Origin of the sequence: Limimaricola pyoseonensis (assembly GCF_900102015.1) — a bacterium.
In the GTDB taxonomy this organism is placed as follows: domain Bacteria; phylum Pseudomonadota; class Alphaproteobacteria; order Rhodobacterales; family Rhodobacteraceae; genus Limimaricola; species Limimaricola pyoseonensis.
Genome location: NZ_FNAT01000001.1, coordinates 54,263 through 110,179, shown reverse-complemented (window position 1 = coordinate 110,179; position 55,917 = coordinate 54,263). Strand labels below are relative to the sequence as shown.

The window sequence follows — 55,917 nt, the reverse complement described above, 5'->3', positions numbered from 1 at the left end:
GCACGTCGGCGCCGAAGCCCATCGCCGAGCCCTTGCCGCGCTGCGCGATGATCTTGTCGAGGCCGGCGAAGGCGCCGCCGCAGATGAACAGGATGTTGGTGGTGTCGACCTGCAGGAACTCCTGCTGCGGATGCTTGCGCCCGCCCTGCGGCGGCACGGAGGCGACGGTGCCCTCCATGATCTTCAGCAGCGCCTGCTGCACCCCCTCGCCCGAGACGTCGCGGGTGATCGAGGGGTTGTCGGACTTGCGGGTGATCTTGTCGACCTCGTCGATGTAGACGATGCCGCGCTGTGCCCGCTCGACGTTGTACTCGGAGGCCTGCAAGAGCTTGAGGATGATGTTCTCGACATCCTCGCCAACGTAGCCGGCTTCGGTCAGCGTGGTGGCGTCGGCCATGGTGAAGGGCACGTCGAGGATGCGCGCCAGCGTCTGCGCCAGCAGCGTCTTGCCGCAGCCCGTCGGACCGATCAGCAGGATGTTCGACTTCGACAGCTCGATCTCGGAGGATTTCGCCGCGTGGTTCAGCCGTTTGTAGTGGTTGTGCACCGCGACCGAGAGCACCCGCTTCGCATGGAGCTGGCCGATCACGTAGTCGTCGAGCACGTCGCAGATCTCGCGCGGGGTCGGCACCCCTTCGGAGGATTTCAGGCCCGAGCCCTTGGTCTCCTCGCGGATGATGTCCATGCACAGCTCGACGCATTCGTCGCAGATGAACACGGTCGGCCCCGCGATCAGCTTGCGCACCTCGTGCTGGCTCTTGCCGCAGAAGCTGCAGTAGAGCGTGTTCTTGCTGTCGCCGCCGGACGTGCTTGCCATATCGGAACCCCCGGGCCTTCGGCCCTGCTGTCATCTCTCTCGGACTGCCCTTGTCTCAACGATAGGGCAGCCATTTCGCGGCCACAACGCCAAAATCCCGGCCCTGCGGGCGGATCACCCCGTGGTGACGGGGTGACCCGGCGTCGGCCTCAGCCGGCGGTGTTGGGCGTCTTGTCCTCGCCCTGATCGCGGCTGGTCAGGATCTCGTCGATCAGGCCCCAGTCGCGGGCTTCCTCGGGCGACATGAAGTTGTCGCGCTCGAGCGCCGCCTCGACCTTTTCCAGCGGCTGGCCGGTGTGGTGGACGTAGATCTCGTTCAGCCGGTTTTTCAGCTTCTGGGTCTCGGCGGCGTGGATCATGATGTCGGTCGCCTGGCCCTGGTAGCCGCCCGAGGGCTGGTGCACCATGACGCGGGAGTTCGGCAGCGAGAAGCGCATGCCCTTCTCGCCGGCGGTCAGCAAGAGCGAACCCATCGAGGCCGCCTGGCCGATCACCAGGGTCGAGACCTTGGGCCGGATGTACTGCATGGTGTCGTAGATCGACAGGCCCGAGGTGACGACACCGCCGGGGCTGTTGATGTACATTGAGATTTCCTTCTTCGGATTCTCGGCCTCGAGGTGCAGCAGCTGCGCGACGATGAGCTGGCTCATGCCGTCATGCACCGGGCCGTTCACGAAGATCACGCGTTCCTTCAGCAGGCGCGAGAAGATGTCGTAGGCGCGCTCGCCGCGGCTGGTCTGCTCGACCACCATCGGGACGAGGTTCATGTAGGTCTCAATGGGATCGTGCATCTGCTCTGCCTTCTCGGGAACGCTTGCGTCTTCCAGCCTCTGGGGCTTTGCGAGTCTTAGTGGTCCGCCGGAGGGGTTTCAACTGGCCGGTCCCGGCCAGCGGATCGGCCGGCCGCACCTTCGCACCCGTCGGAGGCAAAGAGCGACCGGCCGCGACCGTCTCGGCAGCTGGACGGTCATGGCTTGCGCTACCCGTCTCCCCCCGTCAGCAGGAAAATCAGGAACGCCACCACGACCAGACCTGCCAGGCCGGCCGCCATGGCGCCGATGGACATTTCGTCCTCCTGGGGGTCATGCCGTGTGGCGGGCCAACGTCGCGGGAAGGCGTGATGTTCCGCGGGCCGGACGGCCTAGACCATCGCCTCGGGCACGCCCGGCACGTTGCGGCCGAGCCGCCAGGCCGGCCGCAGCGGATAGGGCAGCAGCAGCCCGCGCCGCAGCTCGGGCACGCGGCCGCGGTCGGCCTCGATCATGCCGCGCCAGCGGGCCACCAGCTCGGGCCCGGTCTCGTCCTCGCGCTGCGGCCCCTCCTCGCCCATCCAGTGCGCCATGCAGGCGTCGCGCAGCCGGCGCGCGGTGCCGGCGCGGTCGAGCACGACGCCCGCCTCGGTGTCCCAGTGCATGCTGCGGCCGTTCATGTTGGCCGAGGACACAATCGCCTCGCGCCCGTCGGCGATCGCCACCTTGGCGTGGACATAGACGATCGGCGCGCGCCACAGCCGGGCCCGCGGCCCCTTGTCGCGGTCGTCGGCGCGGCGCTTCTCGGCCGGCGACAGGATCAGCGCCCGCTCGCCGAACTGGCGCCGGATCTTCGAGATGCAGCGCGCCTGCAGATAGTCGCCATAGCGGGCATCGACCCGCGCCTCGGAAAAGGCCGCATCCTCCGGCGCCGCCGGGATCACCATGACCAGGCCGAGCCCGGGATTGGCCCGGCCGGCCCGCACGATCCGGCGCGCGAGATTGCGGTCGCGCATGAACTGCGTCTCCACATAGAGCAGGTCGCGGGCGCCGCCGATCAGCGCGCGATGCGCCTCGTAGAGCTCAGACACCTTGCGGTCGGGCGACATCCTGAAGATCGCCGGGCTGCGGCGGGCCGAAATGGTGCGCAGCACCTGGCCGGTGTCGGGCGGGGCCGCACCGTGCGTGACGTTGCGAAAGCTATCGAGGTGGCGATGCGCGTCGCGCACCGCCGGCCCGCCGAGCAGAAGCTGCACGTCGTGCCAGGTCTCCTGCGCCGGGCGGTCGTGGCGCAGCGTGTCGTAGCGCCGGTCGTCGAGATCGAGCCCGCCGATATAGAGCCAGCGGTCGTCGAACACCGCGATCTTCTGGTGATGCGTGGCGAGCGTCAGCTCGGGGATCGGCCAGATGCGCGGCACCAGCCGGCCCTTGCGCTCGGTCACGTAGCGCCGTAAGCCGGGCCGCAGGCGCAGCATCTCGGCGCGCTCCGCCTTGGGCAGGCTGGCGAGCCGGCGCGTGACACGGCGGATCTCGCTCCAGCTGCGGTACCACAGCAGCGCGCGCGGCACGACGCCGACCCGCGCGGGGTGCAGCGAGGCCTCGACGCTGAGCAGCTCGGGCCGGCCCGAGGCCTCCCCCGCCGCCAGCAGGCCGCGCACGGCGTCCCAGGTCATGGCGTGCATCGCCGGCACCGCGACCGGGTCGAAATCGGTCAGCACCAGCTCGACACGCACGCCCTGGCCGAGCTTGTGGGCGATCAGGTCGAACCAGACATCCCCGATCTCGCGTGCGCTCTTGGAATGCACCCGCGCGAAGGGGTCGAAGACCCGGAACGACATCCGCACCTGCCGCTCGGCCTCGAGAAAGCAGCGCTCGAGCACCGGGTACGCCTGCTCGGCCGTGATCAGCGGCAGCGGGGTCTCGGGGTCGTCATGCGGCAGCTCGGGATCGGGCAGCGGATCGTCGGCCCAGTCCGCATGGGCCGGGTCGTTCTCGCCCCTCTCGGTGTCCGTCAACCGGGTGCCGCGGCGCTCGCGCAGCGGCAGGGCGGCGCCGCTCTTCTCGTCGTCGGGCATCAGTAGTCCTGAGGATCGTATTGGGTTTCTCTGATCGGGAAACGCGTGGAGAGCCTGTAGGTCCCGTCGCGGTGAGAAATTTCGCACGGCCCGCCCAGCTGCGCGGAAAAGGCCTGGATCAGGTTCATGCCCAACCCGCCCGAGCGCGCGCCGGCCGGTGCCGCGGCGTCGGCCTCGGTCTCCGCCCCGGCGGCGGCGTTGGCGATCTCGACGGCGGCCATGCCGTCGCCGTCGCGGCGCAGCCCCACGGCGATCCAGCCGGTCTCGCCCTGCGCCGGCTTCATGTTGGCCAGGGCGTTGGCCAGCGCCTCCGAGGTCAGAAGCGACAGTGGCACCGCTTGGTCGGGCAGCAGCTCGAGCTCCTCGAGATCGAACCTGAGATCGACCCCGCCCCCGGCGCCGGAGGTCTGCTGGCCGACGATCTCGCGCATCAGCCGCGCGGCGTCGACCCGGCCCACATCCTGGCTTTCGTAAAGGGTGCGGTGGATCGTGGCGAGGCCCAGCACCCGGTCCTGCAGTCGGCTCAGGATGTCGCGCGTGCTCTGGTCCCGGGTGCGCCGCATCTGCATCGACATGATCGACGAGATGAGCTGCAGGTTGTTCTTCACCCGGTGGTGGACCTCCTTCAGCAGGATGCCGCGTTCGCGCAGCTGGTCCTCAAGCCGGGCCTCGTCCTGCAAAATGTTGCCGGCCATCTGCACGAACTCGCCCTCGATCTCGCGCAGCTCGCGCGACATGTCGGCGGTCGCGGCGCGCGGCGGCAGCTGCCGGTCGGCCCCGAAGCGGCGCATATTGCGGCCCAGCCGCCGCACGTGACGGATCACCAGCCGGTGGATCGCGTAATAAGCCACCAGCAGGCTCGCGCCCCACATCAGCACCGGAAACAGGCTGGGCAGAACGGTCGGGCCGAAGCCCTCGATCGGGGGCCAGACGCCGACGGCGTAGACCGCGCCGGTCACCAGCGGCGTCACGGCATAGACCAGCGCCGTCCCGTCAGGTGCCGTGCCGACCGTGGCCGTGGCCCGCAGGCCCGCCTTGTCGGCCAGGTCGAAGCCCTGCGGCAGAAGCGTGCCCAGCGGCCGGTCGGGGTTCTGTTCGGTCAGCACCTCGCCCAGCTCGTTGAAGGTGGCAAGCTGCAGCGGCGCCTGGTCGGTGTCGACGATGGCGGCCGGCGCGGCGATCCGGCGCTGGGGGATGGCGATCTGCACGTAGCCCAGGAACTCGCCATCCTCCAGGATCGGGGTGGCGACGTTGATCAGCGGCTCGTCGGCCACCGCCTCGCGCCGGCCTTGCGTGACGATCGCCGCGGGCCGGCGCGACATCTGTTCCCAGATGCCGCCGCCGCGCATGTCGAAGGACCGCCCCATGGAGGAGCAGCGCATGATTCCGTCCGGGCTGACGAGGCCGATCAGCGCGTAGAGCCTGCGGCCCTCGTTGTAGCGGTCGAGAAAGGAGGAGCAGGCGCCGGTGTCATCGATCTGGTCGATCACCGCGCCCAGCGCCTCGGCCACGCCGAGCGCGCGCTCGATGGTCTGCTCGACCGGCGCCGCCGCCTGGCCGGTCAGGGCCAGGAGCGACAGCTCGGAGCGGCGCAGGGCCTCGCGCTGAAACTCCGCGGTCTGATAGATCGCGATCAGCCCGATCGGCATCAGCGCGATCGTCAAAAACGCGACGACGCGCAGCACGAGCCCATGCGTGCTGAACCAGCCGCCGGCCCGCGCCGTCCGGTTCCGCGCGCCCTCCTCGGATGTCACAAGTGCTGTCCACCTTGCGCCGCGAGGACCGCCATCGTCGCCTCGTCGGTCATCCCCAGCCCGTCCTCGCCTTCGAGTTCGAGCAGTTCCGCCAACCGCACCCGCGCCCGGTTCGCGCGGCTCTTGATGGTGCCGATCGCCACGCCGCACATGTCGGCGGCCTCCTCGTAGGAGAAGCCGGACGCCCCGACCAGCGCCAGCGCCTCGCGCTGCTCGTCGGGCAGCTTGGCGAAGGCGGCGAGGAAATCGTTCATCTGCAGGCGCCCGTCATGGGCGGGCTTCTCGGCCAGCGAGGCGGTGAACACGCCATCGACATCGGCGACCTCGCGCTGCGCCTTGCGCCGGCCCGAGTAGAAGGTGTTGCGCAGAATGGTGAACAGCCAGGCGCGCAGATTGGTGCCGGGCTTGAACTTGTCGAAATTGGTCCAGGCCTTGACCACGGTGTCCTGCACCAGGTCGTCGGCCTGCGCCCCGTTGCGCGTCAGCGAGAGCGCAAAGGCCCGCATGGCCGGAAGATGTCCGACCAGTTCTTCTCTCGGATCCTGCTCTGGCATTATTGATTCCTGTCAGCTCTGACCGCTTCCACGGTTTCCCGGTCCGGCTGATCCGTATCGGACGACGCCTCCGCGCCCTCACCCGCCCGCAGCCGCTCGAGCAGATCGGTGAATCGATCCGGCAGCGTCTCATCGGTGAGCTGTTGGAACGCGCGCCTGAGATGGGCGTCGATGTCGTCACCGCGCGCGCCCCGCTGGTCCCGTTGTGTCATTCCCGCTTATACCCTCGTATTTATCGACGGCCGTGCATAGCATGGCCGCATCATGGAACCACAATGCCGGCAGCCACGTTCGGTTCCAGAAAAAATGAAATTGGGGACTTCCAGCCGATGACGACGACAACCACCGCACCCGACCTCGCCACGGTGATCGGGCACGAGCTGCCCTATTTGCGCCGCTATGCGCGGGCGCTGACCGGCAGCCAGAACAGCGGTGACACCTACGCCGCGGCCACGCTCGAGGCGATCCTCGAAGATCGGTCCGTCTTCGACACCTCCGCCTCGCCCCGCATCGCCCTGTTCAAGGTGTTCCACACCATCTGGGTGAGCTCCGGCGCACCGGTCTCGGGCGAAGAGAGCGGGCTTGCCGCCGCGGCGCAGGCGCATCTGTCGAAGCTGACCCCCAACACGCGCGAAGCGCTGCTGCTCTACACGATCGAGGATTTCGCGATCTCCGAGATCGCGGCGATCATGCAACTCGACGAGGACGAGGTCGAGCATCTGGTGAAGATCGCCCGCCAGGAGATGGAAGACAGCATCGCCGGCCGCATCCTGGTGATCGAGGACGAGGCGATCATCGCCATGGACCTGCAGTCGATCGTCTCGGACATGGGCCACGCGATCACCGGCGTGGCGCGCACCCGCGACGACGCGGTCAAGCTCGCGCAGCAGGAAAAGCCCGACCTCGTGCTGGCCGACATCCAGCTTGCCGACAACTCCTCGGGCATCGATGCGGTGCGCGACATCCTTGAGACGCATGGCAACCTGCCGGTGATCTTCATCACCGCCTTCCCCGAGCGGCTCCTGACCGGCGAGCGGCCCGAGCCGGCCTTCCTGATCTCCAAGCCCTATGGCGAGGAGCAGGTGCGCTCGGCGGTGAGCCAGGCGATGTTCTTCTCCTCGACCGGCCCGCTGCACGGCTGAGACAGCACCCTACGACCATCACGACGCCCCCGTCCCGCATGGGCCGGGGGCGTTTTTGTGCGCGGGGGCGAAAGCGGACAGAGCCCTGCGCCGCCCTCCTAACGTGTATCCGGACGGGGCCGGTACGCCGGGGCGGCCGAACGAGGAACAATCGCGCGGCTGCGGCATTCAGCTTCGACATAGCCGCCCGAAGGTCTCCATGCCCACCCGATGCCTCGCCTGCCCGCTGCGCAAGAAGGACATGTTCGCGAAGCTCGGCCGGGAAGACGTCGAGGCGATCCAGCGGTTCAAGGCCGGCGAAATGCAGATCGAGCCGGGCACCGCGATACTTCTGGAGGGCTCGAACAGCCCGCAGCTCTACACCGCGCTCTCCGGCCTCGGGCTGCGCTACAAGACCCTCCCCGACGGGCGGCGGCAGGTGATCAACCTCGTCTTTCCCGGCGACTTCCTCGGGCTTCAGGCCGGGCTCATGGGCAAGATGCGGCATTCCGTCGAGGCCACCACCGCGATGACGCTGTGCGTCTTCGACCGGGCCGAGTTCTTCCGCTTCTTCCGCAGCCACACGGAACGCGCCTTCGACATCACCTGGCTGGCCGCCGTGGAAGAGCATTTCCTGGGCGAAGCGCTGGCCAGCCTGGGCCAGCGCAGCGCGACGAGCCGGATGGCCTGGGCGCTCCTGAAGATCTGGCACCGCATGAACGGGCTGGGCCTGTGCGACGCCTCGGGGCGCTGCCCCCTGCCCTACAGGCAGCAGGATCTCGCGGATGCGTTGGGTCTCAGCCTCGTGCACACCAACAAGACGCTGGCCAAGCTGCGCGAGAGGCAGCTGGTCAGCTGGTCGGGCGGCATGCTGCGGCTGACCGACCTGCGCGCGCTAACCGATCTGGCCGGGGCGGAGTTCGAGAGCGAGATCGTCCGGCCGCTCATCTGAGCGGTTCACGCGGGTCCAGACGACGTTGACGGCCGCGCCCAGCAGCACCAGCCAGGCCGAGATGAAGAACCACATCAACAGCGCCGCCACCGCGCCGATCGAGCCGTAGACCTCGTTGTAGTTGCCGAAATTCGAAAGGTAATAGGAGAAGCCGGCCGAGGCGATCAGCCAAAGCGCGATCACCAGGAACGCACCGGGCGTGACCCAGCGCCCCCGCGCGCCGCGCATGTTGGGTCCGAAGCGGTACAGAAGCCCCAGCCCGGCCAGCACGATCCCGAAGGCCGCGAGCCAGCGCACCGCCTCGAGCGCCCAGCCGGCGGCCGGCCCGAGCGGCAGCACCGCCAGCAGGATCGGGGCGATCACGACCACCATCAGCGCCAGGATCGCGATGGCGATGAGCGACAGCGTGAGCGTTAGCGCGACGAGCAGCTGACGCAGCCCGTTGCGGTTCGGGCGCCCGTAGATCTGGTTCAGGCCGAGGATCAGCGAGGCGACGCCGTTGCGGGCCGAGAACAGCGCGATCGCCGTCGAGGCGAGCGTGGCAAAGCCCAGCGTCTCGGGGCGCGTGGCCAGCATGCTGTTCAGCTGCGCCTCGAGGATCTCGTAGACCTCGACGGGCATGACGTCCCGCATGACCTGAAGCTGCGTCTCGATCACGACCGGGTCGGCCATCAGCCCGAAGATGGCGATCAGCGCGGCGATGGCGGGGAAGATGGCGAAGACCGAGTAGAAGGCGATCCCGGCCGCGATCAGGCCGAGCTGCACATCGGTGGACAGGTGCCAGACCCCGACCAGCGTGCGCCAGATCCGGCGCGGCAGCGAAGCGGCGCTGTCTCGATGATCCATCTGCCTGCACACCCCCCGCACCCGATCTTCGGCAAAATGCCGCCGATCCATTGCTCGCATGGCGGGCGGCAGATGTGAAGTCGGACACGGAAAGGGTGGCCGGCGGCTGGACTTCCCCGAGGGAAATCAGGAAGGCCAGCCACCGGCCGTTGGGGAATGAGAGAGGCGAGGGAACGGCGCCTCTTCACCGGCCAAACCCGCCGCCGCGGGAAAGGTTCCTTAAAAAAAGGTCGCGCTATTTTCCCCCGTTTTCCAACGGCTTCTGAAGTGCTTTCAGGTAGGAATCCGTCCACCAGCCGATGTCGGTCTCGCGGATGGCCTTCATCAGCGCGCCGTGCCGGTCCTGCCGCTCGGCCAGGGACATGGCGAGCGCCACCTCGATCGCCTTGGCGGTGTCGCTCGGGTCGTAGGGGTTGACCATCAGCGCGGCCTCGAGCTGCTCGGCCGCGCCGGCGAAATGCGACAGGATCAACACGCCGGGATCGGCCGGGTCCTGGGCGGCCACGAACTCCTTGGCGACGAGGTTCATCCCGTCGGCAAGCGGCGTGACGAGGCAGACGTCGCCGCGCCGGTAGAGCCCGGCCAGCGTCTCGCGCGGGATGTTGCGGCGGATGTAGCGGATCGGCGTCCAGTCGAGCTCGCCCATCTCGCCATTGACCCGGCCGGTGATGCTCTCGAGTTCCTGGCGGATCTCCTTGTAGGCCTCGACATCCTCGCGCGAGGGCGGTGCGATCTGCAGCAGGGTGGCGCGCACCTGCGGGTCGGGCCGCTGCGACAGGTACTCGCCGAAGGCCGCGAAGCGCTGCGGCAGGCCCTTGGAGTAGTCGAGCCGGTCGACCCCGAGCACCAGCCGCTCGCCCGGCGACAGCCGCAGATGCTCGCCCGCATCGGCATGGGTCTCGGCCGCCTTCATGAACCCCTCGACATCGATGCCGATCGGGAAGCTCGCCACCTCGAAGCGGCGGTCCCCCATCTTGATGCGCCCCTCCAGCAGCAGCTCCGCATCGTTGGCTCGCAGGAAGTCGAGCGCGTTCGACACGTCGCGCCGGGTCTGCAGCCCCACGAGGTCGAAGGCGGCGAGCCAGCTCGGCAGCAGCTTGCGCTCGCTCAGCGCCGGCAGGTCGGAGGAGTTCGGGAAGGGAATGTGCAGGAAGAAGCCGATCCGGTTGCCCAGCCCCAGATCCCGCAGCTCCTTGGCGAGCGGCAGGAAGTGGTAGTCGTGGATCCAGATCACGTCGCCGGGCCGGACCACCCCGGCGACCAGACGCGCGACCCGGCGGTTCACCTCCTGGTAGATGCGGGCATCTTCCGAATCGACCTCGAGAAGGTCGGTGCGGTGATGGAAGAGCGGCCAGAGCGTGGCGTTGGCATAGCCCAGGTAGAAGCCCTGATGCTCCTGCTCGGTCAGGTCGAAGCTGTAGCGCTCATAGGGCTGGCTGGCGATCCTTGTGAGGCCGCGCTCGGCCTCCTCGGCGGACACCCGGGCGCCCGAGTTGCCGATCCAGACGCCGCCGCGGGCCTGCAACGCCTCGTGCAGCGCCACGACGAGGCCGCCCGAGGGCGCCTCCTCCGTCGGGATGCGGTTCGAGACGACGATCAAACGGCCTTCAGACATGGCTCAGGCCTCGATCCAGCGGCGCAGCGTCCTCCGTGCGGCCTGGGGGTTGCCGAGCCGGCAGCCGGCGGCGGTTTCCCCCTCGCCCACCTTGACGGCCAGCCCGCCCTGCTCGCTCACCCAGTGCAGCGCCGGCTCGTCGGTGACGTCGTCGCCGAAGAAGATCGGCATGGTGCCGGCGAAGGGCTCCTGCTCCATCAGTCGGCGCATCGAGACGTCCTTGCCGATGCCGGCCGGCCGCAGCTCGTAGGCCATCTTCGAATGGTGCAGATCGAACCCCTCATGCGTCTCCGACAGCGCCCGCAGGAAGGCATAGGCCGGGGCGGCGAGATCCTCGTCCTGCCGGAAATGCAGCACCACGCCGGTGGGCTTGCGTTCGCAGATCAGGCCCGGATGGGTGGCCGCGAAGGCGGTGGCCATCTCGCCCAGATGGCGCACGGTTTCGGGGTCGGCGAACTCGTGGTTGCGGATCTCGCCCGAGATGCGCTCCTGCGCGCCGTGGCCGCCGATGATCGGCCCGTCGAAGCCCTGCAGGTAATTGGTGATGTCCTCGATGGCGCGGCCGGTGATGATCACCACCCGGCCGCCGGTGCGCTCGCTGAGCGCGGCGAGAAGGTCGCCCAGATCGGGCGCCACCTCGATCGCGTCGGGTCGCTCGGCCAGATCGACCAGCGTGCCGTCGAAGTCGAGGAACAGGGTCGACCGGTCCAGCTGCGGCTCGGGCACGCCGTCCGCGGTGTGCTCGCCCTGGTGCTCGCCGTGAAATCCGATCATTTCGTAATACATTCCCTGTCTCCAATTCGCGGCTTGTCCCAAGCCCCGCAGCACCGGACCCGGTGCGCGCCGGTCGCAACGATCTGCAAGGTTCAACCCGCCGCCGCAGCGCGGGTTCCCGTATTTGGGGAATGCGGCCGGGTGACGCCGGAGCACCCCCGACACCAATCTCGGGTATCGCCGGGGGGAAGACAAGCGCGGCGTCAGGTGGCGGCGAAGCCGGCATGGGTGTCGAGCAGGAACTGCGCGAAGATCGGCGCGCTGGCGGCGCCGAGACCGCGGGCGTTGCCCCCGACCGTGCCCGCCTCGATCCGCGGCGGAATGAGGCCGCGCAGGTCGATCCGGCCCATCGCGTCGCGCACGCGTTCGACCAGGGCGGCCCGCACAGGCTCGGGAAAGCCGCCGTCGAACAATACCGCCTCGAAATCGATCACCGCGCAGACCGCGACCACCGCGCGCGCCAGCTCCTCGGCCACCGAATCGAGCCAGGGCTCGACCATCGGCTCGAGGCCCGACCAGTCCTGCGGCAGGCTCCACAGCCGCGCCGGGTCGTGCCCGGCCTCGACGAGGCGGCGTTCGAGCAGATGCAGCGAGGCGGTGTCGAGCAGCTGCGCCGGGCGGCCGGCGGCGTCGCGCGTCGGGATCGGACCCATGGCGCCGGCATTGTTCTGCGCGCCGCCAAACACGGAATGGTTGAGCACGATGCCGCCGCCGATGAAGGAGCCGACGAAGAAATAGGCGTAGTCGCGGAACTCGCGGCCCCGGCCGAACACGTGCTCGGCCCGGCAGGCGGCGGTGGCGTCGTTGTCGACATGGACCGGCAGGGCCGAAAAGCGCGCGACCTCCGCCGCGAAATCGAAGCCGCGCCAGCCGTCGAGCGCCGCGGGCGGCGCGCCGACCGTCTCGTGCCAGACCCACAGCTCGCCCGGCCGGGCGACGCCGATGCCAACGATCCGGTCGCGCAGCCGCGCCGGCAGACCCGCCACGAGCTCGGCCAGCCCCGATTCGAGAAACCGCATGATGTCGGCCGGGTCGGGGTAGCGGTAGGTGTCGTGCAGCTGCCCGCGCACCCGGCCGTGCAGATCGACGATCAGCAGATCCGCGCTGCGCCGCCCCACCTTCAGCCCGACCGAGAAGGCCCCGTCCGGGTTCAGCCCGACCGGCACGCGCGGCTTGCCGACGCGGCCGCGCTGCGGCGCGCCGCGGGTCAACATGCCGGCCTCGTCGAGCTCGCGCAGGATCACCGAGACGGTCTGGGCCGACAGCCCCGCCAGCCGCGCCAGATCGCTGCCCGGCAGCGGCCCGTGACGCTGCATCAGGGTCAGCAACAGCCGCGCGTTGTGGTCGCGCAACCCCCTCTGGTTCGCGCCACCCGACAGGCTGCGCACCTCGGACCGCTGCATTCCGGATCCTCCCTGCCCCCGAATAGAGCGCAACGTCATTAATAAATCAACATGAGTTATTTATTGACGATGCGATGCGAATCGAGATTACCTATGGTCAATCCCGGTGCGAGGAGGCCCCGGGACAAGGGAGGATTTGCCGATGACACGACTTTTCGCCACCACCGCGCTCGCGCTGGTCTCCATCGCTGGAGCGGCTCAGGCCGGAAGCCACTCGCAGGACGTATCCGCCTGCCTGATTACAAAGACCGACACCAACCCGTTCTTCGTCAAGATGCGCGAAGGCGCCACGGCCAAGGCGGAAGAGATCGGTGTCGACCTCAAGACCTTCGCCGGCAAGTTCGACGGCGACCACGAAACCCAGGTGCAGGCCATCGAGACCTGCATCCTCGACGGCGCCAAGGGGATCCTGATCACAGCCTCGGATACGTCCTCGATCACCGGTGCCGTGCAGCAGGCGCGCGACGCCGGCCTCCTCGTGATCGCGCTCGACACGCCGCTGACGCCGGCCGATGCCGCCGATGCGACCTTCGCGACGGACAACTACCTCGCCGGACAGCTGATCGGCCAGTGGGCGCGGGCGCAGATGGGTGACGCCGCCGCCGACGCGAAGATCGCCATGCTGAACATCCAGGTCTCGCAGCCCACGGTCGGCGTCCTGCGCAACCAGGGCTTCCTTGACGGCTTCGGCATCGAGCTTGGCGATCCCAACCGCTGGGGCGACGAGGAGGACCCGCGGATCGTCGGCCAGGACGTGACGCAGGGCTCCGAGGAAGGCGGCCGGACCGCGATGGAGAACATCCTCGCCGCCGACCCGATGGTCAATGTCGTCTACACGATCAACGAGCCGGCCGCGGCGGGCGCCTACGAGGCGCTGCGCGCCATCGGTCGCGAGAACGACGTGCTGATCGTGTCGGTCGACGGCGGCTGCCCGGGTGTCCAGAACGTGGCCGACGGCATCATCGGCGCCACCTCGCAGCAGTATCCGCTGCGCATGGCCTCGCTGGGTGTCGAGGCGATCAAGGCCTGGGCCGAGGACGGCACCAAGCCCGAGCCGACCGAAGGCAAGGCCTTCTTCGACACCGGCGTGGGCCTCGTGACCGACAAGCCGGTCGACGGCGTGTCCTCGATCTCGGTCGAGGAAGGCCAGGATCTCTGCTGGGGCTGAGCCCCGCGCTCTGACGCTTCGGGGCGGCGCTGAGCCGCCCCGGGCAAATCCGGGCCGCCGACCCCGCGGGCCCGCTCACACGCAACGGGAGTGCGCGTGTCATGCCATCAGATACCGACAACTATGAAACCGTGGTGCGCGAAAGGCGCGCCGAAAAGGTCGCCGAATTCGAGGAACACCACCGCGGCTTCATGGGCAACGTCCAGCACGCGCTGCATGTGACCCCGTCGCTGGTGCCGTTGATCGTGCTCGTGGCGTCGCTGATCCTGTTCGGCGTGCTGCTGGGATCGCGGTTCTTTTCGCCCTTCGCCCTGACGCTGATCCTGCAGCAGGTGCAGATCGTGGGTATCGTGGCGGCGGCACAATCGCTGGTGATCCTGACGGCCGGCATCGACCTCAGCGTCGGCGCCATCGCGGTGATGTCGTCGGTGGTCATGGGGCAGTTCTCCTTCCGCTATGGCATCCCGCCGGCCGTGGCCGTCGTGTGCGGGCTCGCGTTCGGGACCGCGGTCGGCGCGCTCAACGGTTGGCTGGTCGCGCGCATGAAGCTGCCGCCCTTCATCGTGACGCTCGGCATGTGGCAGATCGTGCTGGCCGCGAACTTCCTCTACTCGGCCAACGAGACGATCCGCAGCCAGGACATCGCGGCCGAGGCGCCGATATTGCAGGCCATGGGCGCCAAGTTCGAAGTCGCCGGCGCGGTCTTCACCGTCGGGGTGGTGTTCATGGTGTGTCTCGTCATGGTCCTCGCCTACGCGCTGAAACACACCGCCTGGGGCCGGCATGTCTACGCCGTGGGCGACGATCCCGAGGCCGCCGAGCTGTCCGGCGTGAACGTCAAGATGACGCTGATCTCGGTCTACGCCCTCGCGGGTCTCATCTGTGCCTTCGCCGGCTGGGCGCTGATCGGACGCATCGGGTCGGTGTCGCCGACCTCGGGGCAGCTTCTGAACATCGAGAGCATCACCGCCGTCGTGATCGGGGGCATCTCGCTCTTCGGCGGGCGCGGCTCGATCCTCGGGACCTTCTTCGGCGCCCTCATCGTCGGCGTCTTCACCCTTGGTCTGCGGCTTGCGGGGGCCGATGCGCAATGGACCTTCCTGCTCATCGGCGTGCTGATCATCGCCGCCGTGGCGGTCGATCAATGGATCAGAAAGGTGTCGGCATGACCCAGGAAACCCAGCGAAAGCCCCTTCTCACCGGACGCAACCTGGTCAAGCGCTACGGCCGCGTCACCGCCCTCGACCACTGCGACTTCGAGCTGTATCCCGGCGAGATCCTCGCGGTGATCGGCGACAACGGCGCCGGCAAGTCGACCCTGATCAAGGCGCTCTCGGGCGCGGTGATCCCCGACGAGGGCGAGGTGACGCTGGACGGCAAGACGGTGCATTTCCAGTCGCCCAACGACGCCCGCGAGGCCGGGATCGAGACGGTCTACCAGACGCTGGCCATGTCGCCCGCCCTGTCGATCACCGACAACATGTTCATGGGGCGCGAACTGCGCAAACCGGGCTTTCGCGGCAAGTGGCTGCGCCAGCTCGACCGCCCGGCGATGGAGAAGTTCGCCCGCGACAAGCTCAACGACCTCGGCCTGATGACGATCCAGAACATCAACCAGGCGGTCGAGACGCTCTCGGGCGGGCAGCGGCAGGGCGTCGCCGTGGCCCGCGCCGCGGCCTTCGGCTCCAAGGTGATCATCCTCGACGAGCCGACCGCGGCGCTGGGCGTGAAGGAAAGCCGCCGCGTGCTCGAGCTGATCCTCGACGTGAGGTCGCGCGGCATCCCGATCATCCTGATCAGCCACAACATGCCGCATGTCTTCGAACTGGCCGACCGGATCCACGTCCATCGGCTCGGCCAGCGCCTTTGCGTCATCGACCCGAAGAATCATTCGATGTCCGACGCGGTGGCCTATATGACGGGAGCGAAGGTCCCCGAGACCGAACTCGAACCCGCATGACGTCCACCACGCGGAAGGGATGGCTTTGCCCGACCTGACATCGCAGATCAACGCCATGGCCGACCGGGTCCATGATCTGGCCGGCCGCAAGCCCCGTGTGATCGTCGGCATCGCCGGCGCGCCGGGCAGCGGGAAATCCACCCTCGCCGAGGAGCTGGGCCGCAGGCTCGAACGCCAGAAGCTGTCCTCGCGCGTCGTGCCGATGGACGGCTTCCACCTCGACAACCGGCTGCTCGATGCGCGCGGCCTGCGCACGCGCAAGGGCGCGCCGGAGACCTTCGACGCGCGGGGCTTCATCGTGCTGATGCGGCGCCTTGCGCGCGGCGAGGAGGTGGTCGCCCCGGTGTTCGAGCGCACCCGCGACATCGCGATCGCCGGCGCGCAGCTGGTCGAGACCGACACCCGGGTCGTGATCGTCGAAGGCAACTACCTGCTCTTCGACGAGGCGCCGTGGTCGGAGCTTGCGGGGCTGTGGGACCTCTCGGCCTATCTCGACGTGCCGATCGCCGACCTGCGCGCCCGGCTGATCGCCCGCTGGCTCGGCCACAACCTGAGCCGCGCCGCCGCGACGCAGCGGGCGATGCACAACGACGTGCCAAACGCCCAGCGCGTGATCGACCGGGCACTCCCGGCCGATCTGGTCTTTGGCCCGGCCTACGAGGCCCGGCCGGCCGCCGCCGGCCCGAAATCGGTCTGAGCCTGCACGTCCCCTTGAAAGTCAATAGTTTTCTGCGGATTCACGTGGGAACTGCCTATTGCCGCCAGGGCGCGGTGACTTATGCTGGGTAAAGGGCGCGGCTCTCGGCCGGCGCCCGGCCGCGCGCGGCGCGGCGTGACCAGTGCATCGTGACCCGCCGGGACAGGGAGGCCCGCCGCCATGCCACAGACCACCCGCAGACTTTCACAGCGCTCCATGGCCTTCGTGCTCGCCGGCGGACGCGGCTCGCGATTGAAGGAACTGACCGACCGCCGCGTGAAGCCGGCGGTCTATTTCGGCGGCAAGGCCCGGATCATCGACTTCGCCCTGTCGAACGCGCTGAACTCCGGCATCCGCAAGATCGCGGTCGCCACGCAGTACAAGGCCCACAGCCTGATCCGGCACTGCCAGCGCGGCTGGAACTTCTTCCGCGCCGAGCGCAACGAGTTCCTCGACATCCTGCCCGCCTCGCAGCGCATGAGCGAGAGCTGGTGGTATCGCGGCACCGCCGACGCGGTGACCCAGAACATCGACATCGTCGACGGCTACGACGTCGACTACATCGTCATCCTCGCGGGCGACCACATCTACAAGATGGACTACGAGGTGATGCTCGAGCAGCATGTCGAGAGCGGCGCCGACGTCACCGTGGGCTGCCTCACCGTGCCGCGCATGGAGGCGACCGCCTTCGGCGTGATGCATGTCGACGAGAACAGCCGCATCACGTCCTTCCTCGAGAAGCCCAAGGACCCGCCGGCCATCCCCGGCCAGCCCGACAAGGCGCTGGCCTCGATGGGGATCTACGTCTTCTCGTGGAAATACCTGCGCGAGCTGCTGCTCAAGGACGCCGACGACGAATCCTCGAGCCACGATTTCGGCACCGACCTGATCCCGGAGATCGTCAAGAACGGCAAGGCGATGGCGCATCGCTTCGACGACAGCTGCGTGCGCGCCGAGGGGCGCGAGGCCTATTGGCGCGACGTCGGCACGGTCGACGCCTTCTGGCAGGCCAATATCGACCTGACCAACTTCGACCCCGAGCTGAACCTGTGGGACCGCGACTGGCCGATCTGGACCTACTCCGAGAGCGTGCCGCCGGCCAAGTTCATCCATGACGAGAAGACCCGCCGCGGTACGGCGGTCTCCTCGATGGTGTCGGGCGGCTGCATCATCTCGGGCACCGAGGTGCGCAATTCGCTGCTGCACACGCAGGTCCACACCAACTCCTACTCGGTGCTCGATCACACCGTGGTGCTGCCCTACGTGACCGTCGCCCGCCACGCCCGGCTGAAGAACGCCGTGATCGACGCGAACGTGCACATCCCCGAAGGCCTCGTCGTCGGCGAGGATCCGGAGGAGGACGCCAAGTGGTTCCGCGTCTCCGACGGCGGTATCACGCTGATCACCCAATCGATGCTCGACAAGCGCGCGGCCGAAGCGTGACGGCGGTTCTCTCGGTCGCCTCCGAATGCGCGCCTCTGGTCAAGACCGGCGGCCTCGCCGACGTGGTGGGGGCGCTGCCCGAGGCGCTGCGCCCCGAGGGCGTCTCGATGCGGGTGCTTCTGCCGGGCTACCCGGCGGTGCTCGAGGCGCTGGAGACCGGCGCGACGGCGGTGATGACCGAGAACGACCTGTTCGGCGGCCCGGCGCGCGTTCTCGCCGGCCGCGCCGCCGAACTCGACCTGCTGGTGCTCGACGCGCCGCATCTCTACGAGCGGGCCGGCTCGATCTATCTCGGGCCGGACGGGCGGGACTGGCCGGACAACCCCCAGCGCTTCGCGGCGCTGAGCTGGATCGCGGCCCGGATCGCGGCCGAGGGCATCGCGCCGGGCGGCGAGAGCTGGCGCCCCGACACCCTGCACTGCCATGACTGGCAGGCGGGCCTCGCGCCGGACTACCTCGCGCAGATGAGCGGCGGCGCCAATGTGCGCACGGTGATGACGGTCCACAACATCGCGTTCCAGGGCCTGTTCGAGCCGCACCTGATCGAGGCGCTGCGGCTGCCCCGGCACCGCTTCACCACCGAGGGTTTCGAATATTACGGGCGCGTCTCGGCGCTGAAGGCGGGTCTGGTCGCCGCCGACCGGCTGACCACGGTGTCGCCCACCTATGCCGCCGAGCTCCTGCGCCCGGATTTCGGCATGGGGCTCGACGGGGTGCTGCGTGCGCGCCGGCGGGCGCTCACCGGCATTCTCAACGGGATCGACGAGACCGCATGGTCCCCCGCGTCCGACCCGCACATCGCCCGGACCTACCGCCTGCCCGCCCGCAAGCGCCCCAACAAGGCCGCGCTGCAGGCCGAGATGGGCCTGCCGGACGCGCCGGGCCCGCTGTGCTGCGTGGTGTCGCGGCTGACCGACCAGAAGGGGATCGACCTGCTGCTCGAGGCGCTGCCGGCCCTGCTCGATCGCGGCGGGCAGCTGGCGCTTCTGGGCTCGGGCGATCCCGCCCTCGAGCGCGCGCTGCGCGAGGCCGCGCATGACCCGAACGTCTCGGTCCGGATCGGCTACGACGAGGCGCTCTCGCACCGGCTGATCGCCGGGGCCGACGCGATCCTCGTGCCCTCGCGCTTCGAGCCCTGCGGGCTCACGCAGCTCTACGGGCTGCGCTACGGTACGGTGCCGCTGGTGGCGCTGACCGGCGGCCTGGCCGACACGGTGATCCACGCCTCGCCCGCCGCCATCGACCGCGGCGTCGCGACCGGCGTGCAGTTCCACCCGGTCGATGCCGCCCCGCTCGCGGTGGCCCTCGACCGGCTTTGCGACCTCTACGCCCGGCCCGACATCTGGGCGCAGATGCAGCGCAACGCGATGAAGCAGCCGGTGGGCTGGTCGGTCTCGGCAAAGGCCTATGCCGCCCTCTACCGGGATGCTACTGCCGAGGCATGAAGCCCCGCCGCCGCATCAGCGCCGGACGCCCCTACCCGCTCGGAGCCAGCTTCGACGGCGAGGGCGTCAATTTCGCCGTCTTCTCGCAGCATGCCACCCGGATGCAGCTGTGCCTGTTCGAACGTTACGGCCGCGAGACCGCCCGCATCGACCTGCCGGAGCGTGACGGCCATGTCTGGCACGGCTACATCCCCGGCCTCGCGCCGGGGCAGCACTACGGGTTTCGCGCCCATGGCCCCTACCGGCCCGAGGAGGGCCACCGCTTCAACCCCAACAAGCTGCTGCTCGACCCCTATGCCCGACAGATCACCGGCCACCCGATCTGGCACGACGCGCTGCATGGCTACGACACGCGGTCCCGGCTGCAGGATCTGAGCTACGACACCCGGGACAGCGCGCCCTACATGCCGCGCGCGATCGTGGTCGACCAGCGCGGGCTGCTGCCGGCGCACCACCCGGACCGGGCGATGGCCGACACGGTGATCTACGAGGCCCATGTCGCCGGCCTGACCTCCGACCGCCCCGACATCGCCCATCGCGGCCGCTTCCAGGGCCTGGCCTCGGACCGCATCCTCGACCATCTCGGCCGGCTCGGCATCACCGCGATCGAGCTGCTGCCGGTCCATGCCTTCATCAACGACCGCTTCCTCGTCGAGAAGGGGCTGACCAACTACTGGGGCTACCAGTCGATCGGCTTCTTCGCGCCCGAGCCGCGCTACATGGCCGGGCACGACATCGCCGAGTTCCGCACCATGGTCGACCGCTTCCACGCGGCCGGGATCGAGGTGCTGCTCGACGTGGTCTACAACCACACGGGCGAGGGCAATCAGCTCGGCCCCACGCTGTGCTTCCGCGGGCTCGACAATGCCAGCTACTACAGGCTGGCCGAGAACCGGCGCTTCCACATCGACGACACCGGCACCGGCAACACCGTGAACGCCGAGCACCCGATGGTGCTGCGGATGATCCTCGACTCCTTGCGCTACTGGGTCGAGGTGATGGGGGTGGACGGGTTCCGCTTCGACCTGTGCACCGCGCTGGGGCGCCGCGCCGAGGGCTTCGACCGCGACGCCCCCTTCTTCCAGGCGATCCGCCAGGACCCGGTGCTGAGCCGGGTCAAGCTGATCGCCGAGCCGTGGGACATCGGGCCGGGCGGCTACCAGCTCGGCGCCTACCCGCCCCCCTTCCACGAATGGAACGACCGCTTCCGTGACCAGGTGCGCAGCTTCTGGCGCGGCGAGCCCGACATGATCGGCCGGCTCGCCAACCGTGTGGCCGGCTCGGCCCGCCGTTTCGACCACGACAACCGCCCCGCCACGACCTCGGTCAACTTCCTGACCGCGCATGACGGCTTCACGCTGATGGACGTGGTCTCCTATGCCGAAAAGCACAACGAGGCCAATGGCGAGGACAACCGCGACGGCCATTCCGACAACCGCAGCGACAACATGGGCCACGAGGGTGCGACCGCCGATCCTCTGATCCGCGCCGCCCGCGCCCGGCGCCGGCGCAACATGCTGACCACGCTGATGATCAGCCAGGGCACGCCGATGCTTCTGGCGGGCGACGAGCTGGGCAACAGCCAGCAGGGCAACAACAACGCCTATTGCCAGAACAACCCGATCGGCTGGGTCAACTGGGACCGCACCGACCCCGACTTCCTCGCCTATGTGCGCAAGCTCGTGGCCTTCCGCAGGGCGCATCCGGTGCTGCGGCAGAAGCGCTTCCTGCATGCCCAGAGCCGCCAGATCGACGCCCGGCCGGACCTGTTCTGGCGCCGCGCCGACGGAAGGCCGATGTCCGAGCACGACTGGGCCGACCCCGCCCGCAGGCTTCTGGCCTTCGAGATGCGCACCGCCTCGGGCACGCCGGACTACGCCGCGCTGGAATACGCGCTCTTCGCGGTCATCAATGGCGGCGGTCCGGTTTTCGTGGAACTTCCGGACCCGCCATCGGACTATGTCTGGGTCCGGCATATCGACAGCGCCCGCCCGCTGGCGGACCCCGAGCCGCAGACCGGCCGGACCCGGATCCGGGGCCGTTCGGTCGTCGTCATGGTCCTCGAGCCGGCGGAAGGCGCGGAGAGGACCGAATTGGAGGAGCGTGACAGTGGAACCGATCACCGTTGAGACGAAGCCGATCCAGGGCCAGAAGCCCGGTACCAGCGGGTTGCGCAAGAAGACCCGCGTGTTCAAGGAGTCGCATTTCCTCGAGAACTACGTGCAGTCGATCTTCGACGGCATCGGCGGGATCGAGGGCAAGACCCTGGTGCTGGGCGGCGACGGTCGGCACTTCAACGACCGCGCCGCGCAGGTGATCCTGCGCATGGCCGCCGCCAACGGCGCGCGCCGCGTCATCGTCGGCCAGGAGGCGCTGCTTTCGACCCCCGCCGCCTCGCACCTGATCCGCAAGCGCGGCACCGATGGCGGCCTGATCCTGTCGGCCAGCCACAACCCCGGTGGCCCCGACGCCGATTTCGGCCTCAAGTACAACACGCCGAACGGCGGCCCCGCCCCCGAGAGCGTGACCGACAAGATCTATGCCGCGACGCAGGGCCTCACCCGCTACAGGATCCTCGAGGCGCAGGATGTCGACCTGACCTCGCCCGGCCTTCAGCATCTCGGCGACATGGAGATCGAGGTGGTCGACCCGGTCGCCGACTACGCCATGCTGATGGAGGAGATCTTCGACTTCGACGCGATCCGCGGCCTCCTGTCGGACGGGTTCCGCCTGCGCTTCGACGCGATGCACGCCGTGACCGGGCCCTACGCGGTCGAGATCCTCGAGAACCGGCTCGGCGCCGCCTCGGGCTCGGTGGTCAACGCCACCCCGTCGCCGGATTTCGGCGGCGGCCACCCCGACCCCAACCCGATCTGGGCCAGGGACCTGGTCGCGGCGATGATGTCCGACGACGCCCCCGATTTCGGCGCCGCATCGGACGGCGACGGCGACCGCAACATGATCATGGGCCGCGGCGTCTACGTCACGCCCTCCGACAGCCTCGCCCTGCTCGCCGCCCACGCGCATCTGGCCCCGGCCTACAAGGACGGGCTGAAGGGCGTGGCGCGTTCGATGCCCACCTCGGGGGCGGTCGACCGGGTCGCCCGCAGCAAGGGCATCGACTGCTACGAGACGCCGACCGGCTGGAAGTTCTTCGGCAACCTGCTCGATGCGGGGCGGGCGACGCTGTGCGGCGAGGAAAGCGCCGGCACCGGGTCGGACCACGTGCGCGAGAAGGACGGCCTCTGGGCAGTGCTGTTGTGGCTCAACATCCTCGCCGCCACGCGCAAGTCGGTGGCGGAGCTCCTGCGCGAGCACTGGACCGAGCATGGCCGCAACTACTACTCGCGCCACGACTACGAGGACGTCGAGAGCGACAAGGCCAACGCCCTAATCGACGGCCTGCGCGGCAAGCTCTCGCAGCTGCCGGGCCAGAGCTTCGCGGGCCTGACGGTCGAGGGTGCCGACGAGTTCTCCTACGACGATCCGGTCGATGGCAGCCGGGCCAGCGCGCAGGGGCTGCGGATCAGCTTCACGGGCGGCGAACGGGTGGTGTTCCGGCTGTCGGGCACCGGCACCGCGGGCGCGACGCTGCGCGTCTATCTCGAGGCGCTCGAGATCGACCCGGACAAGCTGGCGGAAGATCCGCAGGAGGCGCTCGCGCCGGTCATCGCCGCGGCCGACGAGATCGCCGGCATCCGGGCGCAGACCGGCCGCGACGCGCCGGACGTCATCACCTGAGCCATGGCGCCCCGCCCGTCCGGCGGGGCGTCACAGCCAGCCCTTGGCCTTGAACCATACCCAAGTCGCGATGGCCGACGCGACCATCGCCGCCAGCGCGATGAAATAGGCGTAGGGCTCGTCCAGCTCCGGCATATGCGCGAAGTTCATGCCGTAGATCGAGGCGATCAGCGTCGGCGGCAGGAACAGCGCGGCGACGACCGACAGCGTACGCACAACGGCGTTCTCGTCGAGGTTGATCATGCCCAGCGTCGCGTCGGTGGCCAGACCGACCCGGCTGTTGAGGAAGTCGAGATGCACCTCGAGCGCGTTGATGTCGCGCAGCTGCGCCTTCGTGAAGGTGGCGATCACGGGGTCGCGGTGCTTCATCGTGTTGTTCCAGACCAGGAAGGTCGAGAGCATCCGCTCCATGGTGAAGAGCGCCAGTCGCACCATCGCGGTCAGCTCGCCCTGCCGGCCGATGTCGCGCAGCGCCAGCCGCAGCGCCTCCACCTCGCTCGCCTCCTCGCCGAAGACCTCGGCCGCCACCCGGTCGAGCACCCGGCCCGAGCCTTCGAGCAGGTCGGCCTGCCGGGCGATGATCTCCTCGACCAGCCCGAGAAACACGCGCACCGGGCTGCCGGTGCCGGCGCTGGCGCGGTCGGCGCGGCCGGCGAAGGTCGCGAAGGGCCGCGGCGCGTGGTGGCGCACCGTGACCAGCCGCTCTGAGGTCAGGATGAAGGTGACCGGTCCCGAATAGCGGGTGCCGCCCGCATCCGCCCCCGGCAGCATCACGGTCATCACCTGGCAGTCGCCTTCGCGGTGCAGCCGGTTGGAGATCTCGATCTCCTCCATCTCCTCCAGCGTAGGGATCTTGACGCCCAGCCCGGCCACTCGCGCGGCCTCCGCCTCGTCCGGGGCGAAGAGGTCGATCCAGACCGCCCGGTCGAGTTCGCCGACACCGTCGATCGAAGTGAGACCGGACTCGGCGGAGCGATAGGCATTGAGCATGGGCGGTTTCCTTTCCGGTGACGTGCACCGGACACCTAGCGCGACACCGGGCGCGTCCAGATCAGCCCGAGCGGCTCAGGCTCAGTTCGAGCGTGTAGAGCCGCGCGCCGGGCGGCGCGGCAAAGGGCGCGCGGCCGCGCGGCGCGAAGCCCGCCACCCCGTCGCCGATCTCGCGCACCCCGCCATCGAGCCGCTGCAGCAGATGCTCATCGGCCGGGTCGAGCCGGTGGTAGAAGATGGCCTCGTGCCCGCGGGCCGGCGCCTCGTCGCTCTCGCCGCTCCAGCCCGGCGACCAGTGCCCCGGCGGTGTGAGGATCTCGCGCAGCCCGATCCGGTCGCGGTCCTCCTCGGCGATCGTCACCACGCCATGAGCCAGCGCATCCTCGCCGCTCCGCGTGACATGCAGGCCCTTCGGGCCCAGCGCCCGCGGCGCGCCGCCGGGGCTGGCCGGGGCGGTGCAGAGCGCGATGACACAGCCGCTCGTCGCCCGGGCGCTCCAGTCGCTGCCGGCGGGGATGTAGATCGCGTGGGGCGGATGGCCGTCGAAGGGTGCGTCGCGGGCGCCCATCTCGCCGAAGCGGACCTCCCCCGCCGTGAGCTCGGCCCGCCCCTCGACGATGACCAGCACCGCGGCGCGCCCGCGCGTGGCCAGCGACGCTCCCTCGCCCTCGGCCAGGCGCCACAGCGCGAAGCCCAGCCGCGCCGGCCCGTCTTCGCCGGGCGTGATGTCGATGACCCGCCCGCTTCCGGCGGCGGGACGAAACAGCTGCTCTGCCATGTCGAGCCTCCCTGGCGCGGGTGGCCTGCCCGCATCCACGAGAGTAGCCCGACCGCCGGTCTTGGCCACGACCCGGGGCTGACGACACGGGCGGAACGAATGTCAGGTTTTCGTTCCACTCACCCGCCGGCTGCCGACCGCAGGCCCGCGCCTGTCAGCGCAGCCCGTCCGCCGCGATGATCTCGGCCAGCTCCGTCATGGCCGCGCCGCGGGCGGCGGCGAGACCGGCGACGCCGGTTTCGGCCGGGATCGGCACCGCGATGGTGAAGGTCTCGGCCCGATCGCGGCCCAGCGCGTCGCGCGTGGCCACGAAATACTGGCCCGAGATGCGGAAGCGGCCCTGCCGGTCGGCGAGGAACTCCTCCATCCGCACCTCGACGCGCGCCTCGGCGAAATCGTCGAAGGGCCAGGGCTCGGAGGCGACCCGCGCGCCGGTGATCAGCCGCAGCGCCCGGCTCAGCTCCAGCGTCGCGGCCCGGGCCGGATCGTCGGCCCACAAGAGGTCGTCGGCGGTGGTGATCACGCCTTCGGGCGTCTCGTAGAAGATCTCTTCCAGCGAGGCGTAGGTCGGCAGGGTGATCTCGCGCAGTTCGACCGAACCATGCGCGATCGAGACGCGGGTCTCGGGCGCGATCTGCGGCACGGCGTAGCGCGTCTCGGGCCCGCCACAGGCGGCGAGCGCACCCAGCAGGGCCGCGGCGAGAGGCAGGCGGATCATCATGGTTAGCGTCCTGTCAGTAGCGAGTTCGGGCGCCGCTCGATCGCGCGCGCGAGCGATTCCACCGCGTCGGCGGCCTGTGTCACCTCGCGCAACGCGGCGCGCAGGTCGCGCAGCGCCGGGGTGGTCTCGTCCCCGATCACCCCCACCGTGCCATCGGCCGTCAGCAGCAGCGCCTCGGCCCGGCTGACCAGCGCGGGCAGGCTCTCGGCGGCGGCGGCCAGCTGGTCGGCGGCGTTGGCGGCCGAGGCGAAGGTGGCGTTGGCGTTCTCGACCACGCCGCCCTCGCGCACCTGCCCGAGGATCTGGCGCAGCTCGTCCAGCGCGCCGTTCAGCTCGCCCGGCAGGGCGCGGGCGGTGTCCTGCGCGAGGATGCGGTCGGCGTTGTTGACGAGGCTGGTGGCCTCCGCGACGAGCACCTCGAGCGGCAGGTCGGCGGCCTTGCCTGCGACGGCGTTGAGGTTGTCCACGAGCTGCGGCACCCCCGCGAAGGACCGGTCGAGCGAGTCGGCGGCGCGCGCCGCGCTGTCGATCGCCGCGACGAGGCTCTCGCCGCCGCCGCCCTCGTTGACCTCGGCCAGAAGCTCGCGGGCCTCGGCGACGCCGCGCTCCAGTTCGCCCGCGAGCGTCCCGATCCGGCCCGGCAGCTCGCGCGCGGCCTCGGTGCCGATCAGCGCGCGGGCCTCGTCGGCGAGCCCCGAGACCCGGTCGAACAGCAGCTCGAGCGGCAGCTCCTGCGCGGTCGCGGCGACGGCATCGATCCGCGAGACGAGCTGCGGCACGCCCTCGAGCGAGCGGTCCAGCGTCGCGGCGGCCTGCCCGGCGGCGTCGATCGTGTCGAGCAGCCGGGTCACGCCCTGCTCCTCGTTCAGGCTGGCGATCAGCGTCCGCGCCTCGGCGGTGCCGGTCTCCAGCTCCGCGAGCAGCGCGTTGACCCGCCCCGGCAGGGCCTGCGTATCCTCGGAGCCGATCAGGCGGCGGGCCTCGTCGGCCAGTCCGCTCACCCGGGTCATCAGCGTGTCGAGCGGCAGCTCGTTCGCCGTAGCGGCCAGCGTGTCGAGCCGCGAGACGAGCTGCGGCACGCCCTCAAGCGAGCGGTCGAGCGTCGCCACCGCCGCGCCCGCCGCATCGACCGTCTCGAGCAGACGGGTCACGGCCTGCCCCTCGTTGAGCGAGGCGACCAGCTGCCGCGCCTCGGCGGTGCCGGTTTCCAGCTCTGCGAGCAGCGCGTTGACCCGGCCCGGCAGCGCCTGCGTCTCCTCCGAGCCCACCAGCGCGCGGGCCTGTTCGGCCAGCCCCGACACCTCGGAGAGCAGGGTATCGAAGGGCAGGTCGGCGGCGGTTTCGGCGACGCGGTTGAGGTTGCCGATCAGTTCGGGGACGCCGTCGAGCGCCGTGTCGAGATCGGCCGTGACCGCGTTGGCGCTGTCGACGGCGGCGAGGATGCGGCTCACCGCCTCCTGCGCGCGGATGTCGTCGAGGATCTCGCGGATGCCCGAGACGGCAAGCTCGATCTCGCCCATCACGCTGCCGATCTGGCCCGGCACCGCCTGCACCTCGTCGGAGCCGACGATGCCGCGGATATCGCCCAGAAGCGCCCGGACATCGGCCGGGGTCTGTTGCAGATCCTCGCTGCCGATCAGCCGCGCGGCGTTCTCGAGAAAGCTCGTGGCCGAGGCGAGAAGCTCCTCGATCGGCAGGTTGTTGATCCGGTCGAGCGTGCCCTGCGCGGTGGCCTGCACGTCGGAGATCTCGCTTTGCGTGACCGGAATGGCCGGATAGGGCAGCGCGTCGGGGTCGAGCACGTCCGGCTCGACGCCGGGCACGTCGAGCAGCTGCACCTTGAGGCCGCCGGTCAGGATCGAGCCGGTCACCAGACGTGCGCGCAGCCCCTCCTCGACCTCGTCGATGAAGTATTGCAGCGCCCGCTCGACACCGCCCTCCTCGGCCATGCCGAGCCGCGAGGGCAGGATCGTCAGAACCGTCTGCAGCCGCACGCCGCGATCGCCGAAGCGCTGCTCGTCCACGAGACCGTTGAGGCCGGAGACGGAGCCGATCCGCACCCCGTCAAGCTCGACCGGCGCGCCGACGGCGAGGCCGGAGACGTTGCCGTCGAACACCGCGACGAGATTGAGCGAGGGTCCGTCCGGCGTGTTGAACACCGAGTTGCGGGCCGTCTCCTCGGAATCGTAGACCTCGAAGGTCTGGCCGTCTTCCGCCAGCGTCGCGCCCGAGACGAAGGTGTCGAAGGCCAGCCCGCCCGCGAGCAGCGCCGCGACCGAGTCGAAGTCGATCTCGGCGCCGCCGGTGCCGATCTTGACCGAAAAGCCAGAGGTGTCCCAGAACCGCGTGGTCTCCGTCACCAGCGTGTCGTAGGGCGCGTAGATCACCGCCGGCGCCTCGACGTAGAAGCCGTCGGTCGACACGCCCGCCTCGCCGATGCGCCCCGCCTCGACGCCCTTGTAGAGGATCGGGCTGTTGCCCGAGAGCACGCCTTCGCTGGCCCGCATGACGATCTCGATGCCGTCCTGGTCGGGCCCCAGCAGCGGCGCGCGCGGCAGGCCTTCGAAGCGGCGCGCGGTGCCGCCGGCCTCGGTGTCCCACTGGCCGCGGATGTAGACGCCCGAGAGCACCGTCTCGAGCCCGCTCACCCCTTCCGTCGTGACCTCGGGGCGCACGACCCAGAAATCGGCGGCCTCGTCGATGTACTCGGCCACGCCCTTGTCGACGCGGATCGACACGCGGACCTGTTCGAGGTTCTCGGTGAAGCCCACCTCCTCGACGATGCCCACGGCCACGTCGCGGAAGCGCAGCTCGGTCTCGTTGGCCATCACGCCCGCGGCGTCGTCGAAGATCACCTCGATCAGCGGGCCCTGCTGCGACCATTGCTGCCAAGCGATGCCCAGCGCCACGGCCAGAGCGCCGGCCGGCACCAGCCAGACGACCGAGACCCGTTCGCGCAGCGGACGCCGCCCCGCCTCGAGCGGCACTTCTGGCGGCCCGTCGCTCACGCGCGGTCGGTCCCGTCGTCGGAGGTGTCGCGGTCCCAGATCAGGCGCGGATCGAAGGCTTGGGCGGAAAGCATCGTGAAGATCACCGATAGCGCGAAAGCGAGCGCCGCCGGGCCCGGCTTGATCGAGGCGGCAATGTTCAACTGCACGAGCGCCGTCAGGATCGCAACCACGAAGACGTCTATCATCGACCAGCGGCCGATATACTCCACGATTTCGTAGAGCCTGTGGCGCGATTGCGGCCGCGCGCGGCTGCCGCGCCGGACCGACACCGCCAGCCAGGCGATGGCCACGAACTTGCCGATCGGGATCGCCACGGAGGCGATCAGGATGATCAGCGCCACGAAGTAGGACCCGTATTTCGCGAGTTCGATCGCGCCGCCGACGATGGTGTCCTCGGAGACGGTGAAAAGCACCTGCGTGCGCAGCATCGGGTAGAGATTGGCCGGGAAGTAGCACATCAGCCCGGCGATCCACCACGCCCAGACCCGGCTGAGGCTGTAGCCGTCGCGCGACACCAGCGGCTTGCCGCAACGGCCGCAGGCGGACGTTCCCGCGGGCCAGACCCGGGTGCAGCGCGTGCAGGAGACGAGCCCCGCCTCGCGGGCCGTGAGCAGATGCGGCGCGCCGCTCATGCCGGGGCCCTTTCGCGGCGCGCGGCCTGGCCCTGCTCCAGCGCGTGCCAGACCGACCAGCGGCACATCCAGCGGTCCTGGATCACGGTGAGGAAGACCAGCGCCGCGAACATCCAGAAGGCCGGGCCGAAGCTGAGCTGCGCGAGGTCGGCCACCTTGACCAGCGCCACGGCGCAGCCCAGCGCGAAGATCTCGGCCATCGACCAGGGCCTGAGCGCCTCGGACAGCGCGAAGAGCCGCAACGCGCCGGGCGGCGGCGGCCGGTCGAAGACCACCGGGGCCAGAACGTAGATGGTCAGCACCGCGCGGGCCAGCGGCACCAGCACGATCAAGGCGGTCACGGCGAGCGACAGCACCAGGAGCGGCCCCCCGGTGAAGCTCATCGCCGCGTCGAGCAGGGTCGCCTCGTTGACGAAGCCCTGCCGGCTGATCTTGAGGAAGGGGAACCAGACCGCGCCCAGCACCAGCACCAGCACCGCGGCGGCGAGCATGATGATGGTCATGCCGGCGCGCCGCTTGGGCGCGATCAGCACGGTGTGGCAGCGCGCGCAGACCGCGCGGGCGCCATGCTCGGGCATCCGCGCGCGGTAGAGCGCGTCGCATTGCGGGCAGGCGATCAGCTCGGCCGGATCGGCGCGCGCGATATCGGTGTCGTGCATGGCGTTCGCCCGTTGGATGCCTCGGCCCGATCATAGGGCCGCGCCGGGGGAATGACCATGCAGGCCGCGCGAAACCGTGAGGCGGCACGGGCCGATGCGTGCGCGCCATGCGCAATTCCGGACAGGTGAAGGGGCAGCGCCTCCTTCACCTGTCCTTCGACGCGTATGGCACGCGGGCCAATTCCGGGACCGCGTCAGCCGGTCGTCCCGGCCCCGCCCGGCGTCGGCGTGGTGACGATCACCGCCTCGCCCGCCTGCAGCCGCGTCTGGGCGCAGTTGGCGAGCGTCTCGACCGTGCCGTCGAGGCGCCGCACCTCGGTGCGCCCCGTCTGCCCCGCCCCGCCGCCGTCGATGCCCTGCGGCGGGCGGTGGCGGTGCGAGGACAGGATCGACATGTCCATCTCCTCGAGGAAGCGCAGCACCCGGCGCGTGCCGTCGCCGCCCGGGAACGCGCCCTGCCCGCCCGAGCCGGGCCGCAGGCCGAATTCCTCCAAGAGCACCGGGAAGCGGGTCTCGAGCACCTCGGGATCGGTCAGCCGCGAGTTGGTCATGTGGGTGTGCACGCCCGATGTCCCGGCGAAGCCCGCCCCGTCATTCATGCGCCCCGCCGGGCTGCCCGAGCAGATCGTCTCGTAATACTGGTGCCGGTCGTTGCCGAAGGTGAGGTTGTTCATGGTTCCTTGGGCATTGGCCAGCGCGCCCAGCGCCTGGAACAGCGCGTTGGTGACGTGCTGCGAGGTCTCGACATTGCCGGCCACCACCGCACGCGGATAGGCGGGCCGCAGCATCGAGCCTTCGGGGATCACGATCTCGATCGGCCGCAGGCAGCCCGCGTTCATCGGGATGTGCTGCTCGCACATCACGCGGAACACGTAGAGCACGGCGGCGCGGGCCACCGGCTCGGGCGCGTTGAAGTTGTTCTCGCGCGCCTCGGACGTGCCGGTGAAATCGACGCGCGCGCGCCGCGCCTCGCGGTCGACGGTGATCCGCACCCGGATCACCTGCCCGCTGTCGGTCTCGTAGTCGCACTCGCAATCCGACAGCCGCCCGACCAGCCGCGCCACTTCCTCGGCGGCGTTGTCCTGCACGTGGCCCATATAGGCGCGCACCACGTCGAGCCCGAACTCGGCCACCATCCGGCGCAGCTCCGCCGCGCCACGGGCGTTGGCCGCGACCTGCGCCTTGAGGTCGGCGATGTTCTGGCCCGAGTTGCGGCAGGGATAGGGGTGCTCGGTCAGCAGGCGGTGCAGCGCCTCCTCGCGGAAGCTGCCTTGGTCCACGAGGTGGAAATTGTCGATCAGCACGCCTTCCTCGTCCACGGTCGTGGCGAGCGGCGTCATCGAGCCGGGTGCGGTGCCGCCAACATCGGCGTGGTGGCCGCGGCTGGCGGTCCAGAACAGGATCTCGCGGCCCGCGTCGTCGAAGACCGGCGAGACGACGGTGATGTCGGGCAGATGCGTGCCGCCGTTGTAGGGCGCGTTCAGCGCGAAGACGTCGCCGGGGCGGATCGTGGCGTTTTGCCGGATCACCGCCTCGACCGAGCGGTCCATGCTGCCGAGATGCACCGGCATGTGCGGTGCGTTGGCGACCAGCGCGCCGTCGCGGTCGAACACCGCGCAGGAGAAGTCGAGCCGCTCCTTGATGTTGACCGACTGCGCGGTGTTCTGCAGCGCCACGCCCATCTGCTCGGCGATGTTCATGAAGAGGTTGTTGAACACCTCGAGCAGGATCGGGTCGGCCTCGGTGCCGGCCGCCCTCTGCCGCTGCGCCGCCTCGTGGCGGGCGAGCAGGATGTCGTCGCGGGCGGTCAGCCGCGCGGTCCAGCCGGGCTCGACCACGATGGTCTGGTTCGGCTCGATGATCAGCGCGGGGCCGCGCATCTCGTGGCCGGGCGCGATATCGGCGCGGCGATGCACTCGCGCATCGTGCCACGCGCCGTTCGAGAAGAAGCGCGCGGTCTCCTCCGCCGCCGCATGGCCGCGCTCGGGCGCATCGCCCCCGCTCTCGGCCACGGCATGCGGCGGCTCGGTGCCCTCGACCTCGACCGCCTCGATCACCAGCGCCCGCTCGGGGCTGAGGAAGCCGAACTGCGCGTCATGCGCGGCCTCGAAGGCGGTGCGCGCCGCCGCCATGTCGCCGACATATCCGACCTGCAGCGCCGTGTCGGTGCCCTCGTAGCGCAGGTGCAGGCGGGTGGCGTAGCTTTCGCCCGCGACCCCCTGCCCGGCCAGCTCGGCCCCGACCTGCGCGGTCAGATCCGCGATCACCCGGTCGAGCGCCGGGCGCGTCGTCTCGTCGAGCGGCTCGACCAGCCCCTGCTGGCGCGCGACCGAGACGGTGGCGAGGCCGATCCCGTAGGCTGAAAGCAGGCCCGAGAGCGGGTGCACCAGCACCGCCTCCATGCCCAGCGCGTCGGCGACGAGGCAGGCATGCTGGCCGCCCGCGCCGCCGAAGGAGTTGAGCAGGTAGCGCGTCACGTCGTGGCCGCGCTGCACCGAGATCTTCTTGATGGCGTTGGCCATGTTCTCGACCGCGATACGCACGAAGCCCTCGGCCGCCTCCTCGGGGCTGCGGTCGCCCGCGATCTCGGCGAAGGCCGCGGCGACGCCGTCGCGGTCGAGCGGCTGGTCTTGTCCGGAGCCGAAGATCGCCGGGAAAAGGCCGGGCTGCAGCTTGCCGAGCATGACGTTCGCGTCGGTCACGGTGAGAGGCCCGCCACGGCGGTAGCAGAGCGGCCCCGGATCGGCCCCGGCGCTGTCGGGCCCGACGCGAAACCGGCCCGGGTCGGGGTGCAGCACCGAGCCGCCGCCCGCCGCGACGGTGTGGATCTGCATCATCGGCGCGCGGATGCGGACGCCCGCGACCTCGGTGTCGAAGGCGCGCTCGTATTCGCCCGCGCAATGCGCCACGTCGGTCGAGGTGCCGCCCATGTCGAAGCCGATCACCTTCTCCCAGCCGGCCGCGCGCGCGGTCTCGACCATACCGACCACGCCGCCCGCGGGGCCCGAGAGGATCGCATCCTTGCCCTCGAAGGCCTCGGCCGCCGTCATGCCGCCCGACGACATCATGAACTGCAGCGTCGGGCCCGCCTCGCCCGAGGGCGTCGCGCCCAGCGCACCCGCCACCCGCGCCACGTAGCGCCGCAGGATCGGCGAGAGATAGGCGTCGACCACCGTGGTGTCGCCCCGTCCCACCAGCTTCATCAACGGCGAGACCTCGTGGCTGACCGAGACCTGTGAAAAGCCCATGCCGCGCACCATCTCGGCCAGCGCGACCTCGTGCTCGGGGCTGCGCCAGGCGTGCATCAGCACGATCGCCACCGCGTCGATGCCGTCGTCGCGCAGCCGCTCCAGCTCCGGGCGCAGCGCCTCGGCATCGAGCGGCGTCTCGACCGTGCCGTCGGCGCGCAGTCGCTCCTCCACCTCGATCACCCGCTCGTACAGCTGCTCGGGCAGAAGGATCTCCTTGGCGAAGATGTCGGGCCGGGCCTGGTAGGCGATGCGCAGCGCGTCGCGGAAACCCCGGGTGATCAGCAGCGCGGTGCGGTCGCCCTTGCGCTCCAGCAGGGCATTGGTCGCGACCGTGGTGCCCATCTTCACCGTGCCGATCCGGGTCGGATCGATGCGCCCCCCAAGCAGCCGGCGGATGCCCTCGATCGCCGCGTCCTCGTAGGCCTCAAGGTTGTCGGAGAGCAGCTTGAGCGGATGCAGCGCGCCGTCCGGGTCGCGTCCCACCACGTCGGTGAAGGTGCCGCCCCGGTCGATCCAGAAATCCCAGCCGTTCATCCTTGCCTCCCGCAGTCTCCTCGCGCACAGGGGTGGAAGATCGATCGGGGATGGTCAAGCCGGGCGCACCCGCTCACGCTATGGGCAAATGCCCACAACTGTGGCATCTTGAACCGGAACCGGAGGGGGCGCGGATGGCAGCAACGGAGGGGCGCATGCAGAGCGACTGGGATCTGGTCATATTCGACTGCGACGGCGTGCTGATCGACAGCGAGGTCCTGAGCGCCGAGTTGCTGATCGAGCTTTTGACCGAGGAGGGCGCGACGATCAGCTTCGATCACGTCCGGCGCAATTTCCTGGGCCGCAGCTTCCCTGTGGTGGCCCGGCACATCCGCGAAACCCTGGGCCTCGATCTCGGGCCGGATTTCGAGGCGCGATACAGGGCGCGGCTTCTCGAACGCTTCGAGACGGCGCTGGAGCCGATGCCCGGCATCGCCGCGGCGCTGGCCGCGCTGGCCGATCGTGGCGTGCCGGCCTGCGTCGCCACCTCGTCCTCGCCGCCGCGCGTCACCCGCTCGCTCGAGATCGTCGGGCTCACGACCGCCCTGCCGCATGTCTTCACCGCAAGCCAGGTGGAGCGGGGCAAGCCCGCGCCCGACCTGTTCCTCTTCGCAGCCGCGCGGATGGGGGCGCGGCCGGGGCGCACGCTGGTGATCGAGGACAGCCTGCCGGGTCTCGAGGCGGCGGCCGCGGCGGGGATGACGGCGGTCCGCTTCACCGGCGGCAGCCACCTCGCCGGGGCGACGCTGCGCCACGACCCGGCCCTGCCGGTGCTGGCCGACTGGTCGGCCCTCGACGCGCTGCTCGACCGGCTGCATCCGGAAACGGTGGCATGAGTCAGTCGCGCTTCACCCCCGAAACCACCCGCCTCGACGACGCGGCGCGGGCCGGCTGGCTGTACTACGTCGCCGGCAACACGCAGGACGAGATCGCCAAAAAGCTCGGCGTGTCGCGCCAGTCGGCGCAGCGCCTCGTGTCGCTCGCCGTCTCTGAAAAGCTGATCAAGGTGCGGCTCGACCACCCCATCGCCCGCTGCATGGACCTGTCGGGCGCGCTGCGCGAGCGCTTCGGCCTGTCGCTGACGGAGGTGGTGCCCACCGATCCGACCGCGCCCGAGCTTCTGACCGGCATGGCCATCGCCGCGGCGGCCGAGCTGGAGCGCGTGCTGAAGAGCCCCGAGGAGAAGATCGTCGCGCTGGGCACCGGCCGCGCGCTCAGAGCCTGCGTCGAGCAGCTGCCGCGCATGGACTGCCCGCATCACCGCATCGTCTCGCTGCTTGGCAACATGACATCGGACGGCTCCGCCACGCCCTACAACGCGGTGATCCGGATGGCCGAGCGCGTGGGCGCGCGGCACTACCCCTACCCGCTTCCCGTTCTCGTGCGGGACCCGGACGAGCTGCAGCTGATGCTGCGGCAGGAAGCGGTGCGCAACACGCTCGACCTGTGCGCGCGCGCCGATCTCACGCTGGTCGGCATCGGCCAGCTCGACCCGACCGCGCCGATGCTGCTCGACGGCTTCATCGAGGCCGATGACCTGAGCCGGCTGGTGGCCGAGGGTGCCGCGGGCGAGATCACCAGCTGGATCTACGACAGCGAGGGTCGGGTGATGGAGTGCGACCACAACAGCCGCGTCGCCTCGGCCCCCCTGCCGCGCCCGCCGAAGCGACCGGTGGTCGGCCTCGCCGTGGGGCCGGCCAAGGTCGGGGCGATCCGCGCCGCGCTGACCGGCCGGCTGGTGAACGGGCTGATCACCGACGAGGCCACCGCCGAGAAGCTGCTCCGCAGCTGAGGCTCAGCCGCTGAGGTTCAGCCGCGCGCGTAGTCCTCGAGTGTCGCCGCCACGCCGTCGCGCCACACCGCGCCGAGCTGCCGCGCGAAGGCGTCGACGAAGCCGGGCTGCCGGTCGAGATCACCGAAGACGGCACCGTTGGACAGGAAGGCCGCGGGGTCGTCCTTCGCGGCGAGCGCGAGGCGCTTGAGTTCGTCGTGGCGATCGTCGTTGGGCGCGAGCGTGGCGCCGGCCTCGTCTGTGCCGGCGCAGTAGCGCGCCCACAGCGCCACCTCGAGCGCGAGCCCCTCCACCGGCCGGCCGGCGGCCAAGGCATCGCGGATCACCGGCAGGATGAATTTCGGCTGCCTGTTGGCGCCGTCGAAGCAGATGCGCGGAATGGTGTCCCCGATCTCGGGATTGGCGAAGCGCTCGGCGACCTTGAGGCGATAGGCCTCGAAATCGACGCCCGGGATCGGCGCCAGCGTCGGGATGATCTCGCGCTGCTCCAGCGCCGCGAGCCAGTTCGAGATGCGCGGATCGGCCACGGCGTCATGCACGAAATGATGCCCGAGCAGCGCCGAGGCATAGGCGATCGCGGCATGTCCGCCATTGAGGATGCGCAGCTTCATCAGCTCGTAGGGCGCGACATCGGCCACGAACTCGGCGCCGACGTCCTCTAGGCGTGGCCGTCCCTGCGGGAAGTCGTCCTCGAGAACCCATTGCCGGAACGGCTCGCAGACCACCGGCGCCGGATCCTCGATGCCGAAGCGGTCGCGCACCATCGCGCGCTCGCGGTCCGAGGTGGCCGGCGTGATGCAATCGACCATGGAGTTCGGGAAGGCGACGTTGTCGGCGACCCAGTCGGCGAAGCCCGTGTCCGACAGCCGGGCGAGGCCGGTCACGGTGCGCTTGGCGACATGGCCGTTCTCGGGAAGGTTGTCGCAGGACAGCACCGTGAAGGGTGCGTGGCCCGCGGCGCGCCGCCGCTTCAGCGCCGCGAGGATCATGCCGAAGGCGGTCTTCGGCGCGTCCGGGGTCGCGGCGTCGTGGCGGATGTCGGGGTGATCCGCGTCGAAGCCGTCGGTCTTGGCATCGACGAACCAGCCGCCCTCGGTGACGGTGAGCGAGACGATCCGGATCGCCGGGTCGGCCATCGCGGCGATGATCGCCTCGGGGTCGACCTCCACGAAGTCGGTCATCGCACCGGTCACCCTGGCCGAGAGCCCGGCGGGATCGAGCTCGACCACCGTGGTCAGGAAATCCTGCCTCTCGAGCGCCTCGCGCATCCTGGCGTCGCCGGGGCGGACGCCCGCGCCGCGGATCGCCCAATCATGGTCGCGGCCCCGGGCGAACAGGCGGTCGAGATAGACCGCCATGTGGGCGCGGTGGAAGTTGCCGACGCCGACATGGACGATGCCGGGGGTGAGCGCGGCGCGGTCGTAGCCGGGGCCGTCGACGCCCGCGGGCAGTCCGGAAAGGGCGGAGTTGGAGAGGGAAAGGGCCATGGCGCGCCTCGTCTCTTGGGGTGCTCGGGGTCAGGCCGCGCGCCGGGGGAGCGGCGGCGGGTGCGTCCCTCGGGAAGGGCCGCGCAATCGGGTCGGAGCGGCGGCGGCTCAGCTCATCCAGTTGCCGCCGTCGACATTGTAGGTCTGGGCCACGACGTAATCGGCGTCGGCGCTGGCGAGGAACACCGCCATGCCGGTCAGGTCTTCGGCGGTGCCCATCCGGCCATAGGGGACGGCGGCGCCGACCCGGGCCTTCTTCTCGCCGGGGCGCAGCCCCTCATGCCGGGCGAAGAGCGCGTCGACATGATCCCAATGGGCGCCCTCGACCACGCCGGGGGCGATGGCGTTCACGTTGATGCCGTGCTCGATCAGGTTCAGACCGGCCGACTGGGTGAGCGAGATCACCGCCGCCTTGGTGGCGCAGTAGACCCCGACCAGCGGCTCGCCCCGGCGTCCTGCCTGGCTGGCCATGTTGATGATCCGGCCGCCCTGCCCGCGCGCGATCATGACCTTGGCCACGGCCTGCAGGGTGAACAGGCAGCCCGCGACGTTCACCGAGAACAGCCGGTCGTAGCTGTCGCGGGTGATCTCGGTGATCGGGGCGAGGTCGAACAGGGCGGCGTTGTTGATCAGGATGTCGATGCCGCCGAGGCGCTCGTCGACCTCGGTCACCGCGGCCTCGATGCTCTGCTGATCGGTGACGTCGATCCGCACCGCGATCGCGGCCTCGCCGATCGCCGCGGCCGCTTCCTGCGCGGCATCGAGGTTGATGTCGCAGATCGCCACGCGCGCGCCTTCGGCGACGTAGCGTTCGGCGAAGGCAAGCCCGATGCCGCGGGCGGCGCCGGTGATCATCGCCGTCTTGCCCTGCAGTCTCATTGGATGCGCAGCCCCTTGTCGTCGAAGCGATGGATCTTGTCGGCCTGCGGGGTCAGGAAGACCGTGTCGCCATGGCGCAGCCCGACCTCGCCGTCGGCGCGCACGGTCACGGTCTCGGCGAGCCCGGTGTCGTGGACGTGGAAGAAGGTGTCCGAGCCCAGATGCTCGGCCACGCCGACCTTGCCGCGCCAGGTGCCGCTGTCGGCCGAGACGGTGATATGCTCGGGGCGGATGCCGATGGTGGCCGCATCATGCTCGCTGGCCGCGCCGCCATTGGCGAAGTTCATCTTCGGGCTGCCGATGAAGCCCGCCACGAAGAGGTTGCGCGGGTTGCGGTAGAGTTCGAGCGGCGAGCCCACCTGCTCGATATGGCCGGCGCGCAGCACCACGATCTTGTCGGCCATGGTCATCGCCTCGACCTGGTCGTGAGTGACGTAGATCATCGTCGTGGCGAGGCGGTTGTGCAGCTCGGAGATCTCGAGCCGCATGCCGACGCGCAGCGCCGCGTCGAGGTTCGAGAGCGGCTCGTCGAACAGGAAGGCGGCCGGTTCGCGCACGATGGCGCGGCCGATCGCGACGCGCTGGCGCTGGCCGCCCGAGAGCTGGCCGGGCCGGCGGTCGAGATAGTCGGTGAGGTTGAGCGCGGCGGCCGCGCTCTCGATCCGGCGGTTCTGCTCCTCCTGCGGCACGCCGGCCATCTTCATCGGGAAGGCAATGTTCTTGCGCACCGACATGTGCGGGTAGAGCGCGTAGCTCTGGAACACCATGGCGAGGCCGCGCTTGGCCGGCGGCAGGTCGGTGGCGGGCTGGCCGTCGATGCGGATCTCGCCCGAGCTGACATCCTCCAGCCCCGCGATCAGCCGCAGTAGGGTGGACTTGCCGCAGCCCGAGGGGCCGACGAAGACCACGAACTCGCCATCCTCGATGGTCAGGTCCAGCGGCGGGATGACCTCGACGTCGCCGAAGCGCTTGGTCACCTTGTCGAGCGTAATGCGTCCCATGTCAGTAGTCCCTTATTTCACGGCGCCGAAGGTGAGCCCGCGGACGAGCTGCTTCTGGCTGAACCAGCCGAGGATGAGGATCGGCGCGATGGCCATGGTCGAGGCGGCCGAGAGCTTGGCGTAGAACAGGCCCTCGGGGCTCGAGTAGCTGGCGATGAAGGCGGTGAGCGGCGCGGATTTCGCGGCCGTCAGGTTGAGCGTCCAGAACGCCTCGTTCCAGGCGAGGATGACGTTCAGAAGCAGGGTCGAGGCGATGCCCGGCACGGCCATCGGCGTCAGCACGTGGATGATCTCGTTGCGCAGGGACGCACCGTCCATCCGTGCCGCCTCGAGGATCTCGCCGGGGATCTCCTTGAAGTAGGTGTAGAGCATCCAGACGATGATCGGCAGGTTGATCAGCGTCAGCACGATCACCAGGCCGGTCTTGGTGTCGAGAAGGCCCACGTCGCGGAAGATCAGGTAGATCGGGATCAGCACGCCGACGGGGGGCAGCATCTTGGTCGAGAGCATCCACATCAGCACGTCCTTGGTGCGCTTGCCGGGCACGAAGGCCATCGACCAGGCAGCAGGGATGGCGATGAGCAGGCCCAGCAGCGTCGAGCCGAGCGAGATCACGACCGAGTTCCAGAAGTGCCGGAAGTAGTTCGAGCGCTCCTGCACGGTGGTGTAGTTCTCGAGCGTCCAGTCGAAGAACAGGAAGCTCGGCGGCGACGAGATCGCCTCGGCCTCGGTCTTGAAGCTGGTGAGGATGGTCCAGAGGATCGGGAAGAAGATCGCGAGGCCGACGGCCCAGGCGGCGATGGTGAAGCCGATCTTGCGGCGGGTGGAGACGGCGCGGGCCATGTCAGGCGCTCCCTCTGTTCGGCAGTCCATGCGGCGGGCGGGGCGCACGCGGGGCCGGGCCCCGCGCGGCGAAGGTGACGGGCTCAGGCATCGAGGTTCTTTCCGATCATCCGCATCAGGAAGATCGCGACGATGTTGGCGAGGATGATGGCGACCACGCCGCCGGCCGAGCCGCCGCCCACGTCGAAGTTCAGCAGGCTGCGGACATAGACGAGGTAGGTCAGGTTGGTGGAGGCCACGCCCGGCCCGCCATTGGTGGTCACCAGGATCTCGGCGAAGACCGAGAGCAGGAAGATGGTCTGGATCAGGATCACCACGGTGATGGCGCGCGACAGGTGCGGCAGGGTGATGTACCAGAAGCGCTGCAGCGCGGTCGCGCCGTCCATCTCGGCCGCCTCCATCTGCTCGCTGTCGAGCGACTGGATCGCGGTCAGCAGGATCAGCGTCGCGAAGGGCAGCCACTGCCAGGCGACGATGCCGATGATCGAGGCCAGCGGCGCATGCGTGAGGAAGTCGAAGGGTTGCAACCCGACGGCCTTGGAGAACTCCGCGAAGAGCCCCGAGACCGGGTTCATGAACATGTTCTTCCACACCAGCGCCGAGACGGTGGGCATCACGAAGAAGGGCGCGATGACGAGGATGCGCACGATCCCCTGCCCCCAGATCGGCTGGTCCAGAAGGATCGCCAGCAGCACGCCGCCGATCACTGTGATGAGCAGCACGCCCCCCACCAGAACCAGCGTGTTGACCAGCGCGGTGATGAAGGCCGGGTTGTTGAAGAACAGCCTGTAGTTCAGCAGGCCGACGAAGCGCTCGGTGCCGGGCATCAGCAGGTTGTAGCGCAGCAGCGAGAAGTAGATCGTCAGCGCCAGCGGCACGATCATCCACCCCAGCAGCAGCAGCACGGCGGGCGAGATCATGATCCGCGCGGCGGAGCGGGAATGTTGGGTGGCCATGGTCGGTCCTCCTGTCTCGGGACGGGCGGCGGCGCGCGGTCCCGGCCCGGTCGCGGATGCGGCCGGAGGGGCGGCGGGCGGCGGCCCGTGGCGGTGAGGGTGCGGGCGGCGGGGCCGGCCGGGAGGGTCCGGCCCCGCCTCTCGTCAGTTCGCGGTTACTGGATGTAGCCCGCGGCCTGCATCTCCTGCATCGTCAGGTCCTGCGCGGCCTGCAGCGCCTCCTCGGCCGATTTCTGCCCGGCGAGCGCGGCGGCGAACTGCTGGCCCACGGCGGTGCCGATGCCCTGGAACTCCGGGATCGCGACGAACTGGATGCCGGTATAGGGCACCGGGTCGACGGTCGGGTTCTTCGGGTCGGCGGCCTTGATGCTCTCGAGCGTCATTTCCGCGAAGGAGGCCGCGTCGAGATAGGCCGGGTTCTCGTAGAGCGAGGTGCGGGTGCCCGGCGGCACGTTGGCCCAGCCCTCGTTCTCGGCGACCAGCTCGGCATATTCCTTGGAGGTCGCCCAGGCCACGAAGGTCTTGGCGGCGTCCTCGGCGTCGGTGCCGGCGGGAATGCCGAGCGACCAGGCCCAGAGCCAGTTGCCGCGCTTGCCCAGCCCGTTGTCGGGCGCCAGCGCGAAGCCGACGCTGTCGGCCACGGTCGAGTCGTCGGGGTTGGTCACGAAGGAGGCGGCGACGGTGGCGTCGATCCACATGCCGCACTTGCCCTGCTGGAACAGCGCGAGGTTCTCGTTGAAGCCGTTGTTGGCCGCGCCGGGCGCGCCGTACTCGTTCTGCAGCATCAGGTAGTCGCTGAAGGCGGTCTGCCAGGCCTCGCTGTCGAATTGCGGCATCCAGTTCTCGTCGAACCAGCGCGCGCCGTAGCTGTTGGCCATCGAGGTAATGAAGGCGGTGTTCTCGCCCCAGCCGGCCTTGCCGCGCATGCAGATGCCGTAGACCTCGTTCTCCTTGTCGGTCATCGCCGCGGCGGCTTCCTTGATGAAGTCCCAGGTCGGCGCCTCGGGGAACTCGACCCCGGCCGCCTCGGCCAGGTCGGTGCGGTACATCACCATCGAGCTCTCGCCGTAGAACGGCACCGCGTAGAGCGAGCCGTCGACCGAAAGACCCTCGCGGATCGAGGGCAGCAGGTCGTCGACGTCATACTCCTCCGGCAGATCGTCGAGCGCGACCAGCCAGCCCTGCTGGGCCCAGATCGGAACCTCGTAGGTGCCGATGGTCATCACGTCGTACTGGCCGCCGCGGGTGGCGATGTCGGTGGTGACGCGCTGGCGCAGCACGTTCTCCTCGAGCGTCACCCATTCCAGCTCGATGTCCGGATGCTGGTCGGTGAAGTCCGAGGCCAGCCCCTGCATGCGGATCATGTCGCCGTTGTTGACGGTGGCGATGGTCAGGGTCTCGGCCTGCGCCGCGGCCGCGAGCCCGCAAAGTGCGGTGGCGCCCAGCAAGGCGCGGGTTGTCTGCGTCATGTCTTCCTCCCATTCTCGGCTAGGGCATTTGCCTAGCTGATGGGCAATTACTCACTCGAAATGTGATTCGAGTCAAGAAGAAGCTCCCGGCCCCCGGGTTGAGGCCGGGTTTCGCCGGCACCGCGCGGCGGGCCTTGACGCCGCGCCCGCGGCTGTCACAAGGCAGGGCATGAGCACTGGCGCCCTTTCCATCGACCTCGACGCGCTCGCCGCCAACTGGCGGGCGCTGGACGCAATGACCGCCTGCGAGACGGGGGCGGTGGTGAAGGCCAACGGCTACGGCCTCGGCGCGGGCCGGGTGGCGCGGCGGCTGGCGAAGGAAGGGGCGCGCCGCTTCTTCGTCGCGCAGGCCGAAGAGGGGGCCGCGCTGCGCAAGGCGCTGGGCGCCACGGTCGAGATCTTCGTCTTCAGCGGCCACATGGACGGCGACACCAAGCTGATCGATGAGGCGCGGCTGGTGCCGATGCTGAACTCGATCGAGCAGCTCGCGCGGCATTTCGAGGCCCTGCCCGATCATCCCTTCGGCATCCAGCTCGACACCGGCATGAACCGGCTGGGGATGGAATGGGCCGACTGGTCCGAGGCCGCGCCGATCGCGCTCGAGCGCAACCCGGCCTGGCTGATGAGCCACCTCGCCTGCGCCGACGAGGCCGATCACCCGATGAACGGCTACCAGCTCGACATCTTCCGGCAGATGACCGACGGGCTGGGCGTTCCACGCTCCTTCTCGGCCACCGGCGGTCTGCTGCTGGGCTCCGACTACCATTTCGAGCTGACCCGCCCCGGTATCGGCCTCTATGGCGGCCATCCCTACTCCGAGGCGCGCCCGGTGGTCCGCCTCGACCTGCCGGTGGTGCAGTGCCGCGACCTCGCCCCGGGCGAGGTGGTCGGCTACGGCAATTCCTGGCAGGCGGAGCGGCCCAGCCGGATCGCCACCGTGTCGGGCGGCTATGCCGACGGCCTGCTCAGGTCCCTGTCGGGCAAGGCCCCGCTGTGGCATGACGAGCAGGCCTGCCCCGCCGTGGGCCGAGTCTCGATGGACCTGATCACGGTCGACATCACGGATCTGGGCGAGGACCCGCCCTACCTCACCATCCTCGGACCGCATCAGGGCGTCGACCGGCTGGCCGAATGCGCGGGCACGATCGGCTACGAGATCCTGACCTCCCTGGGAGATCGCTACCTCAGGCTTGCATCCGGAAGCTGAGCCCCGCGCCGCCGCATCGCGGCGGCGGCAATCACGCATGGCGACAGCCGATCACTTTTTGGGCAGCTTTTACGGTTCCCGGAACCGGCGGAGACCGGCCGATGTTAGGCTGGAAACCGACCGTTCAGAGCCGGAGACCCGATTCGTGAGACAGTCCAGCTTCGCCCATATGGCCACTTCCGCAATGCAGCTGCTGGCCATGCTGGTGCTTGGCATCGCGGCCATCGCCGCGTCCGCCGCCACCCTCGCCGCCATCTTCGGCTACCTGCCCTGGTTGCAACTGACGGCCAGCTTCGGTGAAACCGCCGTGCCTTGGGCGGGCATGGCGCTGCAGGTCTTCGTGACCGTCCTGCTGGTCACGTTGGCCTTCTACATCCCTTCCTCCGCCCGCGTCGTCGCGCTCGAGAAGAGCCACCGCGACTTCCGCATCAACATGGAGGACGTCGCGCGCGCCTTCCACATGGCCCATGCCGCGGATCGCGCCGGCGTCTTCACCATGTCCTCCGAGTTCGACGCCGTGCGCGAGCGGCTCGCCTTCCTGCGCGATCACCCCGATCTGGGGCATCTCGAGCATGACGTGATGGAGGTGGCCGCGCAGATGGGCGAGAAAGCCCGCGAACTGGCCGACATCTATTCCGACGAGAAGGTGGCGCGGGCCAAGAAATTCCTCGCCGCCCGGCAGGAGGATGCCGAGCGCCAGCAGGAGCGCATTGTCGAGGCCCTGCATATCTGCCGCGAACTGCGGCGCTGGGCCGACCAGGTCGAGCTCGAGGAAAGCGTGGCGGCCAGCCAGATGGCGCAGCTCGAGGAGCAGCTCAGGAGCATCCTGCCCGAACTGGGCTTCGACGCCTCCGACCTGCATCGCGACGCCGCGCATCCCGACAGCGCAGGCGAGGACCCCGCCCCGAAGGTCGTGAACATGAAACCGGCCGCCGAGTGAGGCCGGGATCACACCCCGCGAAGGGAGGCCATCGGGCCTCCCTTTCGCTTGGCTGACAGGGGCGTGAGGGCCGGCCACAGGCCCATTGCCCGCCCCCGGCCGATGAGCCAAAAGACCGCATGGCCAAGGATCTGAACTTCGTCTGCACCGAATGCGGCGCGACCCATTCGAAATGGTCGGGGCGCTGCGACGCCTGCGGCGCATGGAACACCATTCAGGAAGAGGCGCCGCTGACCGCCGGGCCCGGGCCGAAGGCCCTTGGCGCCCAGCGCGGCCGCAAGATGGCGCTGACCGACCTCGCCTCCACCCCCGAGGCGCCGCCGCGCACCGAAGCCGGCGTGGCCGAGCTCGACCGGGTGCTGGGCGGCGGTCTCGTCGCGGCCTCCGCGCTGCTAGTCGGCGGCGATCCCGGCATCGGCAAGTCGACGCTGCTTCTGCAGGCCGCCGCGCGCTTTGCCCGCAACGGCCTCAAGGTGATCTACGTGACCGGCGAGGAATCGGCGGCGCAGGTGCAGATGCGCGCCCAGCGCCTCGGCTTGACCGAAAGCCCGGTGACGCTCGCGGCCGAGACCAATCTGCGCGACATCCTGACGACGCTCGACGCCGAGCGGCCGGATCTCGTCATCATCGACTCGATCCAGACCATGTGGTCCGACAAGGTCGAGGCGGCGCCCGGCTCGGTCAGCCAGGTGCGGACGGCGGCGCACGAGCTGACGAGCTTCGCCAAGACCCGCGGCATCGCGGTGATCATGGTGGGCCACGTCACCAAGGAGGGCACGCTCGCCGGCCCCCGCGTGGTCGAGCACATGGTCGATTGCGTGCTCTATTTCGAGGGCGAGCGCGGCCACCAGTTCCGCATCCTGCGCGCCCACAAGAACCGCTTCGGTCCGGCCGACGAGATCGGCGTGTTCGAGATGACCGGCAAGGGCCTCGCCGAGGTGAAGAACCCCTCCGCGCTGTTCCTGTCCGAGCGCGACACCCCCGCCCCCGGCTCGGTGGTCTTCGCGGGGATCGAGGGCACGCGGCCGATCCTGTGCGAGATCCAGGCGCTGGTCTCGCCCGCCCAGCCCGGCCAGACCCGGCGCTCGGTGGTGGGTTGGGACGGCAGCCGGCTGGCGATGATCCTCGCCGTGCTCGAGGCGCGCTGCGGCGTCTCCTTCGCCGGGCTCGACGTCTATCTCAACGTCGCGGGCGGGCTGCGCATCGGCGAGCCTGCCGCCGACCTCGCCGTGGCCGCCGCGCTGATCAGCGCGCGCGAGGACGCCACATTGCCGGCCGACTGCGCGATCTTCGGCGAAATCTCTCTCTCCGGGGCGGTCCGGCCGGTGGCGCAGACCGAAAACAGGTTGAAAGAAGCGGCGAAACTTGGTTTCACGCAGGCCATCCTGCCGCAGCGCCCCAAGCGACGCGCGGGGGCGGAAATGGCGGCCGGGCTCGATCTGCGCGAGATGCGCGACCTGCCCGGCTTCTGCGAGGCAGTGTTCGGACTGGCGCCCGGCGCGCGGGAATAGGGACTCTCATGGAAAGCTTCACGATCATCGACGGCATCGTCGCGCTCATCGTCGTGGTGTCGGCGCTCTTGGCCTACTCGCGCGGCCTGGTCCGCGAGGCGCTGGCCATCGCGGGCTGGATCGGCGCGACCATCCTCGCCTTCATCTTCGCCGACCAGGTGCGGCCGCTGGTGCGGCAGATCCCGGTGGTGGGCGACTTCATCGGCGACAGCTGCGAGCTGTCGATCATCGCCGCCTTCGCCGTGGTCTTCGCGATCGCGCTGGTGCTGTTCTCGATCTTCACCCCGCTCTTCTCGGGCGCGGTGCAGCGCTCGGCGCTGGGCGGGCTCGACCAGGGCCTGGGCTTCCTGTTCGGCGTGGCGCGCGGCGTGCTGCTCGTGGCGGTCGGTTTCTTCGTCTACGAGGTGATCCTCTCGGCCCAGTCGATCCCGATGGTCGAGAACAGCCGCGCGGCCGCGGTATTCGGCCAGATCACCGAGGGCTTCACCACCGAGGAGCCGCAGGCGCTGCTCGCGTGGGTCACCACCCAGTACGAGCAGCTCGTGGGCCTGTGCACCGCCCCGGCCTGATCCGTCACAGGATGACGGCGCGGATGGCATAGGCCACCGCGCCGACCGTGGCCACGCCCATGGCCCAGAGGGCCACGAACCAGACGATCCGCTTCAACATCAGTGATACCCCTTGTTCGGGTCGAGCTTGCCGCGGAACACCCAGTAGGCGTAGCCGGTATAGGCGAGGATGATCGGCACCAGCACGATCGCCCCCACGAACATGAAGAGCTGGCTCTTGGCCGGCGCGGCGGCGTCCCAGATTGTGACCTCGGGCGGGATCGCGTAGGGCCAGACCGACAGTCCGAGCCCCAGGAAGCACAGCGCGAAGAGCGCGAGCCCCAGCAGGAACGGCATCCGGTCGCGCCCCTCGACGAAGAGCGAGCGAGACAGCGCCAGCGCGATCAGCGCCAGGAGCACCGGCACCGGCCCGGTCAGAAGCACCTGCGGCCAGGCGAACCAGCGCACCGCGAGGCCGACCTGCAAGAGGTAGGTGGCAATGCTCACCGCGACGACGCCCACCAGCGTCGCCACGAAGAAGCCCCGCGCCATCAGCCGCACCCGGTGCTGGATCTCGCCCTCGAGCTTCATGTTGAGCCAGCAGGCCCCGAGGAAGCCGTAGCCCGCCACCACCGACAGCCCGCAGATCAGCGTGAAGGGGGTGAGCCAGTCCCACCAGCCACCGGCATAGGCGCGGCCCTCGACCTCGATCCCCTGCAGGAAGGCGCCGAGGATGATGCCTTGGCACAGCGCGGCCGAGACCGACCCGCCGATGAAGGCCGCGTCCCACGACTTCTTCGACATCCAGGAATTGGCGCGCCAGCGATACTCGAAGGCGACGCCCCTGAAGATCAGCGCCAGGAGCATCGCGATGATCGGCGGATAGACCGCCGGCATCAGGATCGCGTAGGCCATCGGGAAGGCGGCGAAGAGCCCGCCGCCGCCCAGCACCAGCCAGGTCTCGTTGCCGTCCCAGACCGGCGCGACCGAGTTCATCATGATGTCCCGGTCCTCCTTCTTGCGGAAGAAGGGGTAGAGGATGCCGATGCCGAGGTCGAAACCGTCGAGCACGACATAGACGAATACGGCGAAGGCCAGGAGCAGCGCCCAGGCGACCGTCAGGTCGATCGAAGCGAACATCACGCGCCCTCCTTGGCCATGTCGTGCCCGTCCTCGCGCAGCTGCTGCTGCGGGGTGATGCCGGTGGTGCGGATCGGGCCGGGCTCGACCCGCACGCCACGCTCGCCCAGCGCGGGCGCATGGCGCATCAGCTTGAGGATGTAGGCCACCCCCGCGCCGAAGATCACGAAGTAGATCACCACGAAGGCGATCAACGAGACCCCGACCGCGCTGGCGGCGAGCGGCGAATGCGCCTCGGCGGTGCGGAGCGCGCCGTAGACCACGTAGGGCTGGCGGCCGACCTCGGTGGTGATCCAGCCGGCGATCACCGCCACGAGCCCGGAGGGCCCCATCGCCACCGCCGTACGGTGCAGCCAGCGATTGTCGTAGAGCCGGCCGCGAAACCGCGCCCAGAGCGACCACAGCCCGATGCCGAGCATCGCGAAGCCGAGACCCACCATCACGCGGAAGCTCCAGAACACCACCGCCACGGGCGGCTCCTCGTCATCGGGGATGGTGTCGAGCCCGGCGAGCGGCGCGTTCAGGTCGTGCTTGAGGATCAGCGAGGAGAGCTTGGGGATCTCGATCGAGTAGCGCATCTCGCCCGCGTCCTGATCGGGGATGCCGAACAGGATCAGCGGCGCGCCCGCCTCGTGGCTCTCGAAATGGCCCTCCATCGCCATCACCTTGGCGGGCTGGTGCTCGAGCGTGTTGATGCCGTGCATGTCGCCGAGGAAGATCTGCAGCGGCGCCACCAGCGCGGCCATCCACATCGCCATCGAGAACATGGTGCGCACGCCCGGGTTCTCGCGCCGCCCCCTGAGCAGGTGCCACGCCCCGACCCCGCCGACGATGAAGGCGGTGGTGAGGTAGGCGGCGGTTAGCGTGTGCGCGAGCCGGTAGGGGAAGGACGGGTTGAAGATGATCGCCCACCAGTCCTCGGGCACGAACTGGCCGTTCTCGGCAATGGAGAAGCCCTGCGGCGTCTGCATCCACGAGTTCACCGACAGGATCCATGTGGCCGAGATCGCGGTGCCGACGGCCACCATCAGGCAGGCGAACATGTGCAGGCCGGGGCCCACCTTGTCGCGGCCGAAGATCATGATGCCGAGAAAGCCCGCCTCGAGGAAGAAGGCGGTCAGCACCTCGTAGGCCATGAGCGGCCCGATCACCGGGCCGGCGATGTCGGAGAAGACCGACCAGTTGGTGCCGAACTGGTAGGACATGACGATGCCCGAGACCACGCCCATGGCGAAGGAGATCGCGAAGATCTTCAACCAGTACTTGAACAGGCGCAGATAGGCCTCGTTCTTCGTCCAGAGATACAGGCCGTTCAGCACCGCGAGGAAACTCGCGAGCCCGATCGAGATCGCCGGGAAGATGAAGTGGAACGCGACGGTGAAGCCGAACTGCATCCGGGCCAGCATCACCGCGTCGAAGCCGAGGAAAGTATCCATGACATCCGTCCTTTCTGCGCTCCACATCTAAGGACGCGGCCCCACGGCTCAACGCGACATCGTGACCACCCGGTTCCCCGCGCGGGGCTTGCATGGCCGGTCTGCGCAAGGCATGGGACGACGCAAGGGAAGCCGGATCATGATCCTTTCGTGACACTCGGTCCCCAAGGCCTTACACCGGCCCCGCAACGCACCGGATTCGGAACTGACCCATGCGCTCGATGCCTCCCGCCCATCCCTTCGACGACGACAAGCTGAAGGAGGAATGCGGCGTCTTCGGCGTGATCGGCGTCGCCGACGCCGCGAGCTTCCTCGCGCTCGGTCTGCACGCGCTGCAGCACCGCGGCCAGGAAGCCGCCGGCATGGTCACCCACGACGCCGAAGCCGGGTTCTGCTCGGCCCGCCGGATGGGCTACGTGCGCGACAACTTCACCTCGCGCGAGGTGCTCGACACGCTGCCCGGCACGCTCGGGATCGGCCATGTCCGCTACTCGACCTCCGGCCACAAGGGCCAGACGGCGATCCGCGACGTGCAGCCCTTCTTCGGCGAGTTCTCGATGGGCGGCGCGGCGGTGGCGCATAACGGCAACCTGACCAACGCGGCGACGCTGCGGCGCGAGCTGATCGAGCGCGGCTCGATCTTCCAGTCCTCCTCCGACACCGAGTGCATCATCCACCTGATGGCGCGCTCGATGGGCCGGTCGATCCCCGACCGCATGGAAGAGGCGCTGCGCAAATGCGAGGGCGCCTTCTCGATCGTCGCGATGACCCGGACCAAGCTTCTGGGCTGCCGCGACCCGATGGGGGTGCGGCCGCTGGTGCTCGGCCGGCTGGGCGACGGCTGGGTGCTGTCGTCCGAGACCTGCGCGCTCGACATCGTCGGCGCCGAGTTCGTGCGCGAGATCGAGCCGGGCGAGATGGTGGTCATCACGCCCGACGGGGTCGAGAGCAGCTTTCCGTTCAAGACCCGCGCCTCGCGCTTCTGCATCTTCGAGCATGTCTACTTCTCGCGCCCCGACAGCATCCTCGACGGCCGCTCGGTCTACGAGACGCGCCGCCAGATCGGCGTCGAGCTGGCGCGCGAGGCGCCGGTCGAGGCCGATCTCGTCTGCCCGGTGCCGGACTCGGGCACGCCGGCCGCGATCGGCTTCAGCCATGAAAGCGGCATCCCCTACGGCATGGGGATCATCCGCAACCAGTACATGGGCCGGACCTTCATCGAGCCCTCCGAGCAGATCCGCAACATGGGCGTGCGGCTCAAGCTCAACGTCAACCGCGCGCTGATCCGCGGCAAGCGGGTGATCCTCGTGGACGACTCGGTGGTGCGCGGCACCACCTCGCGCAAGATCAAGGAGATGATCCTCGATGCCGGCGCGGCCGAGGTGCATTTCCGCATCGCCAGCCCGCCGACGGCCTGGCCCTGCTTTTACGGCGTCGACACGCCCGAGCGCGAGAAGCTGCTGGCCAGCCACATGAGCGAGGAGGAGATGCGCCGCCATCTCGACGTCGACAGCCTGAAGTTCATCTCGCTCGACGGTCTCTACCGCGCCGTGGGCGTCAGCGAGGGCCGCGATCCGAAGGCGCCGCGCTACTGCGATGCCTGCTTCTCCGGCGACTACCCGGTGGCGCCGGCCGACATGATCGAGAAGGGGTTCCGCCTCAAGGACGCCGCCGCCTGAAACGGGCCGCGTTTCGGGCCGGGCCTCACGCCCGGTCCGCGAAGGCGGCCTCGAGGCGGACGATCTCGAGCTTGCCCATCTCCATCATCGCCTGCGTGACCCGGCCGACCGCCGGCCGGTCCGCGGAGGCCAGAAGCTGCGGCAGCCCCGCCGGCACCACCTGCCAGGACAGGCCGAACCTGTCCTGCAACCAGCCGCAGCGCCCCGGTATGCCGCCATCCTCCAGCAGCGCGTCCCACAACCGGTCGGTCTCGGCTTGGTTCTCGGTCAGCACCGAGATCGAGACCGCCTCGGTCAGCCGCAGATGCGGGCCGCCGTTCAGCACCATGTAGGGCACCCCGGCCAGGCGAAATTCCACCAGCCGGGCCGGCGCGTCGGCATCGGGCCGCACGACCCGCTCGATCCGGCTGTCCGGCAGCAGCGAGACATAGAATCGGGCCGCCTCCTCGCCCTGGGTGTAGAACCACAGGCAGGTGCGCAGCTTTGCGGGCGAATCCATGGCGTTGGCCTTTCGCGGCTGGGCCGGGTTCCGACGGCCATGGCCGCCACCCCGCCATCTTCGCACAAAGGCCTCCCTCGCACGATCCCGCGTCTCCGCACCGGGCGGACCGGATGAACCGTCACCGTTCCGGCAGGACGGATCGCCCCGGCCGCCGCGGCGGCCGGGCCATCCGGCGCCGCGCGACGAAGCGCCAGCCCGCCTGCACCACCAGAACGGCTAGCGCGGTCTTCACCAGCTTGCCGACGAGAAACGGGGCCGCGCCCGTCGCCACCGCCTCGGCCAAGGTCATACCGCTCGCCCAGCTCAGCCAGAGCACGCCCGGCACCATCAGGAGCAGCGAGGGAACAAGCGCCGCGACGAAGTACCGGCCGAAACTGCCGCGCCAACCGGCCCGGACCAGCATCGCCGTCAGCCAGGCCATGAACACGAAGCCGAAGAGGTAGCCGGCGGTCGGCCCCGCCAGGTGCCAGAGCCCGGCCTCGCCGCCCGCGAAGACCGGCAGCCCTGCCGCCCCGAGCGACAGGTAGATCGCCAGCGCGGCGAAGGCCGCGCCCGGCGAGAAGGTCAGCCCGACGATCGAGACCGCCAGCGTCTGCAGCGACATCGGGACGGGATACATCGGCACGTCGATCTGCGCGGCCAGCGCCACCAGCAGCGCGCCGGCCAAGGCCATGCCGGCCATCCTGATGCCGCCCCGGCCGGCCAGCGCGCGGACCAGGCTCTGATATCTGGGCATCGGCGGTCCTTTCCATGGGGTGCGCCAGTCTAGCGTCTGCCCCGGCCGGCCGGTCAACACGCGATGCCTTGCCCGCCGCCGGATAATACTTCAAATGCAAGACAATGTGCGCCGCGTCCTCCACCGATGTCCCGGACCGGGTGCTGGTGCTCTGCACCGGCCGCTGCGGCTCGACCACGCTGGCGCGGGCCTGCGGCCATCTCAGCAACTGGAGCGCGGCGCATGAAAGCCGCACCCACCTGACCGGCCCCGACCGCCTCGCCTATCCGCCGCGCCACATCGAATGCGACAACCGGCTGAGCTGGTTTCTGGGCCGCCTCGCGCGGGACTGGGGCGATCGCGCCGCATACGTGCACCTGACGCGCGACCCCGAGGCCGTGGCCCAAAGCTTCGCCCGCCGCGCCAACCAAGGCATCCTCAGGGCCTACCGGCAGGACATCCTCGCCGGCGCGGCGCGCCGCGCGCCGAACCGGCCGCTGATCGACACCTGCCGCGACTACGTCGACACCGTCACGGCCAATATCGAGGGTTTCCTCGCCACCCGCGCGCATGTCATGCAGATGCGCCTCGAGACGCTCGAGACCGATTTCGACCGCCTGATCGACTGGATCGGGGCCGAGGGCGACTTGACGGCGGCGCGCGCCGAACTCATGACGCGCCACAACGCGACATCCGAGACAGGAGCCACCCCATGACCGAGACCCCGAAACCGGTCCTGATCACCGGCGCGACGCGCGGCCTCGGCGCGGCGCTGGCCGAGGCGCTGGCGCCGGGCCGCCACATCGTCGCCGTGGGCCGCACCACCGGCGCGCTCGAGGAGCTCGACGACCGCATCCGCGCCGCCGGCGGCCAGGCGACGCTGGCACCGATGGACGTGACCGTGCCCGAGGCGATGCAGCAGCTCTGCCGCTCGATCCACGACCGCTGGGGCGGGCTCGACATGTGGGTCCACACCGCGATCCATGCCGGCCCCCTCGCCCCGACCCCGCACCTGGCCGACAAGGACCTCGACCGCTCGATCGCGGTGAACCTGCGGGCCACGGCGCGGCTCGTCTCCTACGTCGCGCCGCTGCTGGGGCTGACCGGGCGCGCGGTGTTCTTCGACGACCCGCGCGGCGGCGAGAAGTTCTTCGGCCATTACGGCACCACCAAGGCGGCGCAGATGGCGCTGGTGCGCAGCTGGCAGGCGGAAACCGCCAAGACCGGCCCCGTGGTCCGCATTCTCGAGCCGCGGCCGATGCCGACCGCGACCCGCGCCCGCTTCTACCCCGGCGAGAGCCGCGACGGTCTGGCCGACATCCATGCCGAGGCCGCGCGGCTGCTGCCGGAGATCCTCGGCTGACCCGCGCGGGCGGCGGGCTGCCGTCGCCCCGCGCGCAATGCTTGCCGCCTTTCCCGCCCTCACCTATCAAGGGCGCGGCAAAGGGGGCTTCATGCGCATTCTCATCACCAATGACGACGGCATCAACGCACCGGGCCTGCAGGTGCTCGAGGAGATCGCCGCCGAGATCGCCGGCCCCTCCGGCGAGGTCTGGGTGGTGGCGCCGGCCTTCGAGCAGTCGGGCGTGGCGCATTGCATCTCCTACACCCACCCCACCATGATCGCCGAGCTGGGCCCCCGCCGCTTCGCGGCCGAGGGCAGCCCGGCCGACTGCGTGCTGGCGGGGCTGCACGACGTGCTCTCGGACGGCGCGCCGGACCTCGTGCTGTCGGGCGTGAACCGCGGCAACAACGCCGCCGAGAACGCGATGTATTCCGGCACGATCGGCGGCGCGATGGAGGCGGCGCTGCACGGCCTGCCGGCGATCGCGCTGTCGCAGTATTACGGCACCGCCAATTTGCGCCTCGACGACCCGTTCGAGGCCGCCCGCAGGCATGGCGCGGCCACGGTGCGGCGCCTGCTCGATCGCGCGCCTTGGGACAACGAGGCCGACTACCAGCTGTTCTACAACGTGAACTTCCCGGCGCTTCCGGCCGCCGAGGTGCGGGGGCTCAAGGTCGGCCGGCAAGGGTTTCGGCGCGAAACCGCCTTCGGCGTCGAGCCGCATGTCTCGCCCTCGGGGCGGCGCTTCCTGTGGATTCGCGGCGGCCGGCAGGACATCCCCACCGGGCCCGGCACCGACGCGCAGGACAATCTCGACGGCTACATCTCGGTCGTGCCGATGCGGGCCGACCTGACCGCGCATGATGCGCTCGACCGCGCCAGAAGCGCGCTGGAGGACACCGCCGGATGAGCTTCGACGCCGACGCCAAGATGCGCTTCCTCTACGCGCTCCGCTCGCACGGGGTGACGGATGCGCGGGTGCTGGAGGCGATGGAGAAGATCGACCGGGCGCGCTTCGTGAAGGGCCTCTTCGCCGAGCGCGCCTATGCCGACATGCCGCTGCCGATCGCCTGCGGCCAGACCATCAGCCAGCCCTCGGTGGTCGGGCTGATGACGCAGGCGCTCGACGTGCAGCCGCGCGACAAGGTGCTCGAGGTGGGCTGCGGCTCGGGCTACCAGGCGGCGATCCTGAGCCAGCTGGCGCGGCGGGTCTACACGGTGGACCGCTTCCGCAGCCTCGTGACAGAGGCGCGCGGCATCTTCGCCGAGATGGACCTGCCCAACATCACCGCGATCACCGCCGACGGCTCCTTCGGGCTGCCCGAGCAGGCCCCGTTCGACCGGATCGTCGTCACGGCGGCGGCCGAGGATCCGCCCGGCCCGCTCTTGGCCCAGCTCAGGCCCGGCGGTATCATGGTGCTGCCGGTCGGCCAGTCCGACGCGGTCCAGAGCCTGATCCGGGTCACCCGCACCGAAAGCGGCTTCGACTACGAGGAGCTGCGGTCGGTGCGCTTCGTGCCGCTCGTGGAAGGGCTGGGACAGGACTGAAGGGCGCATGCCCGCAACAACCCCGGGTCACACGGGGGACGGAACCGAGGACATATCGATGCAGAACACCCCTTCCCGGACCGCGCTGCGCTGGCTTTCCTGCGGCACCGCGCTGGCGCTGCTCTCGGCCTGCGCCGAGCCCTTCGACCCCGACCTGCGCGACTACGGCAACGGCTTCGACACCTCGCAGGCGGCGCTGAACCCGGCGCCGCGGCCGCGCCCCGACGACCGCGGCGTGATCTCCTACCCGAACTACCAGGTGGCGGTGGCGCGCGACGGCGACACGTTGGCCGACGTCGCTGGCCGGGTCGGCATCGAGGCCGGCGCGCTGGCGCGCTACAACGGCGTCGCCCCCGACGCGCGGCTGCGCCGCGACGAGATCGTCGCCCTGCCGACCCGCGTGGCCGAACCCTCGCCGGCCACCGGCGCGGTCGGCACCGGCCCGATCCTGCCCGGCAGCGCCGCGACGCCCCCGGTCAGCACCGGCCGGATCGACGTGACCACGCTGGCCGGCGCCGCGATCGACCGCGCCGCCCCGCAGCAGCCGGCCGCCGCGCCGCAGAGCCCGGCCGCGAGCAGCGCCGCCGCCTCGCCCGCCCCGGCCGCCCAGCAGACGCGCCCGGCGCCGCAGACCGGGCAAGAGCCGGTGCGCCACCAGGTGACCCGCGGCGAGACCGCCTACTCGGTCGCGCGGCTCTACAACGTGCCGGTGCGCAGCCTCGCCGAATGGAACGGGCTCGGCCCCGACCTCGTGGTGCGCGAGGGCCAGTTCCTGCTGATCCCGCCGGGCGGCGCTGCGCGGCCCGCAGCCGCGCCGGTCAGCCAGCCCGGCCAGGGCAGCCCGACCCCGACGCCGCCCTCGGCCGCGACGCCGCTGCCCGAGGCCGAGCCCGCCGCCACGCCGACCGAGGCGGCGCCGGAGCCGGCCGCGCCGCCCACGCCGCAGCCCGTGGCCGAGGCCGCCAAGCCGAAGGACGCGCCGATGGCGATGCCCGCCCAGGGCAGCATCATCCGCGCCTATGCCAAGGGCCGCAACGACGGCATCGACATCGGCGCGCCGGCCGGAAGCCCGGTCAAGGCCGCGGCCGCAGGCACGGTGGCGGCGATCACCACCAACACCGAAGGTATCCAGATCGTGGTGATCCGGCATCCCGACGGGCTGCTGACGGTCTACACCCATGTGGTCGACCTGACGGTCGAGCGCGGCGCCTCCGTCGCCAAGGGGCAGA

Annotated in this window: 50 protein-coding genes (2 of these 50 only partly in view); 22 read left to right on the top strand and 28 right to left on the bottom strand. The window is 69.9% G+C overall.

The window, feature by feature from the left end:
• The 6 genes from clpX to BLT43_RS19040 all read right to left on the bottom strand — a co-directional run.
• Positions 1 to 817, bottom strand: the 5' portion of a protein-coding gene (clpX, locus tag BLT43_RS00535) for an ATP-dependent Clp protease ATP-binding subunit ClpX (protein WP_090109188.1). The gene continues 452 nt to the left of window position 1, outside the view; the window shows 817 of its 1,269 coding nt (coding positions 1–817); its start codon is at positions 815 to 817; its stop codon lies off the left edge, out of view.
• A gap of 149 nt (positions 818 to 966) precedes the next feature.
• Positions 967 to 1,608, bottom strand: coding sequence for an ATP-dependent Clp protease proteolytic subunit (locus BLT43_RS00530; protein WP_090109187.1), 642 nt, complete (start codon positions 1,606 to 1,608; stop codon positions 967 to 969).
• Positions 1,609 to 1,958: 350 nt separating this feature from the next.
• Positions 1,959 to 3,641, bottom strand: a complete 1,683-nt coding sequence (locus BLT43_RS00525; protein ID WP_090109186.1) for a phospholipase D-like domain-containing protein — start codon at positions 3,639 to 3,641, stop codon at positions 1,959 to 1,961.
• On the bottom strand, positions 3,641 to 5,395 hold the full coding sequence (locus tag BLT43_RS00520) for a sensor histidine kinase (protein ID WP_090109185.1): 1,755 nt from the start codon (positions 5,393 to 5,395) through the stop codon (positions 3,641 to 3,643). The genes BLT43_RS00525 and BLT43_RS00520 overlap by 1 nt, the downstream gene beginning before the upstream one ends.
• Complete coding sequence (locus BLT43_RS00515; protein WP_090109184.1) at positions 5,392 to 5,949, bottom strand: RNA polymerase sigma factor; 558 nt, start codon at positions 5,947 to 5,949, stop codon at positions 5,392 to 5,394. The genes BLT43_RS00520 and BLT43_RS00515 overlap by 4 nt, the downstream gene beginning before the upstream one ends.
• Positions 5,949 to 6,161 carry a NepR family anti-sigma factor gene (locus BLT43_RS19040; protein WP_090109182.1) on the bottom strand — a complete coding sequence of 71 codons (213 nt, stop codon included), beginning with the start codon at positions 6,159 to 6,161 and terminating at the stop codon, positions 5,949 to 5,951. Before BLT43_RS19040 ends, BLT43_RS00515 begins: the two co-directional genes overlap by 1 nt.
• A 117-nt stretch (positions 6,162 to 6,278) precedes the next feature.
• On the opposite strand from BLT43_RS19040, the gene BLT43_RS00505 reads away from it, so the two are divergent.
• The gene (locus BLT43_RS00505) at positions 6,279 to 7,091 is read left to right on the top strand and encodes a response regulator (RefSeq protein ID WP_090109180.1); all 813 of its coding nucleotides are present in this window, start codon (positions 6,279 to 6,281) and stop codon (positions 7,089 to 7,091) included.
• 199 nt (positions 7,092 to 7,290) lie between these two features.
• Positions 7,291 to 8,022, top strand: coding sequence for a Crp/Fnr family transcriptional regulator (locus BLT43_RS00500; RefSeq protein WP_090109178.1), 732 nt, complete (start codon positions 7,291 to 7,293; stop codon positions 8,020 to 8,022).
• On the opposite strand, the gene BLT43_RS00495 is transcribed toward BLT43_RS00500, so the two are convergent.
• The 4 genes from BLT43_RS00495 to BLT43_RS00480 form a co-directional block, all read right to left on the bottom strand.
• On the bottom strand, positions 7,966 to 8,868 hold the full coding sequence (locus BLT43_RS00495) for a YihY/virulence factor BrkB family protein (protein ID WP_090109176.1): 903 nt from the start codon (positions 8,866 to 8,868) through the stop codon (positions 7,966 to 7,968). The genes BLT43_RS00500 and BLT43_RS00495 overlap by 57 nt on opposite strands.
• Positions 8,869 to 9,103: 235 nt before the next feature.
• On the bottom strand, positions 9,104 to 10,483 hold the full coding sequence (locus BLT43_RS00490; protein ID WP_090109174.1) for an alpha,alpha-trehalose-phosphate synthase (UDP-forming): 1,380 nt from the start codon (positions 10,481 to 10,483) through the stop codon (positions 9,104 to 9,106).
• Between the two features lie 3 nt (positions 10,484 to 10,486).
• Positions 10,487 to 11,269 carry a trehalose-phosphatase gene (gene otsB / locus BLT43_RS00485; protein WP_090109172.1) on the bottom strand — a complete coding sequence of 261 codons (783 nt, stop codon included), beginning with the start codon at positions 11,267 to 11,269 and terminating at the stop codon, positions 10,487 to 10,489.
• A 191-nt stretch (positions 11,270 to 11,460) separates the two neighbouring features.
• Positions 11,461 to 12,660, bottom strand: a complete 1,200-nt coding sequence (locus tag BLT43_RS00480) for an ROK family transcriptional regulator (protein ID WP_090109170.1) — start codon at positions 12,658 to 12,660, stop codon at positions 11,461 to 11,463.
• 142 nt (positions 12,661 to 12,802) lie between these two features.
• On the opposite strand from BLT43_RS00480, the gene BLT43_RS00475 reads away from it, so the two are divergent.
• The 8 genes from BLT43_RS00475 (at position 12,803) to BLT43_RS00440 (ending at position 23,114) form a co-directional block, all read left to right on the top strand.
• Entirely contained in the window at positions 12,803 to 13,828 is a 1,026-nt protein-coding gene (locus BLT43_RS00475) for a sugar ABC transporter substrate-binding protein (protein ID WP_090109168.1), read from the top strand.
• A 101-nt stretch (positions 13,829 to 13,929) separates the two neighbouring features.
• Entirely contained in the window at positions 13,930 to 14,997 is a 1,068-nt protein-coding gene (locus BLT43_RS00470; RefSeq protein WP_090109166.1) for an ABC transporter permease, read from the top strand.
• A complete protein-coding gene (locus BLT43_RS00465; protein WP_090109164.1) occupies positions 14,994 to 15,788 on the top strand; it encodes an ATP-binding cassette domain-containing protein in 795 nt (264 codons plus the stop codon). The genes BLT43_RS00470 and BLT43_RS00465 overlap by 4 nt, the downstream gene beginning before the upstream one ends.
• 19 nt (positions 15,789 to 15,807) lie before the next feature.
• A complete protein-coding gene (locus BLT43_RS00460; protein ID WP_207497371.1) occupies positions 15,808 to 16,485 on the top strand; it encodes a nucleoside/nucleotide kinase family protein in 678 nt (225 codons plus the stop codon).
• A gap of 180 nt (positions 16,486 to 16,665) precedes the next feature.
• Positions 16,666 to 17,928 carry a glucose-1-phosphate adenylyltransferase gene (gene glgC, locus BLT43_RS00455; protein ID WP_090109160.1) on the top strand — a complete coding sequence of 421 codons (1,263 nt, stop codon included), beginning with the start codon at positions 16,666 to 16,668 and terminating at the stop codon, positions 17,926 to 17,928.
• A complete protein-coding gene (glgA, locus tag BLT43_RS00450; protein WP_090109158.1) occupies positions 17,925 to 19,373 on the top strand; it encodes a glycogen synthase GlgA in 1,449 nt (482 codons plus the stop codon). The genes glgC and glgA overlap by 4 nt, the downstream gene beginning before the upstream one ends.
• Complete coding sequence (gene glgX, locus BLT43_RS00445; RefSeq protein ID WP_090109156.1) at positions 19,370 to 21,502, top strand: glycogen debranching protein GlgX; 2,133 nt, start codon at positions 19,370 to 19,372, stop codon at positions 21,500 to 21,502. The genes glgA and glgX overlap by 4 nt, the downstream gene beginning before the upstream one ends.
• Positions 21,477 to 23,114 carry an alpha-D-glucose phosphate-specific phosphoglucomutase gene (locus BLT43_RS00440; protein WP_090109155.1) on the top strand — a complete coding sequence of 546 codons (1,638 nt, stop codon included), beginning with the start codon at positions 21,477 to 21,479 and terminating at the stop codon, positions 23,112 to 23,114. The genes glgX and BLT43_RS00440 overlap by 26 nt, the downstream gene beginning before the upstream one ends.
• A gap of 30 nt (positions 23,115 to 23,144) precedes the next feature.
• Here the strand turns inward: BLT43_RS00440 and BLT43_RS00435 are convergent, their stop codons facing one another.
• The 7 genes from BLT43_RS00435 to BLT43_RS00405 form a co-directional block, all read right to left on the bottom strand.
• On the bottom strand, positions 23,145 to 24,104 hold the full coding sequence (locus BLT43_RS00435; protein ID WP_090109154.1) for a magnesium transporter CorA family protein: 960 nt from the start codon (positions 24,102 to 24,104) through the stop codon (positions 23,145 to 23,147).
• A 61-nt stretch (positions 24,105 to 24,165) separates the two neighbouring features.
• On the bottom strand, positions 24,166 to 24,882 hold the full coding sequence (locus BLT43_RS00430; RefSeq protein WP_090109152.1) for a 5-deoxy-glucuronate isomerase: 717 nt from the start codon (positions 24,880 to 24,882) through the stop codon (positions 24,166 to 24,168).
• A 154-nt stretch (positions 24,883 to 25,036) separates the two neighbouring features.
• Positions 25,037 to 25,603, bottom strand: a complete 567-nt coding sequence (locus tag BLT43_RS00425) for a PqiC family protein (protein ID WP_090109150.1) — start codon at positions 25,601 to 25,603, stop codon at positions 25,037 to 25,039.
• Positions 25,604 to 25,605: 2 nt separating this feature from the next.
• Positions 25,606 to 28,611 (bottom strand): MlaD family protein, encoded by a 3,006-nt coding sequence (locus BLT43_RS00420; RefSeq protein ID WP_090109148.1) that lies wholly within the window; start codon positions 28,609 to 28,611, stop codon positions 25,606 to 25,608.
• Positions 28,608 to 29,246 carry a paraquat-inducible protein A gene (locus BLT43_RS00415; protein ID WP_090109146.1) on the bottom strand — a complete coding sequence of 213 codons (639 nt, stop codon included), beginning with the start codon at positions 29,244 to 29,246 and terminating at the stop codon, positions 28,608 to 28,610. The genes BLT43_RS00420 and BLT43_RS00415 overlap by 4 nt, the downstream gene beginning before the upstream one ends.
• Positions 29,243 to 29,905, bottom strand: coding sequence for a paraquat-inducible protein A (locus tag BLT43_RS00410; RefSeq protein ID WP_090109144.1), 663 nt, complete (start codon positions 29,903 to 29,905; stop codon positions 29,243 to 29,245). The genes BLT43_RS00415 and BLT43_RS00410 overlap by 4 nt, the downstream gene beginning before the upstream one ends.
• A 194-nt stretch (positions 29,906 to 30,099) precedes the next feature.
• The gene (locus tag BLT43_RS00405; RefSeq protein ID WP_090109143.1) at positions 30,100 to 33,690 is read right to left on the bottom strand and encodes a hydantoinase B/oxoprolinase family protein; all 3,591 of its coding nucleotides are present in this window, start codon (positions 33,688 to 33,690) and stop codon (positions 30,100 to 30,102) included.
• A gap of 155 nt (positions 33,691 to 33,845) precedes the next feature.
• On the opposite strand from BLT43_RS00405, the gene BLT43_RS00400 reads away from it, so the two are divergent.
• Together BLT43_RS00400 and BLT43_RS00395 are read left to right on the top strand one after the other, a co-directional pair.
• Positions 33,846 to 34,526 (top strand): HAD family hydrolase, encoded by a 681-nt coding sequence (locus BLT43_RS00400; protein ID WP_090109142.1) that lies wholly within the window; start codon positions 33,846 to 33,848, stop codon positions 34,524 to 34,526.
• On the top strand, positions 34,523 to 35,482 hold the full coding sequence (locus tag BLT43_RS00395; RefSeq protein ID WP_090109141.1) for a sugar-binding transcriptional regulator: 960 nt from the start codon (positions 34,523 to 34,525) through the stop codon (positions 35,480 to 35,482). Before BLT43_RS00400 ends, BLT43_RS00395 begins: the two co-directional genes overlap by 4 nt.
• A 17-nt stretch (positions 35,483 to 35,499) precedes the next feature.
• Here BLT43_RS00395 and BLT43_RS00390 read toward each other — a convergent pair whose 3' ends face one another.
• The 6 genes from BLT43_RS00390 to BLT43_RS00365 form a co-directional block, all read right to left on the bottom strand.
• On the bottom strand, positions 35,500 to 36,969 hold the full coding sequence (locus tag BLT43_RS00390) for a mannitol dehydrogenase family protein (protein WP_090109140.1): 1,470 nt from the start codon (positions 36,967 to 36,969) through the stop codon (positions 35,500 to 35,502).
• 108 nt (positions 36,970 to 37,077) lie between these two features.
• Positions 37,078 to 37,848: an L-iditol 2-dehydrogenase gene (locus tag BLT43_RS00385; protein WP_090109139.1), complete on the bottom strand. Its 771-nt coding sequence runs from the start codon at positions 37,846 to 37,848 to the stop codon at positions 37,078 to 37,080.
• The gene (locus tag BLT43_RS00380) at positions 37,845 to 38,849 is read right to left on the bottom strand and encodes an ABC transporter ATP-binding protein (RefSeq protein ID WP_090109138.1); all 1,005 of its coding nucleotides are present in this window, start codon (positions 38,847 to 38,849) and stop codon (positions 37,845 to 37,847) included. Before BLT43_RS00380 ends, BLT43_RS00385 begins: the two co-directional genes overlap by 4 nt.
• A 12-nt stretch (positions 38,850 to 38,861) precedes the next feature.
• Positions 38,862 to 39,692, bottom strand: a complete 831-nt coding sequence (locus BLT43_RS00375) for a carbohydrate ABC transporter permease (RefSeq protein ID WP_090109137.1) — start codon at positions 39,690 to 39,692, stop codon at positions 38,862 to 38,864.
• A gap of 83 nt (positions 39,693 to 39,775) precedes the next feature.
• Positions 39,776 to 40,648, bottom strand: coding sequence for a carbohydrate ABC transporter permease (locus BLT43_RS00370; RefSeq protein WP_090109136.1), 873 nt, complete (start codon positions 40,646 to 40,648; stop codon positions 39,776 to 39,778).
• 155 nt (positions 40,649 to 40,803) lie between these two features.
• On the bottom strand, positions 40,804 to 42,117 hold the full coding sequence (locus BLT43_RS00365) for an ABC transporter substrate-binding protein (protein ID WP_090109135.1): 1,314 nt from the start codon (positions 42,115 to 42,117) through the stop codon (positions 40,804 to 40,806).
• A gap of 169 nt (positions 42,118 to 42,286) precedes the next feature.
• Between BLT43_RS00365 and alr the strand changes: the two genes are divergently transcribed.
• From alr to BLT43_RS00345, 4 genes are all read left to right on the top strand, one after another.
• Complete coding sequence (gene alr / locus BLT43_RS00360; protein WP_090109133.1) at positions 42,287 to 43,324, top strand: alanine racemase; 1,038 nt, start codon at positions 42,287 to 42,289, stop codon at positions 43,322 to 43,324.
• Between the two features lie 145 nt (positions 43,325 to 43,469).
• Positions 43,470 to 44,264, top strand: a complete 795-nt coding sequence (locus BLT43_RS00355; RefSeq protein ID WP_341349824.1) for a DNA repair protein — start codon at positions 43,470 to 43,472, stop codon at positions 44,262 to 44,264.
• A 119-nt stretch (positions 44,265 to 44,383) separates the two neighbouring features.
• A complete protein-coding gene (gene radA / locus BLT43_RS00350; protein WP_090109131.1) occupies positions 44,384 to 45,775 on the top strand; it encodes a DNA repair protein RadA in 1,392 nt (463 codons plus the stop codon).
• Positions 45,776 to 45,783: 8 nt separating this feature from the next.
• Entirely contained in the window at positions 45,784 to 46,344 is a 561-nt protein-coding gene (locus BLT43_RS00345) for a CvpA family protein (RefSeq protein ID WP_090109129.1), read from the top strand.
• A gap of 4 nt (positions 46,345 to 46,348) precedes the next feature.
• On the opposite strand, the gene BLT43_RS00340 is transcribed toward BLT43_RS00345, so the two are convergent.
• From BLT43_RS00340 to BLT43_RS00330, 3 genes are read right to left on the bottom strand one after another with little or no spacing between them, the layout of a single operon-like run.
• Positions 46,349 to 46,444 (bottom strand): DUF2474 domain-containing protein, encoded by a 96-nt coding sequence (locus BLT43_RS00340; RefSeq protein WP_090109127.1) that lies wholly within the window; start codon positions 46,442 to 46,444, stop codon positions 46,349 to 46,351.
• Entirely contained in the window at positions 46,444 to 47,463 is a 1,020-nt protein-coding gene (gene cydB / locus BLT43_RS00335; RefSeq protein ID WP_090109125.1) for a cytochrome d ubiquinol oxidase subunit II, read from the bottom strand. Before cydB ends, BLT43_RS00340 begins: the two co-directional genes overlap by 1 nt.
• Complete coding sequence (locus BLT43_RS00330; RefSeq protein ID WP_090109123.1) at positions 47,463 to 48,899, bottom strand: cytochrome ubiquinol oxidase subunit I; 1,437 nt, start codon at positions 48,897 to 48,899, stop codon at positions 47,463 to 47,465. The genes cydB and BLT43_RS00330 overlap by 1 nt, the downstream gene beginning before the upstream one ends.
• 221 nt (positions 48,900 to 49,120) lie before the next feature.
• Here BLT43_RS00330 and purF point away from each other — a divergent pair, with 221 nt between their 5' ends.
• Positions 49,121 to 50,578, top strand: coding sequence for an amidophosphoribosyltransferase (purF, locus tag BLT43_RS00325; RefSeq protein ID WP_090110177.1), 1,458 nt, complete (start codon positions 49,121 to 49,123; stop codon positions 50,576 to 50,578).
• Positions 50,579 to 50,603: 25 nt separating this feature from the next.
• On the opposite strand, the gene BLT43_RS00320 is transcribed toward purF, so the two are convergent.
• A complete protein-coding gene (locus BLT43_RS00320; protein ID WP_090109121.1) occupies positions 50,604 to 51,077 on the bottom strand; it encodes a VOC family protein in 474 nt (157 codons plus the stop codon).
• Between the two features lie 121 nt (positions 51,078 to 51,198).
• The gene (locus BLT43_RS00315) at positions 51,199 to 51,816 is read right to left on the bottom strand and encodes a biotin transporter BioY (RefSeq protein WP_090109119.1); all 618 of its coding nucleotides are present in this window, start codon (positions 51,814 to 51,816) and stop codon (positions 51,199 to 51,201) included.
• Between the two features lie 104 nt (positions 51,817 to 51,920).
• Between BLT43_RS00315 and BLT43_RS00310 the strand changes: the two genes are divergently transcribed.
• From BLT43_RS00310 to BLT43_RS00290, 5 genes are all read left to right on the top strand, one after another.
• Positions 51,921 to 52,511, top strand: coding sequence for a hypothetical protein (locus BLT43_RS00310; protein WP_090109116.1), 591 nt, complete (start codon positions 51,921 to 51,923; stop codon positions 52,509 to 52,511).
• On the top strand, positions 52,508 to 53,158 hold the full coding sequence (locus BLT43_RS00305) for an SDR family NAD(P)-dependent oxidoreductase (RefSeq protein WP_090109115.1): 651 nt from the start codon (positions 52,508 to 52,510) through the stop codon (positions 53,156 to 53,158). Before BLT43_RS00310 ends, BLT43_RS00305 begins: the two co-directional genes overlap by 4 nt.
• A 91-nt stretch (positions 53,159 to 53,249) precedes the next feature.
• Entirely contained in the window at positions 53,250 to 54,050 is an 801-nt protein-coding gene (surE, locus tag BLT43_RS00300; RefSeq protein WP_090109113.1) for a 5'/3'-nucleotidase SurE, read from the top strand.
• Positions 54,047 to 54,688 carry a protein-L-isoaspartate(D-aspartate) O-methyltransferase gene (locus BLT43_RS00295; protein WP_090109111.1) on the top strand — a complete coding sequence of 214 codons (642 nt, stop codon included), beginning with the start codon at positions 54,047 to 54,049 and terminating at the stop codon, positions 54,686 to 54,688. Before surE ends, BLT43_RS00295 begins: the two co-directional genes overlap by 4 nt.
• Before the next feature lie 58 nt (positions 54,689 to 54,746).
• A protein-coding gene (locus BLT43_RS00290) for a M23 family metallopeptidase (RefSeq protein WP_090109109.1) crosses the window boundary here: on the top strand, positions 54,747 to 55,917 show its 5' portion. The gene runs 95 nt beyond the window's last position; only the first 1,171 of its 1,266 coding nucleotides appear in the window; it begins with the start codon at positions 54,747 to 54,749; its stop codon lies off the right edge, out of view.

Bases quoted from the DNA above. Each gene is read 5' to 3' on its own strand.
- BLT43_RS00410 (WP_090109144.1), bottom strand. From the start codon at position 29,905: ATGCACGACACCGATATCGCGCGCGCCGATCCGGCCGAGCTGATCGCC.
- BLT43_RS00310 (WP_090109116.1), top strand. From the start codon at position 51,921: ATGTGCGCCGCGTCCTCCACCGATGTCCCGGACCGGGTGCTGGTGCTC.
- BLT43_RS00315 (WP_090109119.1), bottom strand. From the start codon at position 51,816: ATGCCCAGATATCAGAGCCTGGTCCGCGCGCTGGCCGGCCGGGGCGGC.
- BLT43_RS00395 (WP_090109141.1), top strand. From the start codon at position 34,523: ATGAGTCAGTCGCGCTTCACCCCCGAAACCACCCGCCTCGACGACGCG.
- cydB (WP_090109125.1), bottom strand. From the start codon at position 47,463: ATGTTCGCTTCGATCGACCTGACGGTCGCCTGGGCGCTGCTCCTGGCC.
- BLT43_RS00505 (WP_090109180.1), top strand. From the start codon at position 6,279: ATGACGACGACAACCACCGCACCCGACCTCGCCACGGTGATCGGGCAC.
- BLT43_RS00430 (WP_090109152.1), bottom strand. From the start codon at position 24,882: ATGGCAGAGCAGCTGTTTCGTCCCGCCGCCGGAAGCGGGCGGGTCATC.
- BLT43_RS00525 (WP_090109186.1), bottom strand. From the start codon at position 3,641: ATGCCCGACGACGAGAAGAGCGGCGCCGCCCTGCCGCTGCGCGAGCGC.
- BLT43_RS00370 (WP_090109136.1), bottom strand. From the start codon at position 40,648: ATGGCCACCCAACATTCCCGCTCCGCCGCGCGGATCATGATCTCGCCC.
- BLT43_RS00365 (WP_090109135.1), bottom strand. From the start codon at position 42,117: ATGACGCAGACAACCCGCGCCTTGCTGGGCGCCACCGCACTTTGCGGG.
- glgX (WP_090109156.1), top strand. From the start codon at position 19,370: ATGAAGCCCCGCCGCCGCATCAGCGCCGGACGCCCCTACCCGCTCGGA.
- surE (WP_090109113.1), top strand. From the start codon at position 53,250: ATGCGCATTCTCATCACCAATGACGACGGCATCAACGCACCGGGCCTG.
- BLT43_RS00480 (WP_090109170.1), bottom strand. From the start codon at position 12,660: ATGCAGCGGTCCGAGGTGCGCAGCCTGTCGGGTGGCGCGAACCAGAGG.
- glgC (WP_090109160.1), top strand. From the start codon at position 16,666: ATGCCACAGACCACCCGCAGACTTTCACAGCGCTCCATGGCCTTCGTG.
- BLT43_RS00405 (WP_090109143.1), bottom strand. From the start codon at position 33,690: ATGAACGGCTGGGATTTCTGGATCGACCGGGGCGGCACCTTCACCGAC.
- BLT43_RS00425 (WP_090109150.1), bottom strand. From the start codon at position 25,603: ATGATGATCCGCCTGCCTCTCGCCGCGGCCCTGCTGGGTGCGCTCGCC.
- radA (WP_090109131.1), top strand. From the start codon at position 44,384: ATGGCCAAGGATCTGAACTTCGTCTGCACCGAATGCGGCGCGACCCAT.
- BLT43_RS00400 (WP_090109142.1), top strand. From the start codon at position 33,846: ATGCAGAGCGACTGGGATCTGGTCATATTCGACTGCGACGGCGTGCTG.
- BLT43_RS00380 (WP_090109138.1), bottom strand. From the start codon at position 38,849: ATGGGACGCATTACGCTCGACAAGGTGACCAAGCGCTTCGGCGACGTC.
- BLT43_RS00345 (WP_090109129.1), top strand. From the start codon at position 45,784: ATGGAAAGCTTCACGATCATCGACGGCATCGTCGCGCTCATCGTCGTG.
- BLT43_RS00295 (WP_090109111.1), top strand. From the start codon at position 54,047: ATGAGCTTCGACGCCGACGCCAAGATGCGCTTCCTCTACGCGCTCCGC.
- BLT43_RS00460 (WP_207497371.1), top strand. From the start codon at position 15,808: ATGGCTTTGCCCGACCTGACATCGCAGATCAACGCCATGGCCGACCGG.
- purF (WP_090110177.1), top strand. From the start codon at position 49,121: ATGCCTCCCGCCCATCCCTTCGACGACGACAAGCTGAAGGAGGAATGC.
- BLT43_RS00385 (WP_090109139.1), bottom strand. From the start codon at position 37,848: ATGAGACTGCAGGGCAAGACGGCGATGATCACCGGCGCCGCCCGCGGC.
- BLT43_RS00330 (WP_090109123.1), bottom strand. From the start codon at position 48,899: ATGGATACTTTCCTCGGCTTCGACGCGGTGATGCTGGCCCGGATGCAG.
- BLT43_RS00415 (WP_090109146.1), bottom strand. From the start codon at position 29,246: ATGAGCGGCGCGCCGCATCTGCTCACGGCCCGCGAGGCGGGGCTCGTC.
- alr (WP_090109133.1), top strand. From the start codon at position 42,287: ATGAGCACTGGCGCCCTTTCCATCGACCTCGACGCGCTCGCCGCCAAC.
- BLT43_RS00375 (WP_090109137.1), bottom strand. From the start codon at position 39,692: ATGGCCCGCGCCGTCTCCACCCGCCGCAAGATCGGCTTCACCATCGCC.
- otsB (WP_090109172.1), bottom strand. From the start codon at position 11,269: ATGTATTACGAAATGATCGGATTTCACGGCGAGCACCAGGGCGAGCAC.
- BLT43_RS00475 (WP_090109168.1), top strand. From the start codon at position 12,803: ATGACACGACTTTTCGCCACCACCGCGCTCGCGCTGGTCTCCATCGCT.
- BLT43_RS00490 (WP_090109174.1), bottom strand. From the start codon at position 10,483: ATGTCTGAAGGCCGTTTGATCGTCGTCTCGAACCGCATCCCGACGGAG.
- BLT43_RS19040 (WP_090109182.1), bottom strand. From the start codon at position 6,161: ATGACACAACGGGACCAGCGGGGCGCGCGCGGTGACGACATCGACGCC.
- BLT43_RS00470 (WP_090109166.1), top strand. From the start codon at position 13,930: ATGCCATCAGATACCGACAACTATGAAACCGTGGTGCGCGAAAGGCGC.
- BLT43_RS00515 (WP_090109184.1), bottom strand. From the start codon at position 5,949: ATGCCAGAGCAGGATCCGAGAGAAGAACTGGTCGGACATCTTCCGGCC.
- BLT43_RS00435 (WP_090109154.1), bottom strand. From the start codon at position 24,104: ATGCTCAATGCCTATCGCTCCGCCGAGTCCGGTCTCACTTCGATCGAC.
- BLT43_RS00465 (WP_090109164.1), top strand. From the start codon at position 14,994: ATGACCCAGGAAACCCAGCGAAAGCCCCTTCTCACCGGACGCAACCTG.
- BLT43_RS00320 (WP_090109121.1), bottom strand. From the start codon at position 51,077: ATGGATTCGCCCGCAAAGCTGCGCACCTGCCTGTGGTTCTACACCCAG.
- BLT43_RS00495 (WP_090109176.1), bottom strand. From the start codon at position 8,868: ATGGATCATCGAGACAGCGCCGCTTCGCTGCCGCGCCGGATCTGGCGC.
- BLT43_RS00390 (WP_090109140.1), bottom strand. From the start codon at position 36,969: ATGGCCCTTTCCCTCTCCAACTCCGCCCTTTCCGGACTGCCCGCGGGC.
- BLT43_RS00530 (WP_090109187.1), bottom strand. From the start codon at position 1,608: ATGCACGATCCCATTGAGACCTACATGAACCTCGTCCCGATGGTGGTC.
- BLT43_RS00500 (WP_090109178.1), top strand. From the start codon at position 7,291: ATGCCCACCCGATGCCTCGCCTGCCCGCTGCGCAAGAAGGACATGTTC.
- BLT43_RS00305 (WP_090109115.1), top strand. From the start codon at position 52,508: ATGACCGAGACCCCGAAACCGGTCCTGATCACCGGCGCGACGCGCGGC.
- BLT43_RS00340 (WP_090109127.1), bottom strand. From the start codon at position 46,444: ATGTTGAAGCGGATCGTCTGGTTCGTGGCCCTCTGGGCCATGGGCGTG.